Genomic DNA, 56,049 nt, shown 5'->3' with positions numbered 1-56,049 from the left:
ACGAAGTCATTGCAGAGACAGATAATGGTGTGGACGCATTACAACTTGCCCGTGATCTTATGCCGGATATTGTCATTCTGGATATTGGAATACCGAAACTGGATGGGTTGGAAGTCATCGCGCGTCTGACATCAACGGCGATGCCTATAAAAGTACTGATCTTGACCTCCCAGGCGCCAGGGCACTTTTCCATGCGCTGTATGCAATCGGGCGCCGCCGGATATGTCTGCAAACAACAGGACCTCACTGAGTTGCTCAGTGCAATAAAAGCCGTGCTATCAGGTTACAGCTACTTTCCCAATCAGGCTCTGCATACTGTGCGTTCCAGTCTTGGGAACGCCAGTGAATCTGATATGGTGGATCGTTTGTCCGGGCGCGAGATGATGGTCCTGCAACAGTTGGCCCGAGGAAAGACAAACAAGGAGATCGCCGATGGAATGTTCCTCAGCAATAAAACCGTCAGTACTTACAAGACCCGTCTTCTATTAAAGCTCAATGCTCGCTCACTGGTCGACCTGATCGAATTGGCCCAACGCAATGGCCTGGTATGAAGCTACCAGCGCTTGTCGAGGCGAGATGAACGGGCGTTTATCAGGGGTCGGCACTTAGTAAAAAGCCTCCGTTTCGGGAGGCTTTTAAGTGTTACAAGTCAAAATCGTAATCGGCCAATTGCTTCTGCAGTCGGCGCTCCTCCAGCAGATTGTCGATGGTGCGGCGTTTGCTCAGGTTGGTTTTTGCCGTTTCCACTACCGGCTCAGCGTCATCGGCCTCAACGGGAGTGAAGTCGTCTTCTACGTCCAATTGCTCTTTGCCAGTACTCATAAGGTTAACTCCAGGCTAAGGCTGCCTTTGGCGCTCCTTATATCGACAATTTCCCGGCGGGTAAAAAAGATTTTTTCAATCGAGTCATCAAAAAAACTAATAGAGCCTCAATCGTCCGAAGTCTTTTGCTTGTATTCGCACAAGTCCTCGATTCGGCAGCTGCCACAACGCGGCTTGCGGGCCAGGCAAACGTAGCGCCCGTGGAGAATCAGCCAATGATGGGCGTCGAGCAGATATTCCTTCGGCACGAATTTCATCAGTTTCTGTTCCACCTCCACCACATTCTTGCCCGGAGCAATGCCGGTACGGTTACTGACTCGGAAAATGTGAGTGTCCACGGCCATGGTCAGCTGACGAAAGGCGGTATTGAGCACCACGTTGGCGGTCTTGCGCCCGACGCCCGGCAATGCCTCCAGTGCCTCGCGGGTCTGCGGTACTTCACCGCCATGGCGCTCCATCAGCAAGCGACAGGTTTCGATCACGTTTTTCGCTTTGCTGTTGAACAGGCCGATGGTCTTGATGTACTCCGACAGCCCTTCGACGCCCAAGGCATGGATAGCCGCCGGCGTATTGGCCACCGGGAACAGTTTGGCGGTGGCCTTGTTGACGCCGACATCGGTCGACTGCGCCGAGAGGATCACGGCAATCAGCAATTCGAACGGTGAGGAGTAGGCCAGTTCGGTTTTCGGTTCAGGGTTGTCTTCGTGAAACCTGCGGAAAATTTCAAGACGTTTTGCGGCATTCATGGGCGATGCGTTTCCTCGAAAGCGGTCAAAGTGAGGCCGCGGGGCGGCGGGTCCAGGCCTGATGTGCGGCGATCAGCAATCCCAACAGAATAAACCCGCCAGGGGCCAGAGTGGCCAGGTGCAGGCCACCGTCGTCGATCAGCGTCCAGCCTTGCCAGTCCGGTTGCGTGGCCCCGGCCATCCAGGACAGATGGCTACCGAGTGTCCCGTTGCCGAGAAGCTCGCGCAGCAGGCCCAGGCCCACCATCAAGGCGCCGAACAGGCCACACAGACGCAGTCGATCACGCCATGTGCTGTGAAAATAACCGTTGTGTTCCAGCACGACGCATTGCAAGGCGATCAATCCTGCGTAGAGGCTCAGAGGCTGGTGCCATTGGAGCGACCAGGCTTGCATGGCGAGTTCCACGCAACTGGTCAGCGTGGCGGCCAGCAACAGGCAGGCAAGCAAATGTGTTGCCGGAATCAGTCGCGAACGCAAGACGCCCATGCTCACGCCGTAAGCGCTGAGCACCAGGGCGAACATCAGCCACAGGCCCAGGGCCGTTACCAATGAATCAGTGACGCCGATCAAGGGCGTAAGCATCAGCGAGTTCTGCAGGGTTGATGACTTACTCATGGGCACTGCTCCCGATCAGCGGTTGCCGGTGTTCATCGAAGTAGCGCAGCGCGTCATGGGTGGCATTGATCACTGCTCTTGAGGTGATGGTCGCGCCGGCGATCTGATCGAATTGCCCTTGGTCCTTTTTCAAGGCCCAGCCATTGTCATCGGGGTCGGTTAGAGACTTGCCGGTAAACACCTGCAGCCAGGCATTAGGCCAATCGGCAAGCTTGCCGCCCAACCCAGGGGTTTCCGATTGCTTGAGGGTTTTGACCCCCATTAACTTGCCTTGGGGGTCTATGGCGATCAGCAACTCAATGGAGCCTGTGTAGCCCAGTGTCTGGCTGCGCAGCAACACGGCGCTCGATTGACCAGTCTTGGACGCCAGGTAGCCACCCAACAGTGTGCTGTTGGCCAAGGGAGTGCTTTCGAGGCTGAGGGGGTGTTCCAGTGGCTGATTGTCGTAGCTGCCGGGCGGTAGCAGATCCAGTAACTGGCGGCTGTCGATCAGGCGTTGTTCGGCGGCAACGCGCGTGGCGCCGGTGTGCTGCACGAGGTAAGTCGCGCCCATCCCCAGGCCTGCCAGCACTACCAGGATCACAGCGTTCGTCGCTCGGTTCATGGGGCAACTGGCTCCTGCCTGGACGCGGCAAACCGCTCCAGCGCCGGTACACAAAGGTTCATCAGCAGAACCGCAAAAGCCACACCGTCCGGATACCCGCCCCACGTCCGAATCATATAAGTCAGTAACCCCACGCCTACGCCGAACAGTAATCGGGCGGTGGGGCTTTTCGCGCCGGATATCGGTTCTGTCACGATGAAGAAGGCACCGAGCATGCTCGCGCCGGTGAACAGATGAAACAGTGGCGAGCCATGAGAGTCGGAGCCCGTACCGTTCCAGCACAACAGGCTGATGATGAACAGACTGGCGAGCATGCCGACCGGCGCATGCCAGCTGAATACCCGCCGCTGCAGCAGAAACGCACCGCCTGCCAGAAACGCCAGGTTGACCCATTCCATGCCTCGGCCACCAAAACGGCCGAATGCCGGGTTGCCGGCGAACAGTTCTTCCATGGTCAGGCTTTTGTTGATTCGCAGACTGTCCAGCGCCGTGGCCTGGGCCCACGCATCGGGTGCCTGACCGAAGCTGAAGCCGAACACCTGTTGCAGCCCACCAAACAAATCCATGCCATGGGACGCTGGCCAATGGGTCATTTGCTGGGGAAACATCACCAAGACCAACGCGAAACCGAGCATCGCCGGATTGAACGGATTCTTGCCGACGCCGCCATACAAGTGCTTGCCGAAAAACAGTCCGAACGCCGCAGCACTGACCGTCAGCCACCACGGGCAATAAGGCGGCAAGGCCAGCGCCAACAGCGTCGCGCTGACCAGCGCACTGCCGTCGCTCAGCGTCGGTTTTATCGGTTGCTTGCGCAGCTGCAACACTGCCGCCTCAACGGCCAGTGCGGTGATAGCCGCCAGAATCAGGTTGATCAATACGCCCCAGCCGTACAGCCAGAACAACATCAGCATCCCCGGCACGGTGGCCAGCAATACCAGCTTCATGGCCTGCTGAAGGCGTTCATCCACCGATTCAAGGGGTGACATAGGCATCCACCTGACGCTCGGCTTCGTTGAGCGCATGTTGCAACGCTTCGATCTGTTCGGCTGGGGCTTCGCTTGTCTGAGCTTTCTTGAGTTCGGCGCGGCGCATGGCCAGCTGGATCTTCGCCCGTTTCAACTCGGCATCTTTTGCCGGCGCAGGTGCCGCAGAGACCGGCGGTGTGCTGCTCTCCAGTTGCCCCAGTGCCTGTTCGGCGGCTTCGAACTGCTGTTGCAGCACGATCAGTTGCGATTGCTGCTCGAAGGTTGGCGGATGCCCGAAGGCCTTGAGCGATTTGTTCAGCTGCGCCCGACTCATCGCCAGATCGACCTTGGCTTTTTTCAGTGCTGCATCGGCATTGGCGGCCTTCTGTGTGCGGACGCGCTCGAGTGCGGCCTGAACCGGGTCGAGCGTCACTTCGCTGTGCTGCACGGCGCGTTGGGCACGGGCCTGGCGTTCGGCGAGTTTCTGTTCCTCTTCGCGATGCAAACGGGCATTGCGCTGTTCGAAACGGCGTCGCGCGTGATTGCGCTTGGCGGCCCGGGCCTGTTGTTCCTCCAGGCTGAACGCCAGCCCGCCGACAATCGGCAAGACTGTGGCCAGCGGTAGCGGATGCATCTCGATGCAATCCACCGGGCAGGGCGCCACGCAGAGGTCGCAACCGGTGCATTCGTCGACGATGACCGTGTGCATGAATTTCGCCGCGCCGACAATGGCGTCGACCGGGCAGGCTTGAATGCACTTGGTGCAGCCGATGCATTCGGCTTCGCGGATGTAAGCGATCTGCGCGGGTGCCGAACCGCGACTGACATCCAGTTCCAGCACCGGCACTTTCAGCAGGTCGGCCAAGGCCGCGATGGTTTCGCTGCCGCCCGGTGGGCACTTGTTGATCGGCTCGCCGTTGGCGATGCCTTCGGCGTAGGGTTTGCATCCAGGGTGGCCACACTTGCCGCATTGGGTCTGCGGCAAAAGGGCGTCGATGCTTTGAATCAGACTCATGTTTTAATCAGTCCGCTGAATCCGAGAAAAACCACCGCGATCAATCCGGCGCCGATCAACTCGATCGGCAGGCCGCGAAAGGGCAGGGGGATATCGTTGTCGAGTGTGCGCTGGCGCAAGTCGCTGAACAGACTCAGAACTAGCCAGAAACCCAGCCCGGCGCCAAGGCTCAGGGCTATGGCGTGGAAAATTCCCTTGTTGTTCTGAGCGTTGAGCAACGTCAGCCCAAGCACCCCGGCATTCCCCAGCAGCAGGGGCCAGAGGCCATCGAATGAAAGTTTCGCCAATAACCGTGAAAGCAACTTCAACAGCGGGCCGATCAGCAGAACGCTCAACGGCAGGAATACGAACAGACGCAGCGAGGTCAGCGCCAACGGCACCAGTAGCCAATGGTAGAGCGCATAGCCGAGTATGCCGACGATCAGCATCAGGCACGTTGTCGCGATGCCCAGCGCGTGGACCTGTGGCTGCTCGCTGGCCAGCACCGGATCGACGCCCAGCGGCCAGTGCAACACGAGATTGTTGATCAGGGCGGCGCTGATAAGCGTAAGAAGCAGTTCGGTCATGATCGTGCCGGCAAGGACAGGGCTTTCTCAAGGGCTCTCTAAAAGAGATTAGGCATTATCCGGCAAGGAAGGAGGGGGGGCCAGACATGAAAATCCCACAGTCGCGCCGGGCACGACTGTGGGATCGGTTTACCGCAGGGTTTTACTTAATGCGCTGACCCGGCTTGGCGCCGCTGTCAGGGCTCAGCAGGTAGATTTCTTCACCGCCAGGGCCGGCCGCCATCACCATGCCTTCGGAGATGCCGAATTTCATTTTGCGAGGCTTGAGGTTGGCGATCATCATGGTCAGGCGACCATTGAGCTTGGACGGGTCCGGGTAGGCGCTCTTGATGCCGGAGAACACGTTGCGTTGCTCGTCACCGATGTCCAGGGTCAGGCGCAGCAGCTTGTCGGCACCTTCCACTGCTTCGGCTTTGACGATCAGCGCCACGCGCAGGTCTACAGCGGCAAAGGCGTCGAACTCGATTTCTGGCGACAGCGGATCCTTGGCCAGTTCACCGTTGCCGGCCGGTGCAGCTTCGCCGGTGTCGGTTGCGCTGGCGGTCAGGTCTTCTTTCGAGGCGTCGGTCATGGCTTGCACTTTTACCGGGTCGATGCGGGTCATCAACGGTTTGAACTCGTTCAGCTGATGGTTGCTGAGCAAGGTGGCGTGGTCGTTCCAGGTCAGCGGGGCGACATTCAGGAATGCCTCGGCATCGGCGGCCAGCAACGGCAGCACCGGTTTGAGGAAGATCACCAGTTGACGGAACAGGTTGATGCCCAAGGCGCAAATGGCCTGGACTTCATCCTGCTTGCCTTCCTGTTTGTTCAGCGACCACGGCGCCTTGTCGGCGATCCAGGCGTTGGCGCGGTCGGCCAGGCCCATGATTTCGCGCATGGCACGTGCGAAGTCGCGAGCCTCGTAGGCATCGGCAATGCTCGGTGCTGCGGCCAGGAAGGCGTCAGTCAGTTCCGGCGCGGCGTTGCCGGCTACCAGTACACCGGCGTTGCCTTTATGGATGAAACCGGCGCAACGGCTGGCGATGTTGACGACTTTGCCGACCAGGTCGGAGTTGACCTTCTGCACGAAGTCTTCGAGGTTCAGGTCCAGGTCGTCGACGCCACGGCTCAGCTTGGCGGCGTAGTAGTAGCGCAGGTATTCCGGCGACAGGTGATCCAGGTAAGTCCGCGCCTTGACGAACGTACCGCGGGACTTGGACATCTTCTGGCCGTTGACGGTCAGGTAGCCGTGTACATTGATGCCGGTCGGTTTGCGGAACCCGGCGCCTTCGAGCATGGCGGGCCAGAACAGGGCGTGGAAGTTGACGATGTCCTTGCCGATGAAATGGTACAGCTCGGCGGTGGAGTCTTTGCCCCAGAACGCGTCGAAATCAAGTGTAGGCGTGCGGTCGCAGAGGTTTTTGAAGCTGGCCATGTAGCCGATTGGCGCATCCAGCCACACGTAGAAATACTTGCCCGGCTCGTCGGGAATCTCGAAGCCGAAGTACGGTGCATCGCGGGAGATGTCCCACTGTTGCAGGCCGGCATCCAGCCATTCGGAGATCTTGTTGGCGACGGCTTCTTGCAACGTACCGCTGCGGGTCCAGGCTTGCAGCATTTCCTGGAAGTCCGGCAATTTGAAGAAGAAGTGCTGGGAATCCTTGAGCACCGGGGTGGCGCCGGAAATTGCCGACTTCGGATCTTTGAGGTCGGTCGGCGCGTAGGTCGCACCGCATTTTTCGCAGTTGTCGCCGTACTGGTCTTCGGTGCCGCACTTCGGGCAGGTGCCCTTGATGAAGCGGTCGGCCAGGAACATTTTCTTTTCCGGGTCGAAGTACTGAGTGATCGAGCGCGTGGCGATGTGCCCGGCGTCGCGCAGCTTCAGGTAAATCTGGCTCGACAGCTCACGGTTTTCTTCGGAGTGAGTGGAGTGGAAGTTGTCGAAGTCCACCAGGAACTCGGCAAAGTCGGCGCTGTGTTCAGCCTGGACGTTGGCGATCAGTTGTTCCGGGGTGATGCCTTCCTTTTCCGCGCGCAGCATGATGGCCGAACCGTGGGCGTCGTCGGCGCAGACATAAATGCATTGATTACCGCGATGCTTCTGGAAGCGCACCCACATATCGGTCTGGATGTATTCCAGCATATGGCCGAGGTGGATCGAACCATTGGCATAGGGCAGGGCGCTGGTGACGAGGATCTTGCGTGGCTCGGACATGGGGCTCGGCTACTTGATGAAACGGAGGTCGGCCACTATAAAGCGCCGGCGCATATTTTTCACCCCCACGGCCTGCCTCCACGGACCTTTGTAGCAGCTGGCGAAGCCTGCGTTCGGCGGCGAAGCCGTCGCCTATCCTGCCACCTCGATCTACCTGAAACACCGCATTGTCTGGTTTTACGACGGCTTCGCCGCCGAACGCAGGCTTCGCCAGCTGCTACAGGGCGCGTCTGGTCATGGGATATTTGTCATATTCTGAAAGCATGCCGTCCAGGCGACAGAACGGTTAGGATACCTCCCTGATTTTCCAGTCTTGCTATCGGAGTTGCCCATGAGCGCCGTCAATCGCGCAGCGGTGGAAGCCGTCCTTCGCCAATACACCGACCCTTACCTGAACCAGGACCCGGTCAGCGCCGGGTGCGTGCGTAGCATCGATATCCAGGGTGATCGCGTCAGCGTCCAGCTGGAACTGGGTTACGCCGCCGGTCTGTTCAAGAGCGGTTGGGCGCAGTTGCTGCAACTGGCCATCGAAGGCCTGGACGGCGTCGTCACCGCGCGCGTCGAGATCACCAGCGTGATCGCCGCGCACAAGGCCCAGGCACAGATTCCGGGTTTGGCCAACGTCAAGAACGTCGTGGCCGTGGCGTCCGGCAAGGGCGGCGTGGGCAAGTCCACCACCGCTGCCAACCTCGCGTTGGCCTTGGCCCGTGAAGGCGCCAAGGTCGGGATTCTCGACGCGGATATCTACGGTCCGAGCCAGGGCATCATGTTCGGCATCCCTGAAGGCACCCGACCAAAGGTCAAGGATCAGAAGTGGTTCATTCCGATTGAATCCCATGGCGTCGAAGTGATGTCCATGGCCTTCCTGACCGACGACAACACGCCGATGGTCTGGCGCGGGCCGATGGTCTCCGGCGCCTTATTGCAACTGGTCACGCAAACGGCCTGGGGCGACCTGGATTATCTGGTCATCGACATGCCGCCAGGCACCGGCGATATCCAGCTGACCCTGGCGCAGAAAGTCCCGGTGGCCGGCGCGGTAATCGTGACCACGCCGCAGGATCTGGCATTGCTGGACGCGCGCAAGGGCGTGGAGATGTTCCGCAAGGTCAACATCCCGGTACTGGGCGTGGTGGAAAACATGGCCGTGCACATCTGCTCCAACTGCGGGCATGCCGAGCATCTGTTCGGTGAGGGGGGCGGTGTGAAGCTGGCCAACCAGTACGGTGTCGAACTGTTGGCTTCATTGCCACTGTCGATGCTGATTCGCGAACAGGCCGATGGCGGCAAGCCAACGGTGATCGCCGAGCCCGACAGCCAGATTGCGATGGTTTACCAGGAACTGGCCCGCCATGTGGGGGCGCGGATTGTGCTGCAGGAAGCCGCGACGCCGGCGATGCCGAACATCACCGTCAGCGACGATTGATCCGCTGAAAAGAGATCGCAGCCTCGCTTCGCTCGACAGCTCCTACAGGTGTAAGCCAATCCATGTAGGAACTGTCGAGCGAAGCGAGGCTGCGATCTTTTGATCTTGCCTTAGATGCGCAACCCGCCATCCAATTCCAGAATCCGACCGGTGTAGTAGTCGTTCTCGAAGATGTACGCTGCCGACTGAGCGATCTCTTCAGGTTTACCCATGCGCTTGAGCGGAATCCCGGACGTCATTTTCTCCAGCGCTTCGGGCTTCATGCTCAGGGTCATCTCGGTTTCGATGAAGCCCGGCGCAATGCCCGCCACGCGAATGCCGTAACGTGCCAGTTCCTTGGCCCAGGTCACAGTCGCCGCAGCGACACCGGCTTTGGCGGCGGAGTAGTTGGTCTGGCCAACGTTGCCGGCGCGCGAAATCGACGAGATATTGATGATCGCGCCGCTGTTGTTCAGCTCGACCATTTTCGCCGCGACTTCACGGGTGCACAGGAACACACCGGTCAGATTGACGTCGATGACCGCCTGCCATTGGGCCAGGCTCATCTTGGTCATTTCGCCGTCCTTGAGCTTCAGCAGCAGGCCGTCGCGCAGAATGCCGGCGTTGTTGATCAGCCCATGGATCGCGCCGAAATCGTCGGCCACCTGAGCGGCCATATGGGTCACCTGTTCTTCATCGGCGACGTTGCACAGGTAGGCCCGAGCCTCGACACCCTTGGCTTTGCAAGCCGCGACGGCGGCGTCGAGTTTTTCCTGGTTCAGGTCCACAAGGGCCAGCTTCGCGCCACGACCTGCAAGATACTCTGCCATGGACCGGCCTAACCCCTGGCAACCGCCGGTGATAATGATTACTTTGTCAGTGAGTTGCATTCGCATAGCCCCGTTAGCTGGTCAGAGTGGATTTCTTGTAGGGTGCGCGGGCCCGCCGCACATGAGAACTGCCTGATGGCGTCCTGGGAACTTTAGCCCAGTTGTCCGTCCGTTTTCGACGGATTCTACATAAGGAGTCATAAATTGAGCATTAAAGTTGCTAAGAACGCCCGAGAATTGCTTCTCAAGGAATACCGTGGAGTGCTGTCGACCCACTCCAAAGCGATGCCCGGTTTTCCGTTTGGGTCCGTGGTTCCCTATTGCCTGGATGAGCAGGGCCGGCCGCTGATCCTTATCAGCCGCATCGCTCAGCACACTCACAACTTGCAGAAAGATCCAAAATGCTCGCTGTTGGTGGGTGAGCGTGAAGCCGAAGACGTACAAGCCGTTGGTCGCCTGACTTACCTCGCTGAGGCAGAAAAGCTTCAAGACCCCACTGCCATCGAGGCGGCAGCCGAGCGTTACTATCGCTATTTCCCGGACTCGCAGAACTATCACAAAGCCCACGATTTCGATTTCTGGGTGCTCAAACCGATACGTCACCGCTACATCGGCGGTTTCGGTGCGATCCACTGGATCGATCAGTTGACCCTCGCCAACCCGTTCGCCGGCAAGGCCGAAGTGAGCATGGTCGAGCACATGAATGCTGATCACGCTAAAGCCATCGCTCACTACGTCGAGCTGGCGGGGCTGCCAAAAACCGCTCCGGCGCAATTGGCCGGTATCGACACCGAAGGCATGCACTTGCGCATCGGTCAGGGGCTCTACTGGCTGCCGTTTCAAACGCCCTGTAATACGCCGACACAAGTCCGGGAAGCCTTGGTTTTCCTGGCTCACGCCGAGCATTGGCCGAAAAATGAAGTGGCCGACGCTTGAATTCACGAAACGGCGACGTCATCTAAGGAAAACTGGCAAGGCATTCTTGCGTTGAGGAACCATTTGATGCGCCCTTTTTTATTGCTCTTTGTACTGTTCCCGGTGTTGGAGCTGTTCGTATTCGTCAAGGTCAGTGGGGCGATCGGGTTTTTCCCGGCCCTGCTGCTGATCATTCTCGGCTCGATGCTCGGCGTGTTCGTGCTGCGTATCGCCGGTCTGGCTACTGCGCTACGCGCCCGTGAAAGTCTGAACCGCGGCGAGCTGCCGGCCCAGACCATGCTCGAAGGCCTGATGCTGGCCCTGGCGGGCGGTCTGTTGATCCTGCCGGGCTTCGTCACCGACGTGCTGGGTCTGATCATGTTGCTGCCGATCTCTCGTCGACTGCTGGCCAACAAAATGCGTCTGCGCGCCGAGGAACAAGCGATGCGTCAGCGTGCGTTCGCCGATGACCTTCAGCCACGGGGCGGTCCTGCTCCGCAGCAGCCATTGGGCCGTGAGCCCAATGTGATCGAAGGCGAGTTCGAGCACCGCGACTCCAAGTAACACTTCCATCGACACGGCACCTTCGGGTGCCGTGTTGGTTTTCAGGGCATTGACGTAAAAATTTTTCGCTCCCCGCCCTTGAAATAAGCTTGTGCGCCCTTATGTAACGGTCACCGCAAGGTTTCTGGCGATCACGCCAGACAGACTTCCGCGGTTCGCTCGACGAACCGCACCCGGCGCCGCCGGATTTGTTAAACCCGCCGGGACTACACCGGCCGATGAAAACCACAATTAGGAGAGATCGACAATGAAGCTTCGTCCTCTGCATGACCGCGTCGTCGTCCGTCGCAGCGAAGAAGAAAAGAAAACCGCTGGCGGTATCGTCCTGCCAGGTTCGGCTGCTGAAAAGCCAAACCAGGGTGAAGTCCTCGCTGTAGGCCCAGGTAAAGCACTGGACAACGGTGAAGTGCGTGCGCTGGCCGTGAAAGTGGGTGACAAGGTTGTGTTCGGCCCTTACTCCGGCAGCAACACTGTGAAAGTTGACGGCGAAGACCTGCTGGTCATCGGCGAGAGCGAAATCCTCGCTGTCATCGAAGGCTGATTCCCCGCTCATTTTCCCGTTACTACAAAGTATTTAAGGAATATCGATCATGGCTGCTAAAGAAGTTAAATTCGGCGATTCCGCCCGCAAGAAAATGCTCGCCGGTGTCAACGTCCTGGCTGACGCAGTAAAAGCGACCCTGGGCCCTAAAGGCCGTAACGTGATCATCGAGAAGAGCTTCGGCGCTCCGACCATCACCAAGGACGGTGTTTCCGTCGCCAAAGAAATCGAGCTGAAAGATCGCTTCGAAAACATGGGCGCGCAGCTGGTCAAAGACGTTGCCTCCCGTGCCAACGATGACGCAGGCGACGGCACCACCACCGCTACCGTTCTGGCTCAATCGATCGTCAACGAAGGCCTGAAAGCCGTCGCTGCCGGCATGAACCCGATGGACCTGAAGCGCGGTATCGACAAAGCGACCATCGCGATCGTCAAAGAGCTGAAAGCCCTGTCCAAGCCTTGCGCTGACACCAAGGCCATCGCTCAGGTCGGCACCATCTCGGCCAACTCCGACAGCTCCATCGGCGACATCATTGCCGAAGCCATGGAAAAAGTCGGCAAAGAAGGCGTGATCACTGTTGAAGAAGGCTCGGGCCTGGAAAACGAACTGTCGGTTGTTGAAGGCATGCAGTTCGACCGTGGCTACCTGTCCCCGTACTTCGTCAACAAGCCAGAGACCATGACTGCCGAACTCGACGGTCCGCTGATCCTGCTGGTCGACAAAAAGATCTCCAACATCCGCGAAATGTTGCCAGTCCTGGAAGCCGTTGCCAAAGCCGGCCGTCCACTGCTGATCGTGGCCGAAGACGTTGAAGGCGAAGCCCTGGCGACTCTGGTTGTGAACAACATGCGTGGCATCGTCAAAGTCGCAGCCGTCAAGGCTCCAGGCTTCGGCGACCGTCGCAAGGCCATGCTGCAGGACATCGCCGTTCTGACTGGCGGTACCGTTATCTCCGAAGAGATCGGCCTGAGCCTGGAAAGCACTACCCTGGAACACCTGGGTAATGCCAAGCGCGTGATCCTGTCCAAAGAAAACACCACCGTGATCGACGGCGCCGGCGTTGAGGCTGATATCCAGGCTCGCGTACTGCAAATCCGTCAGCAAGTGGCTGACACTTCGTCCGACTACGACCGTGAAAAACTGCAAGAGCGTCTGGCCAAGCTGTCCGGCGGCGTTGCAGTGATCAAGGTTGGCGCTGGTTCCGAAGTAGAAATGAAAGAGAAGAAAGCCCGCGTTGAAGACGCCCTGCACGCTACCCGTGCAGCCGTTGAAGAAGGCGTGGTACCTGGCGGTGGCGTGGCACTGGTTCGCGCTCTGCAGGCTATCTCCGAGCTCAAAGGCGACAACGATGACCAGAACGTTGGCATCCAGTTGCTGCGTCGCGCTGTTGAAGCGCCGCTGCGCCAGATCGTTGCCAACTCCGGCGACGAGCCAAGCGTAGTTGTCGACAAGGTCAAGCAGGGTTCGGGTAACTACGGTTACAACGCTGCGACCGGCGAATACGGCGACATGATCGAAATGGGTATCCTGGACCCGGCTAAAGTGACTCGTTCGGCTCTGCAAGCGGCTTCGTCGATTGCCAGCCTGATGATCACCACCGAAGCCATGATCGCCGAGATCAAGGACGACGCACCAGCTGGCGGCGGCATGCCAGACATGGGCGGAATGGGCGGCATGGGCGGCATGATGTAAGCCAGCCTTACCCCGTACATAAAAACCCCGTCTGCGCTAAGCAGGCGGGGTTTTTTATTGCCTTCAATTTGGTCCGCCGGGAGACCGAGTCGCGGCCATCGCGGGCAAGCCACGCTCCCACAGGATCGGCATCAACCCTGTGGGAGCGGGCTTGCCCGCGATGGCGTCAGCTCAGACGCTGACAGGCTCCACGTTGACTACTCGCACAGCTTTGGAGGCCGGTCGATAAAGGATGTAGTAATACGCCCCCAGACAAATCAACCAGCAGAAAATTGCCGTCCACACGTTGTGCGAAAAGAAGTGCGCCCCCTGCATCATCCGGCTGATGGAAAACACCGAGCCCAACGCGAAGGCGAAGACAAACGCTTTGCGTGCCAGACGCGGGCGCCGGTCGCGCAATACGAAGAACAGCGCAAACAACGTGAAACCGGTCGCCGCATGACCACCCGGCCAGCAACGGCCCGGCTTGTCGGTGTGCGGGCGAGGGCTGAGCAGTTCGCTGTAGGTTTCATGCCCGCCGAATTGCTCCAGGCTCCATGGGCATTGCACTGCGGTCACGGCTTTGACCGGAGTGACGAACGACGTTGCCAGCGCCAGAGATAACACCAGGCAGCCCAGTTCGCGCTTGAACGGTTTGAGCCTTTCCAGGAAAAAAGAGCCGATGAAGCCCAGGATGGCGAACACCGAAAAGGCGATGACCACTTGCTTGGCCCGGTCATGCAAAATGTTTTCCAGGAAGTAACTGTGTCGCCCGATGAACTCGCCGGCGACCGGGTCGTAGAACAGCCTGGCAAGGTCCATGTCCAGGGACGTCAGTTCGAGCAACAGCAGGGTGATCGCCGCAATGGCGGGCACTCCCAGGCACAGCCAGACATTCAGTGGCCTGGAAGCGGGGCGGGCAGCGGTCGAAGCCATGGCAAATCCTTGATGAGTGAAATGTTCTGAAGCGCGCAACCGCGGGAGTCTGAACACGCCTCTGTCGTCAGCCTGTGAATCGATGGTGAAAAAGTTGTTAAGGCCCTCTCAGGCTTTTTTTGTCGGATTTACCCCTGCACGCCACCCTGTCCCTGAGCCACACTTGGCCTTAAGCTGCGCGCCAAGACAGCCGTTACTGTGTACGGAGGAGGTGCCGATGCGAATTCTATTGGTTGAAGACAACCGCGATATCCTGGCCAATCTGGCCGATTATCTGGGGCTCAAGGGTTACACCGTGGATTGCGCGCAGGACGGTTTGTCGGGCCTGCACCTGGCGGCCACCGAGCATTACGACTTGATCGTGCTCGACATCATGCTGCCTGGTATCGACGGCTATACCCTGTGTAAACGCCTGCGCGAAGACGCCCGCCGCGACACGCCAGTGATCATGCTCACTGCGCGCGATCAACTGGATGACCGTTTGCAGGGCTTCAAATCCGGTGCTGACGACTATCTGATCAAACCCTTTGCACTGTCCGAACTGGCCGCGCGGATCGAGGCGGTCATGCGCCGTGCCCAAGGGGGCGGTCGCCGTGCCTTGCAAGTCGGTGATCTGAGCTACGACCTCGATACTCTGGAAGTCACGCGCGAAGGCCGCCTGCTGAAACTCAACCCGGTGGGCCTGAAGTTGCTGGCCGTGTTGATGCAGAAAAGCCCCCACGTGCTACGCCGCGAGGTTCTCGAAGAGGCCCTGTGGGGCGATGACTGCCCGGACAGCGACAGCCTGCGCAGCCACGTCCATCAACTGCGTCAGGTGATCGACAAACCGTTCGACAAGCCCTTGCTGCACACGGTGCATGGCGTCGGTTATCGCTTGGCCGAGGGCCGTGATGGAGTTTAAGCAGAGCCTTGCTCAACGGATCATCATCGCCTTTGCATTGATGAGCGCGCTAGTGGCGGGAGCCTTCGCCATGGGCATTGTGGCGACCGTGCACCTGGTGGAAAAAAAACTGATTTCGGCAGGTCTGGGCGGCGATTTGCAACGCCTGTTGCTGATGGACAGCGTGTCGGACTGGAGCCACCGCCCCGAGCCGGACCAGCTGTTCTATTTCAGCGGCGGGCCGGGCGACTTCGAACTGCCCAAGGATTTGCGGCACCTGGACTCGGGCTTTCATGAAGTCTTTCGCGAGCAGCTGTCGTATCACGCGATGGTTGAAATCGTTGACGGTCGGCGTTACGTGCTGATGCAGGACCAGAGCGATTTCGAAGAGCGTGAGCGGGTGCTGTTTGCCGTGGTGCTGGTGGGTTTCGTCCTGAGCCTGGCATTGGCGGTATTTCTGGGCTGGGTGCTGGCGCGCAAAGTCATGGCGCCGGTGGTGCGACTGGCCCGTCAGGTGCGTCATCGGGATCAGCTGCTGGGCCTGGCGCCGCCACTGGCGCCGGACTATGCCGCCGATGAAGTGGGCGAGCTGGCCGTGGCCTTCGACGCCACCCTCGGGCGCTTGCGTCAGGCGTTGACCCGGGAGCGATTGTTCACCAGTGACGTCAGCCACGAGCTGCGGACGCCGTTGATGGTGTTGGCCAGCTCCTGTGAGTTGTTGCTGGAAAACCCCGGCATCGATCAGCGCGGACGTGCCCAGGTCGAGCGAATCGCTCGTGCATGTGCGGAGATGCGCGAGCTGGTGCAAACCTTCCTCATGCTGGCCCGAGCTCAACATGAAGACGCCAGCATGGCCCCCCAGCAGACCCTTAGCCAGGTAGCCGACGGGCTGCTCAGTCAATGGCGCGAGCCGATCGAAGCCAAAGGCCTGATGCTGAACTTTGAGCCGGGCAATCCGCCGGACACCCGCTATAACGCGACCCTTTTGCATGCGGTGATGGGCAACCTGTTGCGTAATGCGCTGCATTACACCGAGCATGGCTACATCCGCCTTTCCCTGACGGATACAGGGTTCGTGGTGGAAGACAGTGGCGTGGGCATTCCCGAGGAAAAACGCGAGGCGATGTTCGAGCCGTTCGTGCGCGGCAACGAGAAACGCGGCGAGGGCCTGGGGCTGGGGCTGTCGCTGGTGCAGCGGATTTGCGAGAATCAGGGCTGGAGCGTCAGCCTGACCAACATGGAGCCCAATGGTTGCCGTTTTCAGGTGGATTTGAGTCCGTCCCTGATCTGACGGATCCTGAATGTCGGTCATGTAAAATCCTGAAATAATCCCGGGTTTTACATGACAAATTTTTCACAAAGGCACGACCTGACACTGACACCACGCTACCTAAGGTGGTAGCCGTCAGATGTTCAGGAGATTGCAGTGATGGCTGGTCCGATCAAACTCGATTTTTCCGAAAAGTACGACGATCAACACGCCCGGAAATATTTGCGCAAGCATCAGGAGGGGCTCGGCCGCCGACTGTCCCACTGGCGTGACGAACAACTGGCGCGAAAAGCGCTGATGCTGGCCGGTGAGCCTGGGTTGGTCCTCGATTTGCCCTGCGGCGCAGGGCGTTTCTGGCCGCTGCTGGCGGAAAAACACAACCGTGTCATCATCGGCGCCGACAACTCGGAGTCCATGTTGAAGATTGCCATGCAGGCACAACCTGCCGAGGTGGTGAAACGGGTACAACCCTTGCACACTTCTGCATTCGACATTGCCTTGCCCGATAACGCCGTCGACAGCATTTTCTGTATGCGTCTGCTCCATCACATCGGTGAAGCCGAGCATCGACTGACCATCCTGCGCGAATTCGAGCGCGTCACCCGTGACAGCGTGATTGTTTCGTTGTGGGTGGACGGCAATTTCAAGGCCTGGAAACGCAAGCGCTCGGAGAAAAGGCGTGGGCAGGAGGGTTACCAGAATCGATTTGTGTTACCGGCTGCCACGGTTGAAAAGGAATTCGAGCAGGCGGGTTTTCGGATCCAGGAACAACTGGATTTTTTACCGCTCTACGCCATGTGGCGGGTATACGTATTACGCAAGAGGTAACAAGATGGCAGTGCAATGTGCAGCACAAACGCAAGTTGCTTCTCAGGACCGCTTTGACTACTTCTGGAACCTGCGCGGTGAATGGGTAGAAGAACCCAATGTCCGTCGCGGTGGGGAAAGTGGCGTGCAGCGCGTCATGGGCAGTGATGGACAGCTGCTCTACACCAAGCGTCAAACCGGGCATATCTATCGCAGCGCGTTACATCCCTTCGGTCGGCCGACGGTGTTGCGCGAGCGTGATGCACTCATTGGCCTGCGGCTGCTCGATGTTCGGGTTCCGGAAATCGTTTTTTGCGGGGCACAGCGCGATCCCGTGCATAAGTGGCGCGCATTACTGGTTACCAAGTCCCTGGATGGCTTCGAGGAACTCGTTCACTGGTACAAAGGTGGCGGTCGCGAGCGTCATGGTGAGGCGGTGCATGATCGCGTATTGAAGGATCTGGCCGACAACCTGGCCCGCATGCACAAGGGCCGTTGGCAGCACAGCTGCCTCTACATCAAGCACGTATTCGTGCGGGTCACCGGTGAAGGCGATTCCGCAAAGGTCGAGGTGGCATTGATCGATCTGGAGAAATGTCGACAGCGTTTTACCGCCCGTCGTGCAGCGGCCCATGACCTGCAGCAATTGCGCCGCCACTCGTCGTTCAGCGATACAGACTGGAAAAAACTCGTCTATTTTTATGAGACGGCGTTTGGCAGCGCTATCAAAGGCTTATAACAATGAAACTCGAAATTGCACGAGGTTTGTTCTTAGCTGGAGCCTTGGCAGTTGCTTCATTGGCGGTGGCAGCGTGGGAGCAGCCCCGTACGCAAGTCCTCAGCTCCGTGCACGGTGACGCGCATTGTCCGTTGCCCCGGGTTGCCAAAGCACCCGTGGCCACTCAACCCGATCATGACTTGTTACTGTTCATGTTCGGACTTTCTCAGGGACTGAGGCCACAAAGTTGAATAGATTGAAGCCCAAATAAAAGGCCTCGCAGATGCGAGGCCTTTTTTGTGCCGATCATTCCCACGCTCTGCGTGGGAATGCCTCTACGGATGTTCCGCGTTCGGCTTTTGATGGGACGCGGAGCGTCCCGGGCTGCATTCCCACGCAGAGCATGGGAACGATCATTCAGCCTTGCGCTCCCACAGGTTTATGGGTGTTCTTCAGGTTTATAGGGCTTGGCCAGCAACGTGTAGATGCACGGCAACACGAACAACGTAAACAGCGTCCCGATCGACATCCCCGTCGCGATCACCGTGCCGATATCGAACCGGCTGACGGCACCCGCGCCCGTGGCGATGATCAACGGCACCATGCCGAATACCATCGCCGCCGTGGTCATCAATACCGGACGCAGGCGAATGGCCGCCGCTTCCTCCACTGCTTCGCGAGGCGACAGCCCCTTCTCCTTGCGTAACTGGTTGGCGAACTGAACGATCAGAATCCCGTGCTTGCTGATTAGCCCGATCAACGTCACCAATCCCACTTGGGTATAGATGTTCATGCTCGACCAGCCAAGGAACAGCGGGATCAGCGCGCCACAGATCGACAGCGGCACGGTCACCAGAATCACCAGCGGATCGCGGAAGCTTTCGAACTGGGCCGCCAGCACCAGGAAGATGATCGCCAGCGCCAGGGCAAAGGTGACCCACAGCGCGCTGCCTTCCTGAACGTATTGCCGTGATGCACCGGCATAGTCGACGGCATAACCCGTCGGCGCTTCTTCCCGAGCGATCTGGCGCACCGTGTCGATGGCTTCACCCATGCTGACCAGCGGCACCCCGGAAAGAATCGCCGAGTTGAGTTGCTGGAACTGGTTCAACTGACGCGGTCGCGCCCGGTCCGTCACGGTGATCAGGGTCGACAGGGGCAGCAATTCGCCTTTGGTGTTCTTCACGTAATAATGGTTCAGCCAGTCGGGGTTATCCCGGAAGGGACGTTCCACCTGCGCAATGACTTTGTAGCTGCGGCCTTCGATGGTGAAACGGTTGATCTCTGCTTCACCCAGCAACGTCGCGAGGGTGCCGCCCAGGTCCTGCATCGATACACCCATTTGTGCGGCCTTGGCGCGATCGATATCCACCACGACTTCGGGTTTGTCGAAGGCCAGGTCGACGTCGACAAAAGCGAACTTGCCGGATTCCATCGCTCTTTTTTTCACCCGGTCCATCACTTCCAGCAATGATTCATAGCTGTTGGCCGAGTTGATCACGAATTGAAACGGCAAGCCTTCGCCGGTGCCCGGCAGGGACGGCAGGTTGAAACCGAAGATTTGCAATCCGGGAATGCTCTCCAGCTTGCTTTGGACCTCGGGCAGGATCTGCATTTGGGTTCGGTCGCGTTCGTTCCAGGGTTTGAGCAGGAAGCCACCGATCCCTGATTGCACGCCGTTGAAGCCGTTGATCTGGAACGAGGAGTAGTACTCGGGGAACTCCTTGAAAATCGCGAGGAACTCGTCGGTGTAGGTGTTCAGGTAGTCGAGGTTGGTCGGTTGCGGGGCATTGGCCATCATGAAGATGACGCCCTGGTCTTCGTCCGGCGCCAGTTCCGACTGGGTGAATTTGAGCAGCACCGGAATCAGGCAGAGCACGATCACCGCGAACACCAGCACCACCGGCCGGGTGTTGAGGGTGCCATGAAGCAGACTCTGGTAGCGGCGCTTGAGGCCTTCGAAGATCACGTCCAGGCGATGGGCCAGGCCGGTAGGGTTTTCATCGTGGCGCAGCAGCATGGCGCACATCATCGGCGACAGCGTCAGGGCGACGACACCGGAGATCACCACCGCCCCGGCCAGCGTCAGGGCGAACTCCTTGAACAGCGCCCCCGTCAGACCGGTCAGAAAACCGATCGGCGCATAGACCGCCGCCAGGGTAATGGTCATCGACACCACCGGCATGGCGATTTCCCGGGCACCCTCGATGGCCGCATCCAGCGGTGTCTTGCCTTCTTCGATGTGCCGGTGGATGTTTTCCACCACCACGATGGCGTCGTCCACCACCAGCCCGATGGCCAATACCATCGCCAGTAAGGTCAGCAGGTTGATCGAGTAGCCCATCATCTGCATGAAGAACATTACGCCGATCATCGACAGCGGAATGGTGACCACCGGGATCACCACCGAGCGCAGGGCACCGAGAAACAGGAACACCACGACGATCACGATCAGCACCGCTTCGAACAGGGTTTTCACCACTTCGTCGATGGAGGCCTGGATGAACAGCGTAGCGTCGTAGGCGATTTCACCTTTCAGGTTCGGCGGCAGCTGGGCTTCCAGGTCCGGCATGATCTTGCGCACTTCCTTGATCACGTCCAGCGGGTTGGCGCCGGGCGTGGCCTTGATACCGATGTACACCGAGGGCGTGCCGCCGAAAGAGCTGATGGTGTTGTAGTTCTCCGCGCCCATCTCGACCCGCGCCACGTCCCGCAGCAGCACGCGACTGTCGCCCTCGACCTTGAGCGGGATCGCGCCAAAGGCCTCGGCGGATTTCAGTTCGGTGTTGGCGTTGATGCTGGTGACCACGTACTCGCCTTTCACTTCGCCGGCGGCGGAGAGGAAGTTGTACTGGCGCACGGCGTTGGTCACGTCGCTGGCGCTCAGGCCGAAACCGGCGAGTTTCACCGGGTCCAGCCACAGGCGCATGGCGAACACCTGATTGCCAAGAATCTCGGCTTCGGCCATGCCCGGCAGGGTCGCCAGTTTCGGCTGGATGACCCGGGACAGGTAGTCGGTGATCTGCGGGTTACTCAGCTCGTCGCTGAAGAAACTGATGTACATCAGCGCCGAGGCGTCTGCGGCTTCCTTGCTCAGCACCGGGTCTTCGGCGTCTTGGGGCAGCTGGTTCTTGACCTCGTTGGCCTTGGCCAGCAGTTCGGTGAACAAGCGGTCGCTGTTGGAACCGACGCGCGCGTAAATCGAGATCACCGAGAAGTTCTGGCGACTGACCGAAGTCATGTAGTCGATGCCTTCGGCGCTGGCCAGACTCTGTTGCATCGGCTGGGTGATGTAGCCCTGGATGGTTTCGGCGTTGGCCCCGGGGTAAGAGGTGGTCACCGTGATCAGGGCGTTTTCCATTTGCGGGTATTGGCGCAGCGGCAACTTGCTCCAGGCCTGGAAGCCCAGCAGCACAATCAACAGGCTGATCACGGTGGCGAGCACCGGACGGCGGATGAACGGGTCGGTAAAAGCCATGGGGATTCCTTGATCAGTCAGCGCGCGGCTGACTGTTCTTCTCGGCTAGGGTCTTGTCGTCGCTGATGGCAATGTGCGCGCCGTGGTCCAGTTTGATCTGGCCGGCTGTGACCACTTTTTCGCCCTTCTGCACGCCTTTGGTGATCATGACCATCCCGTCGCGGCGCTCGCCGGTTTCGATGAAGCGCCGTTCGGCGATCAGAATCGGTTCGCCCTTGTCGTCTTTTTCGAGGCTGCCGTCTTCGGCCTTTTTCTGCGCGACGACGTAGAGCGAGTTGCCATAAAGGGTGTAGGTGATCGCGCTTTCCGGCACGACGATGCGTGGCTGCGGATCGGGCAACAGCACCTGCAGGCTGGCGAACATCCCCGGCAGCAACTTGCCATCGGGGTTGGCCAGGGTGGCGCGTACCATCACGTTGCGGGTGCTGTTCTCGACTTTCGGGTTGATTGCGCTGATGGTGCCGGGAAAGTGCTCTGTCGGGTAGGCCGAGACAATGACCTGTACCGGTTGGCCAAGGGCGATTTTCGGCACGGCCTGTTCGGGCACAAAGAAGTCGACGTAGAGGCTGCTGAGGTCTTGCAGGGTGGCGATCATCGTACCGCTGGCCACGTAGTCGCCGACATCCACCTGACGAATGCCGATGGTTCCACTGAACGGGGCGAGGATGCGTTTTCTCTCCAGCGCTGCCTTGAGTTGATTGACCGTGGCCCGGCTCTTTTGCAACACCGCCGAGAGTCGGTCGAACTCGCCTTTGGAAATAGCCTGGCTGCCCACCAATTGGCTGCCGCGACCGTAATCCAGTTGCGCCAGTCCCAGGTCGGCTTGAGCGGTTGCCAGCAGGGCGGTTTCAACGGAGGTGTCGAGTTGCAGGATCGGCTGACCGGTCTTGACCTTTTGTCCCGACTCGAACTGCACCTCCTTGACGGTGCCGGCGATCTCCAGGCTCAGGTCGACCCCTTGCAGCGCCGTGAGGGTGCCGACCGTTGGCAAACGGCTTTGCCACGGACGTTCGGTGGCGGTGGCCACGGCGACACTTATCGGAGGTTTCGGCGCGGAGAAGCCTTGCATCATCGTGTAGATAGAGAAGGCTTTGTAACCGGCCAGAACCAGCACGATCAGCAGAACAACACCCAACATGATCAGCATGCGGCGACGCAGCATATTTCCAGTTCCTTGGAGAAAATCAGGTGAGACAGGCGGGAACATTACTCCCACTGCGAAGGGGATTCCAACTGTAGCAGCTGCCGAAGGCTGCGTTCGGCTGCGAAGCAGTCGTGAAATCAGCCACCGAGTTGTATCAGGCAAACCGCGGTGTATGGATTACGACTGCTGCGCAGCCGAACGCAGGCTGCGCCAGCTGCTACAGGTCGCATGTTTAGATCAAATGAAGATGGTTGTCCCAGAGCCCGGCAGGCAACTCCAGAGGTTTTGCAACCAGGGTTGTCTGGCGGCAATCGTAGTAGCGGCATCGTCCTTGGCCGGAGGTCACGACAAAACCATCGGCCACCGCCCCGACACCGGCGCAGTCGGGAAGTGGCGCATCCAGGCGTACTTCACCGCTGTCCAGGTTCCAGATAAAAAAGCGGTTGCCCCGCGGCGCGGTCAGGGCGACCAGACGCAGTTCGCTGTGTACGGCGACGCTGGCGGTGTAATGCCCCATGGCCTGCAACTGATGCTCGGGTACCGGGAACGCCACGAACGGTTGGCCGGGACGCTTGATCGCCAGCAGCTCCGATGACTCGTGGGCAGCGCCCATGAACTGCTGGCCGGCGACGATGGTGCCATCGCTGGCAACGCCCAAGTGCCGCACGCTGTTCATCTGCTGGGCCAGTGTTTCCTTGCTCAACAAAGTGCCATCGCGCTGCATCAACACCAGGCTCGGTTCCATCGCGTTGAGGTTCATCTCGACCCGGCTTTCGGCCTCGGTGCGAATGCCGCCGTTGGCCACAATCAGCGTCTCGCCATCGGGCATCCACGACACCTGATGCGGGCCGATACCGTGGGTGGAAAGTTCGCCGCTGTGCACCAGTCGCTCACCTTCGAACTTATACACACCGAGCAGGCCACGGCCCGGATCGGAGGTGTCGTTTTCGGTGGCATACAACCAGTCGCCGCTCTGGTGAATCACTGCATGACCGTAGAAGTGACGGTTCGGCTGCGAGACCACGGTTTGTAGCAACGTGCCGTCGCGCAGGTCGATCAGGTAACTCTCGGTACCCGGACGCCGAGCGACGAACAGCCCTATCGGCAGGGTCGGGTGGTTGATGATGTCGTGGCAACGCTGGCCGACCTGGGTGGCAAACAACCGGGTGCCGTCCAGCCGATAACCGACGGCGTAGTGCTTGCCGTCACCATCGTCTCGCGCCGAGAGCAGCAGCGGGCTTTTGTCCTTTTGCTTGAACAGCGTCCAGCCGCCCAGTGTCACCGCACCCAGCAGCAAACTCCCTAACGTCAGAGCCTGGCGTCGCAGCATGGCACTTGCCCTCATCAGTCACCGTCGTTGGCATTGAAGCCCAGTTGGATACCCAGCGCCTTGGCCAGTTCGCCTTCATGCAGGCGATGGACAACGTTGAGGCTGTCGTAGATCGCGTTGAGCTGCTGGCGCCCGGCATCGTCAGTGAGCATGTCGGTCAGCGAGCGCTGGTTGCTGGCGAGCAGTTTCAGGGACGCTGCGTAGGCCGCGTCGATCTTGTCGGCCAAGGGTTTCTGCTCGCTCGGCAACAGACCGCGCAGGCCTTTGTTGTCGACACCGACCCAGACGGTTTGCGCCGCGCTCAGGCTTGCTTGCAGGCCTTGCAGCGACGATTGGCTGCGCCAGGCATCGGCCTGGAACGGCTGTGGCGTGCCCTTGCTTTGACGGCCCATCGGCGTGCCGAGTTTTTTCTTCAGGGTGTCCAGCGCCGTCACTTGCACGCGCAACAGATCGGCGATCGCTTCGTGGGAGTCGGCGTAGCGCTGGTTCGGGAATTTGCTCATCTGCGCGAGCATGCCGTCGTTGGTGTTCCAACTCGACAGGATCTCTTCGGCCAGTTGCTTCTGGCGTTCGCCAATGGCGGTCAGCAGTGGGCAGTATTTGGCTTTCTGCGCGTTATCGGCCATATCGATCTTGCTGTCGAACAAGATGTATTCATAGGCCGAGAGGCCTTGCACCACGACGCTGGATTTGGTCAGGGCGGCGGCATCGATCTGCGGTTGCGCGATGACCAGTTGCTCGACCTGACGGCCGACCAGGTTCTTCTTGTCCGGCCAGAACTGCACCTGCCACGAACGGTTGCCCTCGGCCAACGGCCCGATCAGCAGCGGTTGCAACTCGGCCCAGGCTTTCTGTGCGTGCAGGAAGTCGGCGCGGGCGGTGTCCAGGGTTTCCTTGCCTTGGCAGAACGCCAGGGCGCTGACCGCCAGTTGACGGTCGGCTTCGACCCAGCGGCTGTAGGTCGGCAGGATCACTTGCTTGGCGATCGCCGCCGACGTGACCGCTTGCGGGTCCTGGGGCGAACAGGCGCCCAGGGCGAGGGCGGCAAGGCTGGTGAACAACAATTTGGGACGGAACATGTCGGGCTCCCGCTGAAGGAAAACGTATTAAAGGGAATTCAAAAACGCCAGCAACGCCGCGCGCTGCTCGGCATTGAAAGACAAAACATGTTGCTGCGCCGCCGTTGCCTCGCCGCCATGCCAGAGCACGGCTTCAAGCAGATTGCGGGCGCGGCCGTCATGCAAGAACCGGGTATGGCCGCTGACCGCCTGCGTCAGGCCGATGCCCCACAATGGCGGAGTGCGCCAGTCGCGGCCGCTGGCCTGGAACTCGGTGCGGTTGTCGGCCAGGCCGTCGCCCATGTCATGCAGCAGCAGGTCGCTGTAAGGGCGAATCACTTGATTGGCCAGTTCAGGTTCCGCGGCGTTGGCGGCAGTGGTGTATTTGGGGGTATGACAGGACTGGCATCCCGCCTGGAAAAACAGATTCTTGCCGGCCAGCACTTGCGGCGCGCCAACATCGCGACGGGCCGGGACCGCGAGGTTACGGCTGTAGAACAGCACCAGACGCAGAATGTTGTCGCTGACTTCCGGCTCGCCATCCGGGCCATTGCCGTTGGGCGCCTGCTTGCAAGCGGTTTGCGCGTCAGTGCAGTCATCAACGAGTCTCAGGCTGGTCGTGAGGCCCATGTCACCAGAGAACGCGTGAACGTTTTGTTGATTGAGGTTCGGTTGCCCGGCCTTCCAGCCAAATCGCCCGAGGACGGTTTTTTGTTGGGCGTCATCCCAGACCCGGTTCGGCCGTCCGGCGATGCCATTCTTCTCTCGCTCCTGGGCCTCGGCGTTGGCCAGAATGGCCTCGTCAGGGATCGCTTCAAGCAAGCCCAGGCCAATCATCGGCGGTGCAATGCGCGCCGAGAAGCGCGTGTCGGGGTGCATCGGGCCGTAGCCGAGCTGAGTGATCTGCAGGGTCGGCTTACGCAACTCGATTTCGCTGCCGTCCTTGAAACGCACCGGGACCGCTGTGTATTCGACGCGTACTTTGCCTTCCGGGACGACGCCGGGCACCGACATGTCCTGCAACTGGCCGCCGTAGACCGGTTCCGGCACCACGCCCAGTTGTTCGATGACCTTGGCGTAAACCGGCGCATCGGGAATCGACAGGCGCACCAGCATCGACACCGCATTCGGCGCATCGGGCGCGGGCGGGTGACCGCGGCCGTCCTTGATGTGGCAGTTCTGGCAGGCATTGGTATTGAACAGCGGGCCGAGGCCATCGCGGGCGGTGGTGGTCGACGGCGCGATCACCCAAGGGCTGCGAAAGAAACTGTTGCCGACGCTGAAATCGACCCGCCGGGACGGCGGCAGATTGGCGGACGGCAGGGAGAATGCGTTCTGATCGGTCTTGCGCACCGTTGCGCTACCACCGGAGCGGGCTTCACCGGGTTCGGCCTGGGTAAAACGCGGGGCGTCATCGCACGCACTCAGGCCCAGGGCCAGCAACAGTGCGGACAAGCGAAGAGGCAGCGAGGGCATTGGACATCCTGCAAAACGAGCAAAACAAGGGCGCAAAGTCTAACAGGGCAGGGGAGTTTGAATAAGAGGAATTATCGTTTGGTTGATGTGGCGCAGGGTTTGATTTGAGACCGCGTCGCGGCCATCGCGGGCAAGCCCGCTCCCACAGGTCTTGCACTGAACCTGTGGGAGCGTGGCTTGCCCGCGATGAGGCCATCAGCATCACTCAAAAATCAGGCATGAAAAAGGCGACCCGAAGGTCGCCTTTTTCATTCAGTCAGCGTTGATCAGAACTCGTGATCAGCGTTGTCCGGGTTCAGGTCGCTGATACCCAGTTTGCCGGCAGCCGCTTCGATCGAACCGGTCTGCTTGACCAGCGAGGCGATGGCGTCGCGTACGATCTGGTTGCCGGCAGTGTTGCCGGCAGCGATCAGTTGGTCGTAGTGCTCACCTTTGTTGGCGTGATCGACCATGACCTGAAGCTTGGCTTCGGTGGCGGCCAGGTCGGCTTTCAGCGTAGTGTCGGCTGCCGGGTCGGCTTTGGCGACCAGCGACGACAGGCTGGCGCCAGTCATTTTGCTGCCATCGACGCGGGTGTATTCGCCCAGGTACACGTTACGCACGCCTTTGGCGTCGTAGAAGTGCGAGTTGTGGGTGTTGTCGCTGAAGCAATCCTGTTCGTCTTCCGGGGAGTTGGCTTCCAGGGAAACCTTCATGCGCTCGCCCGCCAATTCGCCCAAGGACAGGCTGCCCATGCCGAACAGCATTTTGCGCAGGCCGGTTTCAGCCGGTTCCGCTTCCAGTGTGGCGCGGTAGTTGTCGGCCACGTTGGGCTTCCAGTTACCGACCATTTCTTGCAGGTCGTTGACCAGCAGTTGGGTCACGGATTTCAGGTAAGCACGACGACGATCGTTGTGACCGCCGGTGGCGCCTTTGCCTTCCAGGAAGTCGGTAGCTGGACGGTTGCCAGCGCCAGGGCCGGTGCCGTTCAGGTCCTGGCCCCAGAGCAGGAATTCGATGGCGTGGTAGCCAGTGGCGACGTTGGCCTCGGAACCGCCCAGCTCGTTCAGGCTGGCGAGTTTTTCCGGGGTGATGTCTTTCACGTCGACCTTGTCTTCGCCGACCTGAACCTGAGTGTTGGAGATGATGTTGGCGGTGGCGCCCGGGTTACCCAGTGCGTGTTCGTAGGATTTGTCGACGTAGTCGATCAGGCCTTCGTCCAGTGGCCAGGCGTTCACCTGACCTTCCCAGTCGTCGATGATCGTGTTGCCAAAGCGGAACACTTCGCTCTGCAGATAAGGTACGCGGGCCGCGACCCAGGCAGCCTTGGCGGCTTTCAGGGTATCGGCGTTCGGCTTGGCCAGGAACGCGTCGACGGCAGTTTGCAGGGTTTTTGCGGTGGATTCGGCATCGCTGTAAACGGCGAAGACGATGTCGGCGTAGTGCGCGACCACAGCCTTGGCGGCGGCTTCATCGACTTTACCGGTAGCAGCAGGCGCAGCCGGGGCAGCGGTGCTGGCGGCCGGGGTCGGCGCTTGTGGAGCGGCAGCCTTGTCTTTGCCTTCGCCGCAACCGGCGAGGGAAATAGCGATGGCCAGCAGACTGGCGGTGGCCAGAGGCATACGAATCATGGCGAACATCCTGCTTCGGTGATTAATGGACGCGCGTGGAGGGCGCGCAAAACTGCGACATAATGCAAATCTTTCGCATTATGTGTAAAGGGCTGTGCTTGTAAATATTTCTTATTCGCGGACGTTTATGCCGCGGATCGAACGATCGTCGCCTTTGTAGCAGCAGGCTTCGCCAGCTGCTACAAAGGCGGCGCGCTTTCAGAGAATGAATGCGTTAGTGCGCTGGGCTTGCTTGAGATACGCGCTCAATTCCCGTGCCGGCAGCGGTTTACTGTAGTGATAGCCCTGACCTTCGTGGCAGCCTTCGGAGATGATGTAAGCCTCTTGCTCGGCGGTTTCCACGCCTTCGGCAATCACCTGCATGCCCAGGCTCTTGCCCAGCTGGATGATGGCCCGAACGATGGTCGCATCGTCGTCGTCATCGAGCAGATCCTGGACGAAGCTCTTATCGATCTTGATCTTGTCCAGCGGCAGGCTTTTCAAATAGCTCAGTGATGAATAACCGGTGCCGAAGTCGTCGATGGCGATCAGCGCACCGGAGCGACGCAGGCTCAGCAAGTGCTGGGCGGCGGTGCTGATGTCTTCCATCAGGCCGGTTTCGGTGACTTCCAGTTCCAGGCTGCGCGGAGGCAGGCGATACATCTGCAGCAGGTTATTGACCACCCGCGGCAACTCGGCGTGGTGCAGTTGCACGGTGGACAGGTTCACCGCCATGCGCAGCTCGAAACCCTGATCGTGCCATTCGCGCAATTGTTTGCAGGCCTGATCCAGCACCCATTCGCCGATGGCGATGATGGTGCCATTCTGCTCGGCCAGCGGAATGAACAGGTCCGGCGGCACCAGCCCGTGTTCGGGATGCTGCCAGCGAATCAACGCCTCGACGCCCACCACGCGATGATCGCGGTAGCTGATCTGCGGCTGGTAGACGAGGTAGAACTGATCGCGGATCAAGGCATCGCGCAGGTCTTTTTCCAACTCGCGGCGTCGACGCATTTCCGTGTCGACGCTGGCGATATAGAACTGATAGCGGTTGCGCGAGCGAGTCTTGGCCAGGGTCATGGTCTGCTCGGCTTTTTGCAGCAACTTCTCGGTGCTGTCACCGTCCTCGGGGAACAAGGTGATGCCGATGGTGGCGCGCAGGCGAATTTCCTGATGATCGAGGGCGAACGCCGCTTCCAGATCATCAAGAATGCTTTGGGCCAGTTCGGCCGCTTCATAGGGTTGTTCGATGTCAGCCTGGACCAGTGCGAACTGGTCGCCCCCCAAGCGGGCGAGGGCGCCGAGGCGGCCGCTGTGGGCTCGCAGGCGATCGGCCAGAGCCAGCAGCAACTGGTCGCCGGTCTGATAACTGAACTGTTCGTTGATACCTTTGAAATCATCGAGCCCGACACACAACACCGCGACCCGACGCTGCAATTTACCGGCGTCGACGAGAATCTTGTCCAGTTGTTGCTGCAATTGCTGGCGGTTCGGCAAACCGGTGAGGAAGTCGTACTGGGCCATGCGCAGCAGGCTGTTTTCCGCTTCGTGGCGCAGGTGAGTGTTGCGCTCGATGGATTCGAGCAATTGGTTGGCGGTGTTGATCCAGACCCCCAGCTCGTTTCTCTCATGACCCTTGAGCTGCGGAATCTTGTGGGCGCTGGGCCGGTCCGGGTTGATTTCGGTCAGGTGTTCGATAATCCGCGACAGCGGTTTGGTCAGCAGCCAGTGATAGACCAGATACAGCACCAGGGCCATGGCCAGGGCGCGCAATACGCCAGAGATGAAGATGATCACCGAGCTGACTATGAAGCTCTTGCCGTAGGTGGCGGTGTCGAGAGTGATACTCAGGTCGCCGTAGTACTCGCTGTAGGGCCCGCGGCCCACCAGTTGGGTGGTGAAGGTGCGTTCCTGGCCGAGGATCAGGTCGGTCAGCCAGCGGCTGTTGGAGTGCTGCAGTTCACGGGTTTTTTGCGCAAGCATGGCTTCGTGAGGGTGGCCGATGGAGGCCATACGCACGGCGTCGTCCTGAAACAGGCCTTCGATCACCTGCATGCCCATTTCCCGGTCCAGGCTATAGACGGCCTGGGTCGAAGGGTCGCGGAACATATCGAGGATGCGTTGGGCATCGCTGGCCACGGCCTGGCGTGTTTTATAGGCATCGAAAACGATCTGCGCGCAGCTCAAGACCACGCCGACGATCAATGCCGACAGGAGCACGACCCGGAGCAACTTCACCGACAAGCTGTTCTTGAGTTCCAGCTTCAAAGGGTAATTCCTTGTTCCGTGCGGGTAGCGTCAAGTTGCCATGAGTATTGGCAATCCCGTGATGTCAGTCAAAGGGACAATCCAACCCAGGGGATTTTGCCGGTAGCTTGGCGGATATGCTGTTGTTTGGAGTATTTGCCCTATTAGCACTGTGTCGGTTGTTGGGGCCCTCAACTTGAGGGGCGCGGGATAATTTTTACGTGTGGTTGATGTTAGACGGCTGGGATGTGGGGGCAAGAGGGCGAATGCCACTCGTGTTGTGGGAATGCTCCCTACTACAGAGACCGGTGTTTGGCCCGGGTTGTTTAATGGGCTTGTCAGAACGCAGATCTTTCCCACGCATTTTTCAGGTTGCCGGGTGGGAAGCGGATTCCCTAACCTTTGGCTGTCGCTGCAAATTCAGCGACCGGGCGTGAGATCCCCGGCAACTAGTATGCATCTAGCGCCAATACCACCATAATTGGCGCCAGCTTATCCGCTGCCTGTAAATGCGTTATGGCGGCTGTGTGCGGGCAGACTTCGTTCTGGCCGGGTGCCTGCTACCGGTGATCTCACTCTGCACATAGCTGCCACCTCTTCGCCGCTTGAGATCCGGCGAGTGGTGGCACCATTTCAGCAGGAGTTTGTATGGATAAGTTAATCCCCGACCCACCCTTCAACACCACCACCCCCAACGCCGAAGCTTCGCGCACCGAAGAATTACTCAAAGACCGCGAAGCGATAAAACGCGCCCTTGATTACTACCTTGATCCCCCGGCGCAATACACCGAAAACCCCGTCGTCCCAGCACGATGTTTATGGTCGCCCCGGATGCCGGCACCGAAAGCCTGCTGGCCCACGCCTACGAATCGTTGGCCACAGCTAGTGTCCTGACCAGCGATTTCGCCAACGACCTGACCGGCCCGCAGCGCTACACGGCGCTGGCGATTCAACAGAGCATCATGCTGGCGGAACTGGCGGTGAACCGGGCGCTGGATAACGTCGACCCGGCGTAGACCGCGTTATCGTTCATCGCGAGCTGGCTCGCGATGGCGGCCTGACAGCCGACCATTTTTCATTTCCCCCTGCCCATAAAAAAACCCGGCAAAAGCCGGGTTTCTTGACTGGCGCGAAGCTTAAGCGGTGAAGGTTTTGCCTTCGAACTGCTCAGCCACGAATTTCCAGTTGACCAGGTTCCAGAACGCTTCGACGTACTTCGGACGAAGGTTGCGGTAGTCGATGTAGTAAGCGTGTTCCCAGACGTCGCAAGTCAGCAGCGGGGTGTCGCCGCTGGTCAGCGGGTTGCCGGCGCCGATGGTGCTGGCCAGGGCCAGGGAACCGTCAGCCTTTTTCACCAGCCAGCCCCAACCGGAACCGAAGGTGCCGATGGAGGTTTTGCTGAACTCTTCCTTGAACTTGTCGAACGAACCGAAAGCTGCGTTGATGGCATCAGCCAGCGCGCCGGTTGGTTGACCACCGGCGTTTGGCGCCAGGCAGTTCCAGTAGAAAGTGTGGTTCCAGACCTGAGCGGCGTTGTTGAAGATGCCGCCCGAGGAAGTTTTGACGATTTCTTCCAGGGTCTTGCCTTCGAACTCGGTGCCTGGCACCAGGTTGTTCAGGTTCACGACATAGGTGTTGTGGTGCTTGTCGTGGTGGTACTGCAGAGTTTCCTCTGAAATGTGCGGCTGCAGGGCATCGTGTGCGTAAGGCAGCGGCGGCAATTCGAAAGCCATGATGATTCTCCTAATCAGGTCAGTTGCGGTGAGCGCAAGGCCGATCACGGGCGGCCAGACATGCGCCGGGGAGTTTGTACTCTTTGCGGCGCAGGGATCGGATCATAGCACCGGGGGTGCGGCATAACCACGCAACAACTGTGTGGAATAGAGGTTCCAGAGCCTTTTGGAATAAATCACCCGGCGCTGATCAACTGGAACGCTACGGTGAACATCATGACGGCGACCAACAGGTCGAGGATTCGCCAGGTGCTTGGCCGTGCCAGCCATGGTGCGAGCCATGCCGCGCCAAGGGCTAAAGTGAAAAACCACAACAATGACGCACTGGCCGCGCCCACCACATAAGCACCAGGCTCGGTTTGTTGTGCGCCGAGAGAACCGATCAGCAACACGGTGTCCAGGTAAACGTGCGGGTTGAGCAACGTCACCGCCAATGCACTGAGCAGCACCGCCCGCAGCGAGCGCACGGTCTGATTTTCACCCTGTTGCAGGCTTTGTTTCGAGCAGGCCCGACGCAACGCCAGGCTGCCGTACCACAGTAAAAACGCCGCACCACCCCAACGGGCGATAGCCAGCAGGGTCGGGTTTTGCGCCAGCACCGTCGCCAGGCCGAACACCCCGGCGGCCACCAGCAACGCATCGCAGGTGACGCAGAGCGCCGCCACCGGCAGGTGATGTTCACGCCGAAGGCTCTGCGCCAGCACAAACGCATTCTGGGTGCCGATCGCCATGATCAGCCCCGCGGCCACCAACAGGCCGTTCACATAGCTTTGCCACATACGTTTTACTCCGCGTTGGACGCCAGATCCCGCAGTACCTGCAGGGCGCGTTCGGCATCGGCCTGGCCGACGAACAAATGGTCGTGGTAATAGCCGGCGATCACGTTGCAACTGATGCCGGCCTTGCCCAGCGCCGTGGCGAACGCGGCGGTCAGGCCGACGGCTTCGAGGGCCGAGTGCACGTTCAAGGTGATCCAGGCGGCGACGTAGTCGAAGCTGAAACCGGCCTTCTGGGCGTGGGAACGTTCCAGAATCACCGTCAGGCCTTCCTGTTCACGAAAGCTGCCGACAATCTCAAGACCCGCGGGCAGCTTGCCGTCGCGCAACATGCAGAACACGTATTCGCCGTCGTTGAGTTGCGGGCTCATGCTGCGCAGCAGGGTTGCCAATGACGTTTCGCCAGCCATGTCGGTGATCCTTGTTCAAGAGTTCTTGCTGGCCATTCTCCGGTTCAAGGCTGTATAAGAAAAACCAATAGTCCTGATCGCCCATTAGGAAAACTGATGTTCGACTACAAATTACTTTCCGCGCTCGCCGCGGTGATCGAACAGGCCGGATTCGAACGCGCCGCGCAGGTGCTGGGTTTGTCCCAATCGGCCATCTCCCAACGGATCAAACTGTTGGAGGCACGGGTCGGCCAACCGGTGCTGGTGCGCGTCACACCTCCAGCGCCGACGGAGATTGGCCGGCGATTGCTTAACCATGTGCAGCAGGTGCGATTGCTTGAGCGCGATCTGCAAACGTTGGTCCCGGCGCTGGACGAAGAAGGCCTGCCAGAACGCCTGCGTATCGCACTGAATGCCGACAGTCTTGCCACTTGGTGGGCAGAGGCGGTGGGGGACTTTTGTGCGGAACAACATCTATTGCTCGACTTGGTGGTAGAAGACCAGACCGTCGGCCTTAAACGCATGCGCGCAGGCGAAGTGGCGGGGTGTGTGTGCGCCAGTGAACGGCCGGTGGCCGGTGCGCGCAGCGTTCTGTTGGGGGCGATGCGCTACCGTGCGATGGCGAGCCCGGCGTTCATTGCCCGGCATTTTCCCGAAGGTGTACGCGCCGATCAGTTAGCCAAAACCCCGGCCCTGGTGTTTGGCCCGGATGATTTCCTACAGCATCGCTACCTAGCATCCCTCGGTGTGGATGGCGGTTTCGAACACCATTTATGCCCATCGTCCGAGGGCTTTCTTCGTCTCACGGAAGCAGGGCTTGGCTGGGGCCTGGTGCCTGAATTGCAGGTACGCGAGCAACTGGAACGCGGCCAATTGCAGGAGCTTTTGCCAGATAAGCCGATCGATGTGCCGCTGTACTGGCATCATTGGCGCAATGGCGGTCAGCTGTTGGGGTTACTCACTGACCAATTGGTGCGCTCGTCGAAGCAATGGCTGGTGCCGTTGGACTGACGGGCAGCGTCAAGACCTCACGTCCTACGCAATATGCAAAGCGCAAAACGTAAAACGAAATATTCGGAGCAATTCATGAAGATTCTGGTCACCGGCGCAAGCGGCTTCATTGGCGGACGCTTTGCGCGTTTCGCCCTGGAGCAGGGCCTGGACGTGCGGGTCAACGGTCGCCGGGCCGAGAGCGTCGAGCATCTGGTGCGCCGTGGCGCCGAGTTCATTCAGGGCGATTTGAGCGACCCGCAACTGGCGCGCGACCTGTGTTCAGACGTCGAAGCCGTGGTGCATTGCGCCGGCGCAGTGGGTTTGTGGGGGCGGTATCAGGATTTTCATCAGGGTAACGTCGAAGTCACCGAGAACGTGGTCGAAGCCTGTCTGAAACAACGGGTCCGGCGTCTGGTGCACTTGTCGTCGCCGTCGATCTACTTCGATGGCCGCGATCATCTGGGCTTGACCGAAGACCAGGTGCCCAAGCGCTTCAAACATCCCTACGCCGCGACCAAATACCTGGCCGAGCAAAAAGTCTTCGGTGCGCAGGAATTCGGCCTCGAAACCCTGGCCCTGCGCCCGCGCTTCGTGACGGGCGCCGGCGACATGAGCATTTTCCCGAGATTGCTGAAAATGCAGCGCAAAGGACGGTTGGCGATTATCGGCAATGGCCTGAACAAGGTCGACTTCACCAGCGTACAAAACCTCAATGAAGCGTTGCTCAGCAGCTTGCTGGCCAGTGGTTCGGCCTTGGGCAAGGCCTACAACATCAGCAACGGAGCGCCGGTTCCGTTGTGGGATGTGGTCAATTACGTGATGCGCCAAATGGATGTTCCACAGGTTACCCGTTACCGTTCCTACGGTTTGGCCTACAGCCTTGCCGCGCTCAACGAGGGGGTGTGCAAGCTGTGGCCAGGTCGTCCCGAGCCAACCCTGTCGCGGCTGGGCATGCAGGTCATGAACAAAAACTTCACCCTGGACATCAGTCGCGCACGGCATTATCTGGACTACGATCCGAAAGTCAGCCTCTGGACCGCCCTCGATGAATTCTGCGGCTGGTGGAAGGCTCAGGACATTCGCTGACACACAAGGGCGGCCCCTTACTGAACCGAGTTCGGGGTTCAGGGTCAACCGGTGCGGCAGCGGGGGTTATACTTCGCCGCATCAAGCCATCACCGCGTTCCACAAAGGTTGACCCTAATGCCCATGCGTAACGATGCCAACGACGACTTCGATGTCCCGAGCCTGCGCGCCGACAGCCTCGATGACGATGATTTTCCAACCACCGCTCGCACTTCCGTGCATTCGCGCACCGCGCCGGTGGTCAAGGTCAAAGGCCCGAGCACCGGCCCCCTGTGGGCATTGGTCGGCGCATTGTTCTTTGCTTTCGCCGGCCTTGCCTGGTGGAGTTTTCAGCAGATCTCGCTGATGGAACAGCAACTGGTGGCGACCCAGGAAAGTTTTGCGCGCATCAGTGAGGAAGCGGCGGGGCGCTTGCAGGACATTTCCGGCAAGGTCGTGGCCAGCCAGTCCAACGTCAACACCGGCAGTGAAGCGTTGAAGCTGCAAATCAAACAGCTCGAAGGCAAACTCCAGGAGCAGAGCAAACAGCTGGAAAGCAAGCTTCAGGACCAGAGCAAAGGCGTACTCGGCCAGACCTCCGAACTGGACAAGCGTCTGGCGCAAATGACCGCACAAGCCACCGAACAACAAACCGCCAATGCTCAGTTGCAGGCCCAGGTCAAAGCCTTGAGCGGCGAACTGGCCGCGTTGAAGAGCGCGTCGGACGATACCAGCCAATTCGACGCCCAACTGAAAAGCCTGGGCGCTGACATCGTCGCGCTGAAGAAACAAGGCAACCCGAGCGCCGCTATCGAGCGCCTGGAGCAAGACATGATCGTGCTCAAAAGCCAACAGGACAACCGCCCCGCCGCCGCACAAGGTGGCACCAACACCGCCGAGTTCGACGCCTTCCGCAGCCAGGTCACCCGCAACATCAACACCCTGCAGGCGCAGATCCAGAATCTGCAGCAACAGCTGCGCACCCGGTCTCAATAGCGCGATGCAGTGATGGAGCCTGTGGCGTTGATCGTTCCCACGCAGAGCGTGGGAACGATCGGTCGGAGGGATTACCGAACCGTGTCCTCCCGCCCCCGCAACACTCTATTCGGCATGGCAATCGCCGCCGCCAGCCCCAGCAGCGACACCGCCGCGCTGACCATCAGCAAATGCCGGAAGGTCAGCAGCAACTCAGCGCGCAGGGCGTTTTGCGCATCCCCCGGCGCGGCGTTCAAACCATCGAGCAAGACATTCCCCGAACTCCCTTCGGCCATCAACGACGAGCCCGCCAGATGCGCGAAACTCGAATCCTGTAACAACGCCAGCAGCAGCGCCGACATCAACGCCACCCCCATTGCGCCGCCCAGAGAACGGAACAGATTGGTGGTGCTGGTGGCGACGCCGATGTCCCGTTGTTCCACCGAGTTTTGCGTACCCACCAACGACGTCGGGAACTGCATGCCACTGGCGATGCCGCTGAGCAACATGAACAGGCTGCTCAGCACAAACGCCTGAGGCGCACTGAACGCCATGCCCAGGATCGAGAACGGCATCAGCAGGGCGCCGGTCAGGATCATCGGTTTATAGCGACCGGTCACCGACGTCCTGCGACCGGCGAAATACGCGCCTATCGGCAACCCCATGGCCAGCGGCAACAGGTGCAGCGCGGCGCTGTCAGCCCCGGCGCCGGTGACGCTCTGGAAGCGCAGCGGCATCAGCACAATCAAGGAAATCGCCTGGAAACTGGTGAAAAAAATCGTGCACCAGCAAAAAATCGCACTGCGATTGGCGAACAAGTGCATCGGCAGCAACGGTTCCCGCGCCCGCCGTTCATGCCAGACGAACACGGCCAGCACCACCACCGCACAACCGAGCAAACCCGACACTTCGGTGCTGCGCCACAAATGTCCCTGGCCAACCTGAGTAATGCCCAGCAACAACGCCGTCAGGCCGATGATCATCAGCAGCGTGCCGAAGTAGTCGATGATCGGCTTGCGCTGCGGCACTGGCAGCCCCACCAGCGTGCGGTGGGCCACCCGCCAGGCAATCAGGCCCAGTGGAAGATTGATCAGGAACACCCAGCGCCAGGACAGGTATTCGGTCATGTAGCCACCGAGAACCGGGCCGGCCACACTGGCCACCGCGTACATGCTGCTGAAGTAACCCTGATAGCGACCGCGCTCGCGGGGTGGAACGATGTCGCCGATGATCGCCTGACTCACCGAAATCATCCCGCCGGCGCCGATGCCCTGAAGGATCCGCGCCAGCACCAATTGCTCCATGCTCTGCGCCATGCCGCAGAACAACGACGCCAGGGTGAACACCCCCATTCCGAACAGCATCAACTTGCGGCGGCCATACAGATCGCCGAGTTTGCCGTAGATCGGCACCGCCACAGTCATCGCCACCATGTACCCGGAAATCACCCAGGCCAGCAGGCTGACGTCCTTGAATTGCGCGGAAATGGCCGGCATCGACACGGCGACGATGGTCTGGTCCAGCGCGCCCAGAAAGATCGCCAGCATCAGGGCGATCAGCACACTGCGAATGGCCGGTTTGGGTGTTTCAGGCCGGTTGAGATTGGTCACGGTAAAACCTGCGGGCAGTGATGGACCCGCAAGAGGCAAGGCGAGCGGGGATGCTCGCCAGTGTAAGTCGGTAGGAAGCTATTCGATAGCCTCATAAGGAAGGCCGACGTAATTTTCCGCAATGGTTTTTCGGCCCGCCTCAGAGTCCACGAAATAGGCCAGTTCCGATTCGCTGATGCGCTGGCTGAACGCGTCGTGCTCGTCGAAGCGATGCAACATCGAGGTCATCCACCAGGAAAACCGCTCGGCTTTCCATACCCGACGCAAGCAGACCTCGGAATACTTCTCCAGCAAATCCACACGCCCTTCGCGGTAAACCTTCAGCAGAATATTGAACAACGTACTGACGTCGCTGGCCGCCAGGTTCAAGCCCTTGGCGCCGGTGGGCGGGACGATGTGAGCGGCGTCGCCGACCAGGAACATCCGCCCGTACTGCATCGGCTCGACCACGAAACTGCGCAGCGGCGCGATGCTTTTTTCAATCGAAGGGCCGGTCACCAGAGAAGCGGCGAGGGCGGTCGGCAGACGGGATTTGAGCTCATCCCAGAAGCGTTGATCGGACCAGTCTTCAACTTTGTCCTGGGCTGGAACCTGGAGGTAATAACGGGTGCGTGTCGGCGAACGCATGCTGCACAGCGCAAAACCCCGTTCGTGCCGTGCATAGACCAACTCTTCATGCACCGGTGGCGTGTCGGCGAGAATCCCCAGCCAGCCGAATGGATAAACCCGCTCGAACACTTTCAGGCAGTCAGCGGGGATCGATTGCCGCGCCACGCCATGGAAACCGTCGCAACCGGCGATGTAGTCACAATCGAGTCGATACGTTTCGCCGTCCTTGTCGAAGGTCACAAAGGGTTCGGCGGTTTTCATGCCGTGGGGGACGACATTGCCAGCTTCATAGATCGTCTGTGCCCCGGCGTCCCGACGAGCGGCCATCAGATCGCGGGTGACCTCGGTCTGGCCATAGATCGTTACAGTCTTGCCGCCAGTCAGCGCCTGCAAATCGATGTGTACCCGGCGCCCGTCGAGGGCCAGTTCGAAGCCTGCGTGGACCTGCCCTTCAGCATCCATGCGCTGACCCACCCCGGCCTGACGCAACAGCTCTACCATGCCTTGTTCGAGGACGCCGGCGCGGATGCGTCCGAGCACGTAGTCCGGGGTCTGGCGTTCGAGGATCAGGGTGTCGATGCCGGCGTTATGCAGCAATTGGCCGAGCAGCAAACCAGAGGGGCCAGCACCGATGATCGCGACTTGGGTTTTCAGTGTTTTCATTGTTTTTATGACTCGCAAGCTCCACGCGACCAAGGCCGGTGAATGATTTTTATGGATCGAGTACTTGCATTTTTCACTTGCGGGTCTGTCAATTGAAGGGGAAAACTGAGCCGATACCTGTACATTCTGCCAATCGGTGCGATTATCGCCCCGTTACCTTCGAGGCCTGGATTGAAGTGATGAACAAGCCTGACCTGCCATCGATTCCGGTGTTCAAACTCTACGGTGAAAGCCTGGACTGGCCGACCCCTGACTTGTTGCACTGTGAAACCATTTCCAAACGCAGCCGCGAACATCAATGGGAAATCAAACCTCACCGCCACGCGGATTTGTGTCAGTTGCTCTTCGTCTTCAAAGGTCAGGCAGAGCTTGAGATCGAAGGCAAACGCTCACAATTGACGGAACCGGCAATCCTGATTCTGCCGCCGTTATCAGTGCATGGTTATCGGTTTTCCGAGGACGTCGAAGGGTTCGTCGTCACGCTGGCCGCGCCGCTGATCGCCCACCTGCAAGCACAACTGGGCAATTCGGTAAACGCTCTGGCACAGGCCGAAAGCTACCCGGCGGGCAAGGACAGCGAGTACCTAAACAGCCTGTTTTCAGCGCTGCAAAGCGAGTACACCGGCCATCAACCGGCGCGGGAAATGCTCATGCATTCGCTGGTCAGCGTGATCATGGTGTGGGTCAGCCGTCAGGTGATTCAGCGCCAAGCCGCCACCCAGCGTCCGCAGCGAGCCCGGGAATACCTCAACGGCTTTATTCAACTGGTGGAAGAAACCTATCGCCAGCACGTCAAGGTCGAGGACCTGGCTCATCGACTGGGGATTTCCGTGTCCCACCTCAACGGCACATGCCGTGAACTGGCGGGGCAACCGGCGTTGCAGATCATGCACGAGCGTCAATTGCTGGAGGCCAAGCGCTTGCTGACCTACACCAGCATGACCATTTATGAAATGTCCGACGTGTTGGGGTTTTCCGATCCGACCAACTTCACACGCCTGTTCAGGCGTCGCGTGGGGATTTCGCCCAAGGCTTTTCGCGACCGCTTGAAGGCCGATCATGACCATGCCGATCAGAACAACGAGGCCTGAAACCCCTTCGTCATCGGAGGGCGTTGAGGGTCGCGTTGTGGGGAATGCAGCGCTCGAAGTTGCAGCTCGCGTATTCACGGGGCACTTGTCGCAACTGCTCGACACGCCAGGCGGCCGTGCCATACAGCGCCAGCGTCGCTGCGCAAGTGATGAAAATGGCGAGGTATCTTCTTGTTTTGATGTTCATGGCGTTGACCTCTGAACGAATACCTTTCGGTACTGTTTTGAGCATAGGTCAGCGCGGATGAGTTGCCAGCAAAGCCGCTTTCGCGGTTAACGCGATATTCAGAACACTGATATCCCTGCGGGAGTGTTTACAGGTCGATATCCCACTCAGGCTCTTCCGGAAACCTCAACACCAAAAAATCCAGCATGCTGCGCAACGCCGCCGGCATGTGTTTGCGTGACGCATACACCGCATAGATGTTCATCTGCCGGGGCTCGGCCTGGGGCAGCAGGCGGATCAGTTCGCCGCTGTGGATATGCACTCCCGCCTGATAGCTCGGCAGCATCGCCACACCGGCGCCGGCGATCGTCGCGCGCAACAGCGTGCTGGCTTCGTTGGCGCTGATGTTGCCCTGCACCGGCACCGAGACGGGTTCGCCGTCCTGTTCGAAATGCCAGAGGCTCTTGCCGAAGTAGGAATGGGTCAGGCAGTTGTGCAGGCTGAGGTCCTCGACCCGTTGCGGCGTCGGGTGTTCGCGCAGGTAAGCGGGGGAAGCGCAGATCACTGAGCGGCAGACCGTCAGGCGCCGGGCGATCAGGTTTGGGTCCAGGTCGTTGCTGGTGCGGATGGCCAGGTCGATGCGTTCATCCACCAGGTTCACCGTGCGGTCGAGCATTTGCATATCGATGCTGACGCCGGGGTAACGTTTGACGTAAGCCGCCATGGCGTCCGCCAGTTGCGCCTGGCCGAACGAGGTGCTGACGCTGATCCGCAGCAGGCCGCGGGGTGCGTCGTCCGGCTCGCTGACGGCGGCTTGCATGTCGCTGGACAAATCGAGCATCTGTCGGCAGCGGGGCAGGATTTCGCTGCCGGCAGTGGTCAGGCTCAATTTGCGCGTGGTGCGATGCATCAGGCGCGCGCCGATCCAATCCTCCAGCTCTGCCAGATACCGGGAAACCACCGGCCGTGACAGGTCCAGGTGATCCGCGGCGGCCGATTGACTGCCCAGGTCCACCACCGTGACGAACACCCGCATTGCTTGTAGACGATCCATGATTTGCCCGCTTTCAGAAACAAACTATGTTCAAGCATCGCATTTTTTGTATCGAACCAGGCAACTAAGCTCTGTCCCATCGCCAAGCACGGCATTCGGATAACGGAGCAACAGATGATCGGTTTCACTGCAATCAAACGCATCCTTCTGGCAACCGCGGCGCTGGGTTTCGCGGCCCACGCCGCCGCGGCGGCTCCCCTGAAGCTGGACGTCTATAACCCCGGCACCAACGCAATCTTCCCGGTGACCTCGGTACTGGTCAGCGGCGAGAAGGACGCGATTCTGGTGGACGCGCAATTCGGCAAATCCCAGGCCGAACAGGTGGTGGAAAAAATCCGCGCCAGCGGCAAACAACTGACCACCATCTACATCAGCCACGGTGACCCGGATTACTACTTCGGCCTCGACACCATCACCAAGGCGTTCCCGAACGCCAAAGTGCTGGCCTCGCAACCGACCGTCGACCACATCAAGAAAACCGTCGACGGCAAACTGGCATTCTGGGGTCCGAAAATGGGCACTGACGTGCCGAACAAAACCATCGTGCCGCACGTGCTCAAGGGCGACAGCCTGATGCTGGAAGGGCAGAAATTGCAGGTGGTCGGCGTGGACGGCAAGCAGCCGGATCGCAGTTTTGTATGGATCCCGTCGATCAAGGCAGTGGTCGGTGGCGTGGTCGTCGCCGACAACATTCACGTGTGGATGGCCGACACCCAGACCCCGCAGTCCCATGCCGATTGGCTGACGACGCTGCACGCGATCGAAGCGTTGAAGCCGAACACCATCGTGCCGGGTCACTACCTCGGTGAGAGCGCTCGTTCTCTGGCGGCCGTGCAGTTCACCGCCGATTACATCAAGGCTTTCGACGAAGAAACCACCAAGGCGAAAGACGCCGCCGAACTGATCGGCGCAATGAAAAAACGCTACCCGACCCTGGGTGAAGAAAGCTCGCTGGAGCTGAGCGCCAGAGTCGCCAAGGGCGAGATGAAGTGGGGTGAATGAGGGATCGTTCCCACGCTCTGCGTGGGAATGCAGCCCGGGACGCTCCGCGTCCCATCAAAAGCCGAACGCGGAGCGTCCGTTGAGGCATTCCCACGCAGAGCGTGGGAACGATCAAAGCCCTGAGTCACACCTGTATCGATTCACCCAAGCCAACTGGAGAAACGTCATGAGCAACATCGCAATCATCGGTGCCACCGGTCGTGCCGGTAGCCAACTGTTGGAAGAAGCCCTGCGTCGCGGTCACAGTGTCACTGCCATCGCCCGCGATACCTCGAAAATCGCCCCCCGTGCCGGGGTCGTGAGCAAAAACGTGGACGTGCTCGACGCGGCTGCATTGCGAGCCGCTGTGGCCGGGCATGATGCGGTGATCAGCGCGGCGCATTTTTCCACCATCCCCGCCAGCGCCGTCATCGAGCCGGTGAAGAAGGCCGGGGTCAAGCGTCTGTTGGTGGTCGGCGGTGCCGGTTCGTTGTTGCTGCCGGACGGCACTCGGGTGATCGACAGCGAAGGTTTTCCCGAGGAATACAAGGCCGAGGCCAGCGCCGGTGCCACGTTCCTGAATACCTTGCGTGAGGAAAAGGACCTGGACTGGACCTTCCTGTCGCCGTCGGCAGAGTTTGTCGAAGGTGAGCGCACCAGCGCGTTTCGGGTCGGCAAGGATGACTTGCTGGTGAGTGCCGAAGGCCGCAGCTGGATTACCTTTGCTGACTTCGCGATTGCGTTGCTTGATGAAGTGGAAACGCCGAAGCATTCCCGCCAGCGGTTTACTGTCGGGTATTGATCGTCTGATCGTTCCCACGCTCTGCGTGGGAATGCAGCCCGGGACGCTCCGCGTCCCTTCCAGAGCCGAACGCGGAGCGTCCGTTGAGGCATTCCCACGCAGAGCGTGGGAACGATCATCTCTTAGCGACTCTGCGCCTGCTCCACCAACCACCCCATCAATTCGCGCAACTTCGGCGAAGGCGCAGGTTTTTCCGGGAACACCAGGTAATACGCCAACCCGGTTTTCACCTTCAATTCAAAGGGCATGACCAGCCGCCCGGCACTCAGGTCATCGCCGATCAACGACCAGTCGCCAATCGCAACGCCCGTTCCCTGGGACGCCATCGACATCGCCAGGTCCAGGGTTTCGAAATGCTGACCTTTGCCGACATTGCTCAGCCGAATATCCGCAGCCTTCAGCCACGCGTTCCAGTCCCGTTCATCGCGTGTGGGGTGCAGCAACAAGTGCTGTTGCAGATCGGCCGGTGTATGCAAAGCCATCGGCCCTTCAAGCATCGGCCGGGAACACACGGGGGTCAGTTGCTCATCGAACAGATGCCGGGAAGTCAGTGAGTTGTCCGGCGGCGTGCCGTACATCACCGCCGCATCGAACTGCTCGCGATGAAAGTCCACGCCGTGTTTCACCGTGGTGGTCAACTCCACCGGTACATCCGGGCGTTCCTTTTGCCACTGCAACAGGCGTGGCAACAGCCAGCGCATCACGCAGGTCGGGGCTTTCAGTTGCAGGGTTTCGCGCTTCTCGCCGATCTGCTCCACGGCCTCATCGATCAGGCCGAAAATCTGCTGCACCCGTGGCAGCCACTCCCGGCCTTCGGCGGTCAGGCTCAAGCCCCGCGCCTGGCGAATGAACAGTTCATAACCCAGATGATCTTCCAGCCCGGCGATCTGTCGGCTCACTGCGCCTTGGGTGATGTGCAGCTGTTCGGCGGCCCGGGTGAAGTTGCAGCACTGCGCGGTGATCAGAAAAGTGTGCAGCGCCGGCAGGGGAGGCAATCGTTTCATTGGGATCCAAGGTATGACGTGAGGACATGGCTAGTATGACTTTTTATCCATTGTTGCGGCGACGTGTCGCCCGTTCCAATGAGGCCATCCCTGGACCTGCCAACCCATCATAAACACTGCGCAGGCCCGGCGTCTCAAACGAACAAAAAGGGCAAAGACATGGCGACGTGCGGCGAAGTATTGGTCAAGTTACTCGAAGGTTACGGGGTCGAGCAGGTGTTCGGCATTCCCGGGGTTCACACCGTGGAGCTGTATCGCGGGCTGGCCCGTTCGAGCATCAACCACGTCACTCCGCGTCACGAACAGGGCGCCGGTTTCATGGCCGACGGTTATGCGCGCACCAGCGGCAAACCGGGTGTGTGCTTCATCATCACCGGTCCTGGCATGACCAACATCACCACCGCCATGGGCCAGGCTTACGCCGACTCGATCCCGATGCTGGTGATCTCCAGCGTGCAATCGCGCAGCCAATTGGGCGGCGGTCGCGGCAAGCTGCATGAGCTGCCGAACCAGAGCGCACTGGTTGGCGGCGTGGCAGCGTTCTCCCACACCTTGATGTCGGCGGCTGAATTGCCGGGCGTCTTGGCTCGCGCCTTCGCGTTGTTCCAGGCTGGCCGTCCACGTCCGGTGCACATCGAAATTCCGTTGGACGTGCTGGTTGAAGAGGCCGATGACTTGCTCGCCAGCGTGCCGGTGAACATCGACCGCGCCGGCGCTTCGCCAAGTGCGATCAGCCGCATGACCGAGTTGCTGGCCGGTGCCAAGCGCCCGTTGATTCTCGCCGGCGGCGGCGCCATCGATGCCGCGGCCGAGCTGACTGAACTGGCCGAGCTGCTGGATGCGCCAGTGGCCTTGACCATCAATGCCAAGGGCATGCTCGAATCCAGCCACCCGTTGCTGATCGGTTCGACCCAAAGCCTGGTGGCGACCCGTGCACTGGTGGCCGAGGCCGACGTAGTGCTGGCCATCGGCACCGAACTGGCCGAAACCGATTACGACGTCACCTTCGCCGGCGGCTTCGACATTCCCGGCGTGCTGCTGCGCGTGGACATCGACCCCGATCAGACCGTGCGTAATTACCCGCCGAAAGTCGCGTTGGTGGCCGACTCGCGCAACGCCGCTCAGGCCTTGCTGAGTGCGCTTTCCCACCAGTCGCTGGCCGAGCGTCGCAACGATTGGGGCCAGGTGCGTGCCGCGCGTTTGCGCGATGAACTGGCCGCGACCTGGGACGCCCCGACCCTGGCCCAGACCCGTTTCCTGGAAACCGTTTTGCACGAATTGCCGAACGCGGTATTCGTCGGCGATTCGACCCAACCGGTGTACACCGGCAACCTCACATTCAACCCGGAACGCCCGCGCCGCTGGTTCAACTCGTCCACCGGTTACGGCACCCTCGGTTACGCCTTGCCGGCGGCGATTGGCGCCTGGCTTGGCGGCAGCGTCGAAGGTGGCGCGCGGCCGCCGGTGGTGTGCCTGATTGGCGACGGCGGTCTGCAATTCACCCTGCCGGAACTGGCCAGTGCGGTAGAAGCACGCACGCCAGTGATCGTCCTGCTGTGGAATAACCAGGGCTACGAAGAGATCAAGAAATACATGGTCAACCGCGACATCGAGCCGGTGGGCGTGGACATCTACACCCCGGACTTCATTGGTGTGGCCAAGGCGCTGGGCTGCGCGGCCGAGGCGGTCAGCGGTGTCGAAGAGCTGCGCAGTGCATTGCGTCTCGCCACCGATCGCCAGGGCCCGACCCTGATTGAAATCGATCAGACCCGGTGGATGAAGGCGGTGTCGAAATGAGTTTTCCTATCACTCTGGATGGCCTGTACATCGATGGTCAATGGTCGTCTGGCAACGAACATTTACGTGTGATCAACCCGGCGACCGAAGCGCTTTTGACAACCGTCAACGGCGGCGATGAACACGCTGTCGATCAGGCCGTCACGGCGGCGACCCATGCTTTCAAAGAATGGTCGAAAACCACCGGCACTGAGCGCGGGGCGATCCTGCGCAGAATCGCCGCGGGCGTGCAGGCCGGTCGTGAACAGTTGATGAAATTGCAGTCGAGCAACAACGGCAAACCGCTGTTCGAAGCGGCCATCGACGTCGACGATGTGATCGCCACCTTCGAGTATTACGCCGATCTGGCCGAAGGCCTGGACGCGAAACAGGACAGCGCCGTGGCGTTGCCGAGCGATGATTTCAGCGCCCGTTTGCGTCGCGAACCATGCGGTGTGGTGGGGCTGATCGTGCCGTGGAATTTCCCCATGGTTACCACCGCCTGGAAACTCGCTCCGGCCCTGGCCGCCGGTTGCTGCGTGGTGCTCAAGCCGTCTGAAGTGACACCGCTGCCGGAGCTGGAGCTGGCGACGATCATTGCCGAAGCGGGTCTGCCAAACGGTGTGTTCAATCTGGTCTGCGGCACCGGCTTGGCCGTCGGCGCACCGCTGTCGGCTGACCCACGCATCGCCAAGATTTCCTTCACCGGCAGCAACGCGGTGGGCGTGCAGGTGATGCAACGGGCAGCGGAAACCGTGAAAGGCGTGAGCCTGGAACTGGGCGGTAAATCCTCGCTGTTGGTGCTCGCCGATGCCGACATTGAACTGGCTGTGGAAGTGGCCTGTGGCGGCGGTTTCTTCAATGCCGGGCAAATGTGTTCCGCCACCAGCCGCGTGCTGGTTGCCGATGAACTGGCGGATAAATTTGTCGCGCGATTGAAGGCCCGTGCCGAAGCCATTCGCGTGGCCGACCCGTTCGACCCGAACGTGGAAATGGGCGCACTGGTCAATCAGGCGCAATACCAACGCGTGCTGGGCCACATCGATCGCGGTTTGAGCGCAGGCGCGAAGTTGATCTGCGGCGGTAATCGTCCGGCAGATCTGCCACGCGGCTATTTTTTGCAGCCGACGATTTTCGTCGACGTGCCCCTCGACAGTGCGCTGTGGTGTGAAGAGATTTTCGGCCCGGTGATCTGCGTTCGCAGTTTCAGCTCTGAAGCCGAGGCGATTGCCCTGGCCAACGACAGCCAGTTTGGCTTGGTGGCCAGCGTGGTCACGCGCGATGGCGAAGCGGCTGATCGGGTCGCCAACGCTTTGCAGGCGGGGCTTGTGTGGATCAACGCGCCGCAAGTGATCTTCCCGCAGACCGCCTGGGGTGGTTACAAACAGAGCAGCATCGGCCGCGAATTGGGGCCGTGGGGCTTGCAGGCTTTCCAGGAAATAAAACACGTGATTCGGGCCGTCTGACAGCACGAAAAAGGTGAGCGCATGCCTCGTGATGAGGCATGCGCCAGCGTCATGGCTTCAATGAGTTTTTATCGATAGTCAGGTGTTTTGCACGACCTCAGGATGAACCCGCTGGCATCGCCAAGGCCCATTGAAACCGGGGGCTTGAAGCTGATCTGGCCGCGCGGATGCAACGGTTGCGACCAACCTCATACTTAAAAAAACAAAGGGAGTCCTTCATGGGCGAGCACGATCTGAACAGACGTCAATTCATCAAAACCGTGGGCGTAGCGTCCGTGGCGGCGGCGGCCATGAGCATGCCGTTCATCAAGGCCAATGCCAGCGATACACGTTTCCAGGGCAAGACCCTGCGCTTGCTGACCTGGTCCGATGACACCGGCCTTGCAGCATTGCGCAACATAGCCGCGACCTTTGAAGCCAAGTACGGCTGCAAGGTCATCGCCGACCGCACCGGCAGCACCTCGGAAATGGTCGCCAAACTCAAGGCCGGCGGTGATCGTCCGCAGTACGACATCATCACTCTGGCCGGCGTCGGCGCCGAAGGGCTGGCCGCCGCCAACCTGCTGGAAAAACCTGACCTCAACCGCATTCCAAACCTGGTCGACGTACCGGAGCAATACCGCACCGGCGCCAACGGTCACGGCATCGGTTACCTGCTGTGGTGCAACAGCCTGGTCTACAGCACCCGCACCATCAAGGAAGCGCCGGACAGTTACGCCGCGCTGTGGGACGCGGAGCTGTCGCCGAACATCTTCCTGCCGCCGCCGAACTGGACCGAGGCCATGGACCTGATCATCATCGCCGCCAAACTGGCCGGTGGTGACGAACACAACATCGAGCCAGGCTTCAAGAAACTCGCCGAGCTGAAAGATCGTGTGGTGACCCTGGGCGAAAACCCGAACCAGATCGCCGAGCTGTTCCGCACCGGTTCCCTGGACATGGGCGGCTTGTACGCGCCGGCGTTTTTTCCGAAACAGATTCGCGATCCGGCCTACGGTCTGGGCGCCACGTTCGGCATGAAGGAAGGCTTCTACACCGACTTGATGTTGTCGGTGATGCCGAAGAATCGTCCGGGCGATATCGATCTGGCCTACGCTTTCATCAACCACTCTCTGGACCCGCTGGTGCAGGGCAAGATGGCCGAAGACATCTACAACGGCCCCGTCAACGCCAAGGCGATCATCTCCGCCGAAGCGCGCAAGAGCCCCTACATCCTCACGCCGGAGCAGATTGCCGAGAAGGCGATCATGCACGACAACGCCTTCCTGGCCACCGTGCATGACCAATGGATTCGTCGTTACACGGAAATCTTTTCTTCCTGATCGAGTGGCGAACACAGGTTTTCAGAACACTGCAAAACACTGTGGGAGCGGGCTTGCCCGCGATGACGGCCTCCCTGTCGATAATGATGTGACTGACAGATTGCTATCGCGGGCAAGCCCGCTCCCACAGGGTTAACGGTGGTTTTGAAGGTTGTGCTCGCTCAGCTGCTTTCCATTGACGAGACCCTTTGCTATGGAACACCAACCTCTGACCCATCCGGTAAGCGCCGCACCCGTGCGCATCAATCGGGGTGTCTCACCGACGGCGCGTGCCTGGTTTTTCCTTTCGCCGTCGATGTTGTTTCTCGGCGTGCTGATTGCCGCAAGCCTCTTGGTGCTGCGCATGAGCGTCGGCACCAAAGGCGCGGAGTGGACCGGGTTCAGCCTGGCCAGTTACGCCCAATTGCTGGAACCCTATTACCTCAAATCCTTGCTGCTGACGTTGCGCCTGGCGTTGATCAGCGCGGTGATTGCGGTGCTGCTGGCGATCCCGGTGGCCTACACCATGTCGCGGCTAACCTCACCGTTTGTGCGGCGGATCTTCCTCGCGGCGGTGCTGCTGCCCTTGCTGGTCAACCTGCTGCTGCAAAGCTACGGCTGGCTGGTGATTCTCGGCCCCGGCGGCATGCTCAATCAGGCGCTGATGGGCCTGGGCCTGATCAAGCGGCCGATCATGCTGCTGTACAACCAGAACGGCGTGTTGATGGGCCTGGTGCAAACCGCGTTCCCGTTGGCCGTGCTGCCGATTGCCAGCGCCATGCGCGGCGTTGCTCGCACTTACGAAGAAGCCGCCGCCACCCTCGGCGCCAGTCGCTTGCAGGTGTTTCGCCAGGTGGTGTTGCCGATGAGTTTGCCGGGAATCATCACTGGCGCGACGCTGGTGTTCGCCTACAACGCCAGCAGTTTTGTGGTGCCGCTGCTGCTCGGTGGTCGGCGGGTGCCGATGCTGGCGGTGATGGTGCATGACCAGATCGCCCCGCTGATGAACTGGCCCGCCGCGTCTGCTGCCGGTGTGGTGCTGATCGTCACCACCCTGGCGATCATGACCTTGTCCGAATACATCACTGGCCGTCGTCGGCGCATGCTGGAGGCTTCCCAATGAGCACCCTGATCAAGAAGCGCCACTCGCTGCTGCCGGGCGATACCGGCAAGTTCGCCGGCATCCTGTCGGGCTTCATTCTGCTGCTGGCGGTGCTGCCGATTTTGACCATGATCGTCATGTCGTTCAGTGGCGCGTCGAACCTCGACTTCCCGCCCAGCAGCTACAGCCTGCAATGGTACAAAGCCGCCTGGAACACCTTCGTGTCGCCGGATTCCAGCGATGTGCTGAGCCTTGGCAAAGCCATGACCACCAGCCTGATGGTGGCCTGCCTGACCATGGTTTTCGCCACGATTATCGCGGTGCCGGCAGCCTATGCCCTGACCCGTTGCGAGTTCCGCGGCAAGGCCGTGGCGTTGCAATTGATGTCGCTGCCACTGGTGTTCCCGATGGTGGTGTTGGGTCTGGCCTTGCTGCTGGTGTTCGACAGCCTGCCGTTCCACATCACCACCTCGCGGCTGGTGATTGCCCACGTGATTCTGGCTCTGCCATTCGTGGTGAAAAACTGCACCGCGGCGATGCTCTCCATCGGCAGCGAAGTCGAAGAGGCCGCGCAAATGCTCGGCGCTTCACCGCTGCGGGCGATTGTCGATGTGGTGGTGCCGCTGATGAAGTCGGGGATTCTGGCGGGCATGCTGCTGGCGTTCATCGTCTCGTTCAACGAATTCACCGTGACCTATTTCCTCTACACCATCGACGTCATGACCGTGCCGATCTGGATGTACAGCCGCACTGTGTCTTCGCTCGACCCTACCGTTTTCTCGTTTGCCGTGCTGATCGTGCTGATCGACTTCGTGCTCATTTGGGCGCTGGAAAAGTTGGTTGGCGAAGGCGGCGTTTCGTTCTGATTCTTGAGGTGATTCAAATGACTGGTCTGATTCTGGAAAACGTCGAGAAACATTACGGCTCGGCCTGCGCGGTAAAGGATGTGAACCTGCATTTGCCCGAGGGCAAACTGGTGTGTTTTCTCGGCCCTTCGGGCTGCGGTAAAACCACCTTGCTGCGGATGATCGCCGGGCTTGAAACCCTGACCGGTGGCGAGATTCGCCTGGACGGTGAAGACATCGGCCAGACGCCGGCGCACCAGCGTAATTTCGGCATGGTGTTTCAATCGCTGGCGCTGTTTCCGCACATGACGGTGGGGGAGAACATCGCCTATCCGCTGAAACTGCGCGGGGTCAGCAAGGCCGATCAACAGGCGCGGGTGGTGGAACTGCTGGAGCTGATTCAGCTGCAGGAAATGATTGATCGTCCGGTGGCGAAACTCTCCGGCGGTCAGCGTCAGCGTGTGGCGATTGCCCGGGCGATTGCCTCGCGGCCGAAAATCCTCCTGCTCGACGAACCGCTGTCCGCGCTGGACGCCAAGTTGCGTGAGTCGATGCAGGTAGAAATCCGTCAGCTGCAACAGCGTTTGAACATCACCACCATCATGGTCACCCACGACCAGCGCGAAGCCATGACCATGGCCGACATCGTGGTGGTGCTGGGTGAGCATCGGGTGCAGCAGGTGGGTACGCCGATTGAAATCTATCGGCATCCGGCCAATGAATTCGTCGCGGACTTTATCGGTTCGGGGAATATTTTCCCGGCCACGGCGCTGGGCAACGGCAAGGTCAGCTTGCCCGGTGGCGATGCACTGCAAGTGCCGATCTGCAGCAGCATTGTGGTGGGGGAGAAGGTGAAAATGCTGATTCGCCCGGAAGACCTGCAATTGTCGCAACCCCAGGCGACGGCGGGGAATCGCTTGCTCGGCAAGGTGACGTTTGTGCGGGATATCGGCGCGACCATCGAAACCACTGTTGAGTGTTCCGGGGTGTCGTTTACCGCGTTGAGCACGCCGTGTCAGGGGGTTGGGTTGAGCATTGGCAATCCGGTGTCGGTGACACTGCCGGCTGAGGCTTGCCGAGTACTAAGCGCCTGACGTTAGAGGTGGGTCGCCTTTGCTGGCCCCCATCGCGGGCAAGCCCGCTCCCACAGGGTTCCGTGTACACCGGTCCTTGTGGGAGCGGGCTTGCCCGCGATGGGGCCATCAGCCACACAACAAATGCCCGATCAAACCGACAACCGCAACCGCGCCAAATCCCTTAACGGTGGCGCGCCAAACAACCGGCTGTACTCCCGGCTGAACTGCGAAGGGCTTTCATACCCCACCCGATAGCCCGCCGCCGAAGCCTCCAGCCCTTCGGCCAGCATCAACCGCCGCGCTTCTTGCAGGCGCAATTGCTTTTGATACTGCAGCGGACTCATTGCCGTCATCGCCTTGAACCGGTGATGCAGCGTCGACACGCTCAGGTTCACTTCCCGCGCCAGATCATCGATGCGCAGCGGTTGCTCATAATTGCCGTTGAGCCATTTGATCGCCTGGCTGATGCGGTGGCTCTGGCTGTTGGCAATGGCAATTTCATACAGCCGATGACCCTGCTGGCTGCGCAACAGCCGATACAGAATCTCCCGGCGAATCAGCGGCGCCAGCATGGCGATGTCTTTCGGTGTATCCAGCAAACGCGCCAGACGCAGCACGGCATCGAGCATTGCCGTGTCGACCCGCTCGACATACAAACCGCGGCCAGTGGGCCGTGTGGGTACGCCGATGGGGCCGGCGTCGGCAATCAGTGTGGTGATTTCCGCCGGGTCGATGTCCAGCCGCACGGCGAGGATCGGTTCCTCGGGCGAGACATTCACCACCCGCCCGCTCAGGGGCATCGAGACTGAAACCACCAGGTAATTCAGGGGATCGTAATTAAAGTATTCATCCGCCAGCCGTACTTCCTTGCGCCCCTGGGCCATGATGCACAGGGCCGGTTGCGCCAGCACTGGAGCGAATTCATGGTTTTTACTGTGGCGCGACATGAACAGCGAACCGACGGCGGTGGCATAAGTGCCATCCTCCATCGTGTTACGGCGGATGAGGGCGGCCAGTTCCGCGCGCTGTCTTTCCATATCGGCGGCTAGCGGGGCTTCAAAATGATCGAGCGACGACATGCAGGCATCCTCGGTGTCGCGTTGATAATGAGCTGAGCTTAAATTTGTGCAAGGGACAGCGGTAGACACATCCTGCCAAAAGCTTGCCTGATTCTGCATGAGGTGAATACGCGATGCTGCTATGGCAAGGCAGCGCGGGTGAAACTTGCTTGAAAGTCGTGTGACAGCGGTGTGACATTGTTTTACGCGCTGTTACAGACGTTTTTGCCGTCGCGCAGGATTGTGCAATAAGCCGGCAGGAATCGACTAACGACGACTGCGACACGCCGCCTAATCTTGGATCCTGTCGCAGCCCGTCCCCGGCTGCCACTGGATGACCTGGGAGGGTTGAACATGTCTACGCAGATCCCCGTCAGTCATATGGCCTTCGTCCGCGCCCGCGTCGGGCGTTCAGCAGAACTCGGTGCACGCCTGAGCGCCCTGATCGAGCCGTCGCGCAACGCACCGGGTTGCCTGAGCTTCGCCCTGCAGCACTCGCAATGCGATCCCGAGCTGTGGCTGGTGTCCGGTTTCTGGGTCAACCAACAGGCCATGACCGCTTACTTCGGCAGCCCGGCGATGCAGATTTTTGCCGAGCTGGTGCAGGAGCTGGTGGTCAACAGCCTGGATTTTCATACCTTCAAGGATGTTTCGGCGGCTCAGGCCCTTGGCCAGTCCCAGGCAGCGGTACACAAACTCGCCGGTTGAGGGTTTAATGGCGCAATTCTCCATTAGCCAGGATCCGCGACATGGCACGTAAAGCCTTTGAACACTTCGAAGCCGTTTCAGCAGTAGTACCGGGCGAGGGCGGTTACCACGCCGCGATTGCCGTCAAAGCCCTCGGCGGTTCCGGTGCCCCGCGTTTTCATAAAGTGCTGGAAAGCCAGACCTTCAAGACCGCGCATGAAGCCGACGAGGCCGCGGCCAAAGAGCTGACTCGCCTCAAAGACGTTAAAGAAGACGCCGACCTGCTCTGGTAATTACTTGACCGCCCCGGGGCGGAACATTTTGAACAATGCCTCTGGCCCCAGCTGAAAGTAATCCGCCGGCCCGCCGCCGCGCAGAATCGGTTCTGCCGCGGCGGTGTCGTACACCCCATCCTTCAACAGCCACTTGGCGATGTGCACGGCGACCACTTCGCCGAGAATCAGCCAGCTCGGCACCACTTCCTTGTTTGCGCGCTGCAACTGAATGATCTGCGTGACCTTGCACTCGAAGGACACCGGACTTTCCGCAACCCGTGGCACCTGAATGATTTTCGACGCCGCGGTGGTCAGCCCGGACAGTTCGAATTCATTGACCTCGGGCCCGACCATGGCGCAGCTCTGGTTCATCTGCTCGGCCAGCGGACGGGTCGCCAGGTTCCAGGCGAATTCGCCGGTCTGCTCGATGTTGTTCAGGCTGTCTTTGCGCCCGACGCTGGAAAACCCAATGATTGGCGGAATGTAGTTGAAGGCGTTGAAGAAGCTGTAGGGCGCCAGGTTCAAGCGACCATGGGCGTCCTGGGAGGAAATCCAGCCGATAGGACGCGGGCCGACGATGGCGTTGAACGGGTCATGCGGCAGGCCGTGGCCGTTGGCGGGTTCGTAGAAGTGGATGTCGTCGGGCATGAACGGAGGTTCCTGAGGGCTGGGTTTCGGGGTCGATCATAGTGCAAGGACGAGCGGGTTATTTCCAGCGATGAGATCTAATGTGGGAGCGAGCTTTGTGTCGAGCCTGGCATTTTGCTTTCCCCTAGAAACGACCAAGCCCGACCAAGGCCGGGCTGTGGTGTTGCGTTCAGGGATCAGTCCGTCTCGATCCGCGAATGCTTGCGGGTGTCTTTCATGGTGATGTACACCAGCAACGACACCGCGATGCACGCCGTGACATACCAGTAGTAACCGGTTTCCATGCCGATGCTCTTGAACCACAGCGCGATGTATTCAGCGGTGCCGCCGAAGATCGACACGGTCAGTGCGTATGGCAGGCCAACGCCCAGGGCGCGGATTTCGGTCGGGAACAGTTCGGCTTTGACCACCGCGTTGATCGAGGTGTAGCCGCTGACGATGATCAGGGCCGCCATGATCAGGAAGAACGCGCCCCACCAGGTCTGGACGGTGTGCAGGGTGGTCAGGATCGGCACGGTGAACAGTGTCCCGAGAATACCGAAGGCGATCAGGATCGGCCGACGACCGACTTTATCCGACAGCCCGCCGATGATCGGTTGCAGGCACATGAACAGGAACAGCGTGGCGGCGGAAATCGTGGTGGAGTCGGAAATGCTCATGCCGACGGTGTTCACCAGGTATTTCTGCATGTACGTGGTGTAGGTGTAGAACGCCAGCGTGCCGCCCATGGTCAGGCCGACCACGGTCATCAGTTCCTTCGGATGGCGCAGCAAGGTGCGCATCGCGCTTTCCTTGGCTTTCTCTTTCTTGGTGAACGACTCGGTTTCTTCCATGCCGCGACGCAGGTAGAGCGCGACCACGGCACACAGCGCGCCGATGGCGAATGGAATGCGCCAGCCCCAGGCGTAAAGCTCTTCGGTGGTCAGGGTCTGTTGCAGCACGATCAACACGGCCAAGGCGATGAGCTGGCCGGAGATCAGGGTCACGTACTGGAAACTGGAGTAAAAGCCGCGACGTTCCTTGGTCGCCATCTCACTGAGGTAAGTCGCCGAGGTGCCGTACTCACCCCCGACCGACAAACCTTGCAGCAGGCGGGCGAACACCAGCAGGATCGGCGCGCCGATGCCGATGGTTTCATAGCCCGGGCTCAGGGCGATCAGCAGCGAGCCGAAGCACATCAGGTACACCGAAGCCATCAACGCACGTTTGCGACCGGCCTTGTCGGCGTAGAGACCCATCAGCCAGCCACCGATCGGGCGCATCAAAAAGCCCACGGCGAAGATCGCGGCGGTGTTGAGCAGTTGTGCGGTGGTGTCGCCTTTGGGGAAGAAGGCTTTGGCGAAGTACAGGGAGAAGGCGGCGTAGACGTACCAGTCGTACCACTCGACCATGTTGCCGACAGAGCCGCTGAAGATCGATTTGATCCGGCTGGCAGTGCTTCTTTCTTTGGCCGGCAGGGCAGCCGACCCAAGGGGCAGGGCGTTTGAGTTATCCATTGAAGGATCCTTCGTTT

General features: G+C 59.9%; 53 protein-coding genes and 1 pseudogene (1 of these 54 cut by a window edge). 26 read left to right on the top strand and 28 right to left on the bottom strand.

Going from position 1 to position 56,049, the window contains the following annotated elements; translation table 11 throughout:
• Positions 1-551: the 3' portion of a response regulator transcription factor gene (locus MMG91_RS15235; RefSeq protein ID WP_305446715.1), read on the top strand. 76 nt of this gene lie to the left of the window's left edge; only the last 551 of its 627 coding nucleotides appear in the window; its start codon lies beyond the left edge, outside the window; the stop codon is at positions 549-551.
• A gap of 91 nt (positions 552-642) precedes the next feature.
• On the opposite strand, the gene MMG91_RS15230 is transcribed toward MMG91_RS15235, so the two are convergent.
• The 8 genes from MMG91_RS15230 to metG form a co-directional block, all read right to left on the bottom strand.
• Complete coding sequence (locus MMG91_RS15230; RefSeq protein ID WP_310660054.1) at positions 643-822, bottom strand: PA3496 family putative envelope integrity protein; 180 nt, start codon at positions 820-822, stop codon at positions 643-645.
• Positions 823-929: 107 nt separating this feature from the next.
• On the bottom strand, positions 930-1,568 hold the full coding sequence (nth, locus tag MMG91_RS15225) for an endonuclease III (protein WP_310660053.1): 639 nt from the start codon (positions 1,566-1,568) through the stop codon (positions 930-932).
• Positions 1,569-1,593: 25 nt separating this feature from the next.
• The gene (locus MMG91_RS15220; RefSeq protein ID WP_310660052.1) at positions 1,594-2,184 is read right to left on the bottom strand and encodes an Rnf-Nqr domain containing protein; all 591 of its coding nucleotides are present in this window, start codon (positions 2,182-2,184) and stop codon (positions 1,594-1,596) included.
• Positions 2,177-2,788, bottom strand: coding sequence for an RnfABCDGE type electron transport complex subunit G (locus MMG91_RS15215; RefSeq protein WP_310660051.1), 612 nt, complete (start codon positions 2,786-2,788; stop codon positions 2,177-2,179). The genes MMG91_RS15220 and MMG91_RS15215 overlap by 8 nt, the downstream gene beginning before the upstream one ends.
• On the bottom strand, positions 2,785-3,777 hold the full coding sequence (locus MMG91_RS15210; RefSeq protein ID WP_310660050.1) for an RnfABCDGE type electron transport complex subunit D: 993 nt from the start codon (positions 3,775-3,777) through the stop codon (positions 2,785-2,787). The genes MMG91_RS15215 and MMG91_RS15210 overlap by 4 nt, the downstream gene beginning before the upstream one ends.
• Positions 3,764-4,771: an electron transport complex subunit RsxB gene (gene rsxB / locus MMG91_RS15205; protein ID WP_310660049.1), complete on the bottom strand. Its 1,008-nt coding sequence runs from the start codon at positions 4,769-4,771 to the stop codon at positions 3,764-3,766. The genes MMG91_RS15210 and rsxB overlap by 14 nt, the downstream gene beginning before the upstream one ends.
• Positions 4,768-5,337, bottom strand: a complete 570-nt coding sequence (locus MMG91_RS15200; RefSeq protein WP_310660048.1) for an Rnf-Nqr domain containing protein — start codon at positions 5,335-5,337, stop codon at positions 4,768-4,770. Before MMG91_RS15200 ends, rsxB begins: the two co-directional genes overlap by 4 nt.
• 142 nt (positions 5,338-5,479) lie before the next feature.
• Positions 5,480-7,531: a methionine--tRNA ligase gene (gene metG / locus MMG91_RS15195; RefSeq protein WP_305446708.1), complete on the bottom strand. Its 2,052-nt coding sequence runs from the start codon at positions 7,529-7,531 to the stop codon at positions 5,480-5,482.
• A 331-nt stretch (positions 7,532-7,862) separates the two neighbouring features.
• Between metG and apbC the strand changes: the two genes are divergently transcribed.
• The gene (gene apbC, locus MMG91_RS15190; RefSeq protein ID WP_008069516.1) at positions 7,863-8,957 is read left to right on the top strand and encodes an iron-sulfur cluster carrier protein ApbC; all 1,095 of its coding nucleotides are present in this window, start codon (positions 7,863-7,865) and stop codon (positions 8,955-8,957) included.
• Positions 8,958-9,067: 110 nt separating this feature from the next.
• Here apbC and MMG91_RS15185 read toward each other — a convergent pair whose 3' ends face one another.
• Complete coding sequence (locus MMG91_RS15185) at positions 9,068-9,826, bottom strand: SDR family oxidoreductase (protein ID WP_305446707.1); 759 nt, start codon at positions 9,824-9,826, stop codon at positions 9,068-9,070.
• A gap of 144 nt (positions 9,827-9,970) precedes the next feature.
• On the opposite strand from MMG91_RS15185, the gene MMG91_RS15180 reads away from it, so the two are divergent.
• The 4 genes from MMG91_RS15180 (at position 9,971) to groL (ending at position 13,479) form a co-directional block, all read left to right on the top strand.
• Positions 9,971-10,702: a HugZ family protein gene (locus MMG91_RS15180; RefSeq protein ID WP_305503075.1), complete on the top strand. Its 732-nt coding sequence runs from the start codon at positions 9,971-9,973 to the stop codon at positions 10,700-10,702.
• 66 nt (positions 10,703-10,768) lie between these two features.
• Positions 10,769-11,245 carry an FxsA family protein gene (locus MMG91_RS15175; protein WP_038981886.1) on the top strand — a complete coding sequence of 159 codons (477 nt, stop codon included), beginning with the start codon at positions 10,769-10,771 and terminating at the stop codon, positions 11,243-11,245.
• 247 nt (positions 11,246-11,492) lie between these two features.
• A complete protein-coding gene (locus tag MMG91_RS15170) occupies positions 11,493-11,786 on the top strand; it encodes a co-chaperone GroES (RefSeq protein WP_007898444.1) in 294 nt (97 codons plus the stop codon).
• Between the two features lie 49 nt (positions 11,787-11,835).
• Entirely contained in the window at positions 11,836-13,479 is a 1,644-nt protein-coding gene (gene groL / locus MMG91_RS15165; RefSeq protein WP_074874047.1) for a chaperonin GroEL, read from the top strand.
• A gap of 171 nt (positions 13,480-13,650) precedes the next feature.
• Here the strand turns inward: groL and MMG91_RS15160 are convergent, their stop codons facing one another.
• Positions 13,651-14,394 carry a phosphatase PAP2 family protein gene (locus MMG91_RS15160; protein ID WP_310660047.1) on the bottom strand — a complete coding sequence of 248 codons (744 nt, stop codon included), beginning with the start codon at positions 14,392-14,394 and terminating at the stop codon, positions 13,651-13,653.
• Between the two features lie 217 nt (positions 14,395-14,611).
• On the opposite strand from MMG91_RS15160, the gene colR reads away from it, so the two are divergent.
• The 5 genes from colR (at position 14,612) to MMG91_RS15135 (ending at position 18,320) form a co-directional block, all read left to right on the top strand.
• Positions 14,612-15,295 (top strand): two-component system response regulator ColR, encoded by a 684-nt coding sequence (colR, locus tag MMG91_RS15155; RefSeq protein ID WP_008069526.1) that lies wholly within the window; start codon positions 14,612-14,614, stop codon positions 15,293-15,295.
• Entirely contained in the window at positions 15,285-16,565 is a 1,281-nt protein-coding gene (locus tag MMG91_RS15150) for a HAMP domain-containing sensor histidine kinase (protein ID WP_310660046.1), read from the top strand. The genes colR and MMG91_RS15150 overlap by 11 nt, the downstream gene beginning before the upstream one ends.
• 138 nt (positions 16,566-16,703) lie before the next feature.
• The gene (locus MMG91_RS15145) at positions 16,704-17,372 is read left to right on the top strand and encodes a class I SAM-dependent methyltransferase (RefSeq protein WP_305446702.1); all 669 of its coding nucleotides are present in this window, start codon (positions 16,704-16,706) and stop codon (positions 17,370-17,372) included.
• A gap of 4 nt (positions 17,373-17,376) precedes the next feature.
• Positions 17,377-18,090 carry a lipopolysaccharide kinase InaA family protein gene (locus MMG91_RS15140; protein WP_310660045.1) on the top strand — a complete coding sequence of 238 codons (714 nt, stop codon included), beginning with the start codon at positions 17,377-17,379 and terminating at the stop codon, positions 18,088-18,090.
• A gap of 2 nt (positions 18,091-18,092) precedes the next feature.
• Complete coding sequence (locus tag MMG91_RS15135; RefSeq protein WP_026331876.1) at positions 18,093-18,320, top strand: hypothetical protein; 228 nt, start codon at positions 18,093-18,095, stop codon at positions 18,318-18,320.
• A gap of 188 nt (positions 18,321-18,508) precedes the next feature.
• Here MMG91_RS15135 and MMG91_RS15130 read toward each other — a convergent pair whose 3' ends face one another.
• From MMG91_RS15130 to MMG91_RS15100, 7 genes are all read right to left on the bottom strand, one after another.
• Entirely contained in the window at positions 18,509-21,547 is a 3,039-nt protein-coding gene (locus tag MMG91_RS15130; RefSeq protein ID WP_310660044.1) for a multidrug efflux RND transporter permease subunit, read from the bottom strand.
• Between the two features lie 13 nt (positions 21,548-21,560).
• Positions 21,561-22,709, bottom strand: a complete 1,149-nt coding sequence (locus MMG91_RS15125) for an efflux RND transporter periplasmic adaptor subunit (RefSeq protein WP_310660043.1) — start codon at positions 22,707-22,709, stop codon at positions 21,561-21,563.
• Between the two features lie 214 nt (positions 22,710-22,923).
• On the bottom strand, positions 22,924-24,021 hold the full coding sequence (locus MMG91_RS15120) for a DUF1513 domain-containing protein (RefSeq protein WP_305503068.1): 1,098 nt from the start codon (positions 24,019-24,021) through the stop codon (positions 22,924-22,926).
• A 14-nt stretch (positions 24,022-24,035) separates the two neighbouring features.
• A complete protein-coding gene (locus MMG91_RS15115) occupies positions 24,036-25,100 on the bottom strand; it encodes an imelysin family protein (protein ID WP_305503067.1) in 1,065 nt (354 codons plus the stop codon).
• 27 nt (positions 25,101-25,127) lie between these two features.
• Entirely contained in the window at positions 25,128-26,555 is a 1,428-nt protein-coding gene (locus MMG91_RS15110; RefSeq protein WP_310660042.1) for a di-heme oxidoredictase family protein, read from the bottom strand.
• 266 nt (positions 26,556-26,821) lie between these two features.
• On the bottom strand, positions 26,822-28,165 hold the full coding sequence (locus MMG91_RS15105) for an imelysin family protein (RefSeq protein ID WP_310660041.1): 1,344 nt from the start codon (positions 28,163-28,165) through the stop codon (positions 26,822-26,824).
• 198 nt (positions 28,166-28,363) lie between these two features.
• Positions 28,364-30,412, bottom strand: coding sequence for an EAL domain-containing protein (locus MMG91_RS15100; RefSeq protein ID WP_310660040.1), 2,049 nt, complete (start codon positions 30,410-30,412; stop codon positions 28,364-28,366).
• A 627-nt stretch (positions 30,413-31,039) separates the two neighbouring features.
• Between MMG91_RS15100 and MMG91_RS15095 the strand changes: the two are divergent.
• Positions 31,040-31,407, top strand: a pseudogene (locus MMG91_RS15095) (DUF6124 family protein).
• 120 nt (positions 31,408-31,527) lie between these two features.
• Here the strand turns inward: MMG91_RS15095 and MMG91_RS15090 are convergent.
• The 3 genes from MMG91_RS15090 to MMG91_RS15080 form a co-directional block, all read right to left on the bottom strand.
• A complete protein-coding gene (locus tag MMG91_RS15090; RefSeq protein WP_007898423.1) occupies positions 31,528-32,124 on the bottom strand; it encodes a superoxide dismutase in 597 nt (198 codons plus the stop codon).
• Between the two features lie 176 nt (positions 32,125-32,300).
• Positions 32,301-32,903, bottom strand: a complete 603-nt coding sequence (locus MMG91_RS15085) for a LysE/ArgO family amino acid transporter (protein WP_008069553.1) — start codon at positions 32,901-32,903, stop codon at positions 32,301-32,303.
• A 5-nt stretch (positions 32,904-32,908) separates the two neighbouring features.
• Positions 32,909-33,310, bottom strand: coding sequence for an ACT domain-containing protein (locus tag MMG91_RS15080; RefSeq protein ID WP_310660039.1), 402 nt, complete (start codon positions 33,308-33,310; stop codon positions 32,909-32,911).
• 96 nt (positions 33,311-33,406) lie between these two features.
• Here MMG91_RS15080 and MMG91_RS15075 point away from each other — a divergent pair, with 96 nt between their 5' ends.
• From MMG91_RS15075 to MMG91_RS15065, 3 genes are all read left to right on the top strand, one after another.
• Complete coding sequence (locus MMG91_RS15075) at positions 33,407-34,300, top strand: LysR family transcriptional regulator ArgP (RefSeq protein ID WP_305446693.1); 894 nt, start codon at positions 33,407-33,409, stop codon at positions 34,298-34,300.
• Between the two features lie 75 nt (positions 34,301-34,375).
• Positions 34,376-35,368, top strand: coding sequence for an NAD(P)-dependent oxidoreductase (locus MMG91_RS15070; RefSeq protein WP_305425467.1), 993 nt, complete (start codon positions 34,376-34,378; stop codon positions 35,366-35,368).
• Positions 35,369-35,485: 117 nt separating this feature from the next.
• Positions 35,486-36,343: an ATPase gene (locus MMG91_RS15065; RefSeq protein WP_310660038.1), complete on the top strand. Its 858-nt coding sequence runs from the start codon at positions 35,486-35,488 to the stop codon at positions 36,341-36,343.
• A 71-nt stretch (positions 36,344-36,414) separates the two neighbouring features.
• Here the strand turns inward: MMG91_RS15065 and MMG91_RS15060 are convergent, their stop codons facing one another.
• Together MMG91_RS15060 and pobA are read right to left on the bottom strand one after the other, a co-directional pair.
• Entirely contained in the window at positions 36,415-37,932 is a 1,518-nt protein-coding gene (locus MMG91_RS15060; protein WP_305503064.1) for an MDR family MFS transporter, read from the bottom strand.
• A 78-nt stretch (positions 37,933-38,010) separates the two neighbouring features.
• Complete coding sequence (gene pobA / locus MMG91_RS15055) at positions 38,011-39,195, bottom strand: 4-hydroxybenzoate 3-monooxygenase (protein WP_405046542.1); 1,185 nt, start codon at positions 39,193-39,195, stop codon at positions 38,011-38,013.
• 188 nt (positions 39,196-39,383) lie between these two features.
• Between pobA and MMG91_RS15050 the strand changes: the two genes are divergently transcribed.
• Positions 39,384-40,295 (top strand): helix-turn-helix domain-containing protein, encoded by a 912-nt coding sequence (locus MMG91_RS15050; protein ID WP_310660036.1) that lies wholly within the window; start codon positions 39,384-39,386, stop codon positions 40,293-40,295.
• A gap of 10 nt (positions 40,296-40,305) precedes the next feature.
• Here MMG91_RS15050 and MMG91_RS15045 read toward each other — a convergent pair whose 3' ends face one another.
• Positions 40,306-40,482, bottom strand: coding sequence for a hypothetical protein (locus MMG91_RS15045; RefSeq protein ID WP_305446687.1), 177 nt, complete (start codon positions 40,480-40,482; stop codon positions 40,306-40,308).
• A 127-nt stretch (positions 40,483-40,609) separates the two neighbouring features.
• Positions 40,610-41,515: a LysR family transcriptional regulator gene (locus MMG91_RS15040; RefSeq protein ID WP_310660035.1), complete on the bottom strand. Its 906-nt coding sequence runs from the start codon at positions 41,513-41,515 to the stop codon at positions 40,610-40,612.
• Positions 41,516-41,629: 114 nt separating this feature from the next.
• Between MMG91_RS15040 and MMG91_RS15035 the strand changes: the two genes are divergently transcribed.
• Both MMG91_RS15035 and MMG91_RS15030 read left to right on the top strand, forming a co-directional pair.
• Positions 41,630-42,517, top strand: coding sequence for an MBL fold metallo-hydrolase (locus MMG91_RS15035; RefSeq protein WP_310660034.1), 888 nt, complete (start codon positions 41,630-41,632; stop codon positions 42,515-42,517).
• A gap of 166 nt (positions 42,518-42,683) precedes the next feature.
• The gene (locus tag MMG91_RS15030) at positions 42,684-43,298 is read left to right on the top strand and encodes an NAD(P)-dependent oxidoreductase (RefSeq protein ID WP_310660033.1); all 615 of its coding nucleotides are present in this window, start codon (positions 42,684-42,686) and stop codon (positions 43,296-43,298) included.
• 122 nt (positions 43,299-43,420) lie between these two features.
• On the opposite strand, the gene MMG91_RS15025 is transcribed toward MMG91_RS15030, so the two are convergent.
• Positions 43,421-44,302, bottom strand: coding sequence for a LysR substrate-binding domain-containing protein (locus MMG91_RS15025; RefSeq protein ID WP_310660032.1), 882 nt, complete (start codon positions 44,300-44,302; stop codon positions 43,421-43,423).
• A 159-nt stretch (positions 44,303-44,461) separates the two neighbouring features.
• Here MMG91_RS15025 and MMG91_RS15020 point away from each other — a divergent pair, with 159 nt between their 5' ends.
• From MMG91_RS15020 to MMG91_RS14995, 6 genes are all read left to right on the top strand, one after another.
• A complete protein-coding gene (locus tag MMG91_RS15020) occupies positions 44,462-46,099 on the top strand; it encodes a 5-guanidino-2-oxopentanoate decarboxylase (RefSeq protein ID WP_310660031.1) in 1,638 nt (545 codons plus the stop codon).
• Positions 46,096-47,544 (top strand): aldehyde dehydrogenase family protein, encoded by a 1,449-nt coding sequence (locus MMG91_RS15015; RefSeq protein WP_310660030.1) that lies wholly within the window; start codon positions 46,096-46,098, stop codon positions 47,542-47,544. Before MMG91_RS15020 ends, MMG91_RS15015 begins: the two co-directional genes overlap by 4 nt.
• Positions 47,545-47,762: 218 nt before the next feature.
• Positions 47,763-48,866: an ABC transporter substrate-binding protein gene (locus MMG91_RS15010; RefSeq protein ID WP_052967303.1), complete on the top strand. Its 1,104-nt coding sequence runs from the start codon at positions 47,763-47,765 to the stop codon at positions 48,864-48,866.
• Positions 48,867-49,059: 193 nt separating this feature from the next.
• Positions 49,060-49,968 (top strand): ABC transporter permease, encoded by a 909-nt coding sequence (locus tag MMG91_RS15005; protein WP_052967302.1) that lies wholly within the window; start codon positions 49,060-49,062, stop codon positions 49,966-49,968.
• The gene (locus MMG91_RS15000) at positions 49,965-50,813 is read left to right on the top strand and encodes an ABC transporter permease (protein ID WP_310660029.1); all 849 of its coding nucleotides are present in this window, start codon (positions 49,965-49,967) and stop codon (positions 50,811-50,813) included. The genes MMG91_RS15005 and MMG91_RS15000 overlap by 4 nt, the downstream gene beginning before the upstream one ends.
• 17 nt (positions 50,814-50,830) lie before the next feature.
• Positions 50,831-51,886, top strand: a complete 1,056-nt coding sequence (locus MMG91_RS14995; protein WP_310660028.1) for an ABC transporter ATP-binding protein — start codon at positions 50,831-50,833, stop codon at positions 51,884-51,886.
• Positions 51,887-52,017: 131 nt separating this feature from the next.
• Here MMG91_RS14995 and MMG91_RS14990 read toward each other — a convergent pair whose 3' ends face one another.
• The gene (locus MMG91_RS14990; RefSeq protein WP_305503055.1) at positions 52,018-52,947 is read right to left on the bottom strand and encodes an AraC family transcriptional regulator; all 930 of its coding nucleotides are present in this window, start codon (positions 52,945-52,947) and stop codon (positions 52,018-52,020) included.
• A gap of 333 nt (positions 52,948-53,280) precedes the next feature.
• On the opposite strand from MMG91_RS14990, the gene MMG91_RS14985 reads away from it, so the two are divergent.
• Positions 53,281-53,634 carry an antibiotic biosynthesis monooxygenase family protein gene (locus MMG91_RS14985; protein ID WP_310660027.1) on the top strand — a complete coding sequence of 118 codons (354 nt, stop codon included), beginning with the start codon at positions 53,281-53,283 and terminating at the stop codon, positions 53,632-53,634.
• 41 nt (positions 53,635-53,675) lie between these two features.
• Positions 53,676-53,906, top strand: coding sequence for a hypothetical protein (locus MMG91_RS14980; protein ID WP_030128151.1), 231 nt, complete (start codon positions 53,676-53,678; stop codon positions 53,904-53,906).
• Here the strand turns inward: MMG91_RS14980 and MMG91_RS14975 are convergent, their stop codons facing one another.
• Together MMG91_RS14975 and MMG91_RS14970 are read right to left on the bottom strand one after the other, a co-directional pair.
• Positions 53,907-54,536, bottom strand: a complete 630-nt coding sequence (locus tag MMG91_RS14975) for a flavin reductase family protein (protein ID WP_305446675.1) — start codon at positions 54,534-54,536, stop codon at positions 53,907-53,909.
• A gap of 176 nt (positions 54,537-54,712) precedes the next feature.
• Positions 54,713-56,032, bottom strand: a complete 1,320-nt coding sequence (locus MMG91_RS14970) for an MFS transporter (RefSeq protein ID WP_310660026.1) — start codon at positions 56,030-56,032, stop codon at positions 54,713-54,715.
• Positions 56,033-56,049 lie beyond the last annotated feature (17 nt).

It is taken from the genome of Pseudomonas sp. JL3, assembly GCF_031570575.1.
In the GTDB taxonomy this organism is placed as follows: Bacteria; Pseudomonadota; Gammaproteobacteria; order Pseudomonadales; family Pseudomonadaceae; genus Aquipseudomonas; species Aquipseudomonas cucumis.
This window is presented reverse-complemented; position numbering and strand designations above follow the sequence as displayed.

Excerpts from the sequence above, each read along its gene's own strand:
- MMG91_RS15230 (WP_310660054.1), bottom strand. The coding sequence starts at position 822 with ATGAGTACTGGCAAAGAGCAATTGGACGTAGAAGACGACTTCACTCCC.
- nth (WP_310660053.1), bottom strand. The coding sequence starts at position 1,568 with ATGAATGCCGCAAAACGTCTTGAAATTTTCCGCAGGTTTCACGAAGAC.
- MMG91_RS15220 (WP_310660052.1), bottom strand. The coding sequence starts at position 2,184 with ATGAGTAAGTCATCAACCCTGCAGAACTCGCTGATGCTTACGCCCTTG.
- MMG91_RS15215 (WP_310660051.1), bottom strand. The coding sequence starts at position 2,788 with ATGAACCGAGCGACGAACGCTGTGATCCTGGTAGTGCTGGCAGGCCTG.
- MMG91_RS15210 (WP_310660050.1), bottom strand. The coding sequence starts at position 3,777 with ATGTCACCCCTTGAATCGGTGGATGAACGCCTTCAGCAGGCCATGAAG.
- rsxB (WP_310660049.1), bottom strand. The coding sequence starts at position 4,771 with ATGAGTCTGATTCAAAGCATCGACGCCCTTTTGCCGCAGACCCAATGC.
- MMG91_RS15200 (WP_310660048.1), bottom strand. The coding sequence starts at position 5,337 with ATGACCGAACTGCTTCTTACGCTTATCAGCGCCGCCCTGATCAACAAT.
- metG (WP_305446708.1), bottom strand. The coding sequence starts at position 7,531 with ATGTCCGAGCCACGCAAGATCCTCGTCACCAGCGCCCTGCCCTATGCC.
- apbC (WP_008069516.1), top strand. The coding sequence starts at position 7,863 with ATGAGCGCCGTCAATCGCGCAGCGGTGGAAGCCGTCCTTCGCCAATAC.
- MMG91_RS15185 (WP_305446707.1), bottom strand. The coding sequence starts at position 9,826 with ATGCAACTCACTGACAAAGTAATCATTATCACCGGCGGTTGCCAGGGG.
- MMG91_RS15175 (WP_038981886.1), top strand. The coding sequence starts at position 10,769 with ATGCGCCCTTTTTTATTGCTCTTTGTACTGTTCCCGGTGTTGGAGCTG.
- MMG91_RS15170 (WP_007898444.1), top strand. The coding sequence starts at position 11,493 with ATGAAGCTTCGTCCTCTGCATGACCGCGTCGTCGTCCGTCGCAGCGAA.
- groL (WP_074874047.1), top strand. The coding sequence starts at position 11,836 with ATGGCTGCTAAAGAAGTTAAATTCGGCGATTCCGCCCGCAAGAAAATG.
- MMG91_RS15160 (WP_310660047.1), bottom strand. The coding sequence starts at position 14,394 with ATGGCTTCGACCGCTGCCCGCCCCGCTTCCAGGCCACTGAATGTCTGG.
- colR (WP_008069526.1), top strand. The coding sequence starts at position 14,612 with ATGCGAATTCTATTGGTTGAAGACAACCGCGATATCCTGGCCAATCTG.
- MMG91_RS15150 (WP_310660046.1), top strand. The coding sequence starts at position 15,285 with ATGGAGTTTAAGCAGAGCCTTGCTCAACGGATCATCATCGCCTTTGCA.
- MMG91_RS15145 (WP_305446702.1), top strand. The coding sequence starts at position 16,704 with ATGGCTGGTCCGATCAAACTCGATTTTTCCGAAAAGTACGACGATCAA.
- MMG91_RS15140 (WP_310660045.1), top strand. The coding sequence starts at position 17,377 with ATGGCAGTGCAATGTGCAGCACAAACGCAAGTTGCTTCTCAGGACCGC.
- MMG91_RS15135 (WP_026331876.1), top strand. The coding sequence starts at position 18,093 with ATGAAACTCGAAATTGCACGAGGTTTGTTCTTAGCTGGAGCCTTGGCA.
- MMG91_RS15130 (WP_310660044.1), bottom strand. The coding sequence starts at position 21,547 with ATGGCTTTTACCGACCCGTTCATCCGCCGTCCGGTGCTCGCCACCGTG.
- MMG91_RS15125 (WP_310660043.1), bottom strand. The coding sequence starts at position 22,709 with ATGCTGCGTCGCCGCATGCTGATCATGTTGGGTGTTGTTCTGCTGATC.
- MMG91_RS15120 (WP_305503068.1), bottom strand. The coding sequence starts at position 24,021 with ATGCTGCGACGCCAGGCTCTGACGTTAGGGAGTTTGCTGCTGGGTGCG.
- MMG91_RS15115 (WP_305503067.1), bottom strand. The coding sequence starts at position 25,100 with ATGTTCCGTCCCAAATTGTTGTTCACCAGCCTTGCCGCCCTCGCCCTG.
- MMG91_RS15110 (WP_310660042.1), bottom strand. The coding sequence starts at position 26,555 with ATGCCCTCGCTGCCTCTTCGCTTGTCCGCACTGTTGCTGGCCCTGGGC.
- MMG91_RS15105 (WP_310660041.1), bottom strand. The coding sequence starts at position 28,165 with ATGATTCGTATGCCTCTGGCCACCGCCAGTCTGCTGGCCATCGCTATT.
- MMG91_RS15090 (WP_007898423.1), bottom strand. The coding sequence starts at position 32,124 with ATGGCTTTCGAATTGCCGCCGCTGCCTTACGCACACGATGCCCTGCAG.
- MMG91_RS15085 (WP_008069553.1), bottom strand. The coding sequence starts at position 32,903 with ATGTGGCAAAGCTATGTGAACGGCCTGTTGGTGGCCGCGGGGCTGATC.
- MMG91_RS15080 (WP_310660039.1), bottom strand. The coding sequence starts at position 33,310 with ATGGCTGGCGAAACGTCATTGGCAACCCTGCTGCGCAGCATGAGCCCG.
- MMG91_RS15075 (WP_305446693.1), top strand. The coding sequence starts at position 33,407 with ATGTTCGACTACAAATTACTTTCCGCGCTCGCCGCGGTGATCGAACAG.
- MMG91_RS15070 (WP_305425467.1), top strand. The coding sequence starts at position 34,376 with ATGAAGATTCTGGTCACCGGCGCAAGCGGCTTCATTGGCGGACGCTTT.
- MMG91_RS15065 (WP_310660038.1), top strand. The coding sequence starts at position 35,486 with ATGCCCATGCGTAACGATGCCAACGACGACTTCGATGTCCCGAGCCTG.
- MMG91_RS15050 (WP_310660036.1), top strand. The coding sequence starts at position 39,384 with ATGAACAAGCCTGACCTGCCATCGATTCCGGTGTTCAAACTCTACGGT.
- MMG91_RS15045 (WP_305446687.1), bottom strand. The coding sequence starts at position 40,482 with ATGAACATCAAAACAAGAAGATACCTCGCCATTTTCATCACTTGCGCA.
- MMG91_RS15040 (WP_310660035.1), bottom strand. The coding sequence starts at position 41,515 with ATGGATCGTCTACAAGCAATGCGGGTGTTCGTCACGGTGGTGGACCTG.
- MMG91_RS15035 (WP_310660034.1), top strand. The coding sequence starts at position 41,630 with ATGATCGGTTTCACTGCAATCAAACGCATCCTTCTGGCAACCGCGGCG.
- MMG91_RS15030 (WP_310660033.1), top strand. The coding sequence starts at position 42,684 with ATGAGCAACATCGCAATCATCGGTGCCACCGGTCGTGCCGGTAGCCAA.
- MMG91_RS15025 (WP_310660032.1), bottom strand. The coding sequence starts at position 44,302 with ATGAAACGATTGCCTCCCCTGCCGGCGCTGCACACTTTTCTGATCACC.
- MMG91_RS15020 (WP_310660031.1), top strand. The coding sequence starts at position 44,462 with ATGGCGACGTGCGGCGAAGTATTGGTCAAGTTACTCGAAGGTTACGGG.
- MMG91_RS15015 (WP_310660030.1), top strand. The coding sequence starts at position 46,096 with ATGAGTTTTCCTATCACTCTGGATGGCCTGTACATCGATGGTCAATGG.
- MMG91_RS15010 (WP_052967303.1), top strand. The coding sequence starts at position 47,763 with ATGGGCGAGCACGATCTGAACAGACGTCAATTCATCAAAACCGTGGGC.
- MMG91_RS15005 (WP_052967302.1), top strand. The coding sequence starts at position 49,060 with ATGGAACACCAACCTCTGACCCATCCGGTAAGCGCCGCACCCGTGCGC.
- MMG91_RS15000 (WP_310660029.1), top strand. The coding sequence starts at position 49,965 with ATGAGCACCCTGATCAAGAAGCGCCACTCGCTGCTGCCGGGCGATACC.
- MMG91_RS14995 (WP_310660028.1), top strand. The coding sequence starts at position 50,831 with ATGACTGGTCTGATTCTGGAAAACGTCGAGAAACATTACGGCTCGGCC.
- MMG91_RS14990 (WP_305503055.1), bottom strand. The coding sequence starts at position 52,947 with ATGTCGTCGCTCGATCATTTTGAAGCCCCGCTAGCCGCCGATATGGAA.
- MMG91_RS14985 (WP_310660027.1), top strand. The coding sequence starts at position 53,281 with ATGTCTACGCAGATCCCCGTCAGTCATATGGCCTTCGTCCGCGCCCGC.
- MMG91_RS14980 (WP_030128151.1), top strand. The coding sequence starts at position 53,676 with ATGGCACGTAAAGCCTTTGAACACTTCGAAGCCGTTTCAGCAGTAGTA.
- MMG91_RS14975 (WP_305446675.1), bottom strand. The coding sequence starts at position 54,536 with ATGCCCGACGACATCCACTTCTACGAACCCGCCAACGGCCACGGCCTG.
- MMG91_RS14970 (WP_310660026.1), bottom strand. The coding sequence starts at position 56,032 with ATGGATAACTCAAACGCCCTGCCCCTTGGGTCGGCTGCCCTGCCGGCC.